65 protein-coding genes, 8 tRNA genes, 1 rRNA gene, 1 riboswitch and 1 other annotated feature (1 of these 76 cut by a window edge) are annotated in these 56,839 nt (G+C 30.8%); of the genes, 57 read left to right on the forward strand and 17 right to left on the reverse strand.

The window, feature by feature from the left end; translation table 11 throughout:
* From rrf to B5G32_RS04220, 4 genes are all read left to right on the forward strand, one after another.
* A 5S ribosomal RNA gene (gene rrf, locus B5G32_RS04205) occupies positions 1-90 on the forward strand; the annotation flags it as partial.
* Positions 91-261: 171 nt separating this feature from the next.
* A complete protein-coding gene (locus B5G32_RS04210; protein ID WP_087297120.1) occupies positions 262-1,284 on the forward strand; it encodes a lysylphosphatidylglycerol synthase transmembrane domain-containing protein in 1,023 nt (340 codons plus the stop codon).
* Between the two features lie 4 nt (positions 1,285-1,288).
* A complete protein-coding gene (locus tag B5G32_RS04215) occupies positions 1,289-3,274 on the forward strand; it encodes a glycosyltransferase (protein ID WP_087935938.1) in 1,986 nt (661 codons plus the stop codon).
* On the forward strand, positions 3,267-4,214 hold the full coding sequence (locus tag B5G32_RS04220) for a 3'-5' exoribonuclease YhaM family protein (RefSeq protein WP_087245603.1): 948 nt from the start codon (positions 3,267-3,269) through the stop codon (positions 4,212-4,214). Before B5G32_RS04215 ends, B5G32_RS04220 begins: the two co-directional genes overlap by 8 nt.
* 24 nt (positions 4,215-4,238) lie before the next feature.
* Here the strand turns inward: B5G32_RS04220 and B5G32_RS04225 are convergent, their stop codons facing one another.
* From B5G32_RS04225 to B5G32_RS04240, 4 genes are all read right to left on the reverse strand, one after another.
* On the reverse strand, positions 4,239-5,270 hold the full coding sequence (locus tag B5G32_RS04225; RefSeq protein ID WP_087935939.1) for a glycosyltransferase family 4 protein: 1,032 nt from the start codon (positions 5,268-5,270) through the stop codon (positions 4,239-4,241).
* 73 nt (positions 5,271-5,343) lie between these two features.
* Positions 5,344-5,748, reverse strand: coding sequence for an HIT family protein (locus B5G32_RS04230; protein ID WP_087245607.1), 405 nt, complete (start codon positions 5,746-5,748; stop codon positions 5,344-5,346).
* Positions 5,749-5,801: 53 nt separating this feature from the next.
* On the reverse strand, positions 5,802-6,659 hold the full coding sequence (locus B5G32_RS04235) for a peptidylprolyl isomerase (protein ID WP_087935940.1): 858 nt from the start codon (positions 6,657-6,659) through the stop codon (positions 5,802-5,804).
* On the reverse strand, positions 6,659-7,636 hold the full coding sequence (locus tag B5G32_RS04240; protein ID WP_087935941.1) for a peptidylprolyl isomerase: 978 nt from the start codon (positions 7,634-7,636) through the stop codon (positions 6,659-6,661). Before B5G32_RS04240 ends, B5G32_RS04235 begins: the two co-directional genes overlap by 1 nt.
* Before the next feature lie 224 nt (positions 7,637-7,860).
* On the opposite strand from B5G32_RS04240, the gene B5G32_RS14355 reads away from it, so the two are divergent.
* The 11 genes from B5G32_RS14355 to B5G32_RS04295 all read left to right on the forward strand — a co-directional run bounded on the left by B5G32_RS14355 (position 7,861) and on the right by B5G32_RS04295 (position 17,611).
* Positions 7,861-7,938: a YjcZ family sporulation protein gene (locus B5G32_RS14355; protein ID WP_081652836.1), complete on the forward strand. Its 78-nt coding sequence runs from the start codon at positions 7,861-7,863 to the stop codon at positions 7,936-7,938.
* Between the two features lie 142 nt (positions 7,939-8,080).
* The gene (gene sufC, locus B5G32_RS04250; protein WP_087297058.1) at positions 8,081-8,884 is read left to right on the forward strand and encodes a Fe-S cluster assembly ATPase SufC; all 804 of its coding nucleotides are present in this window, start codon (positions 8,081-8,083) and stop codon (positions 8,882-8,884) included.
* Positions 8,885-8,888: 4 nt separating this feature from the next.
* Positions 8,889-9,815 carry a SufB/SufD family protein gene (locus tag B5G32_RS04255; protein ID WP_087935942.1) on the forward strand — a complete coding sequence of 309 codons (927 nt, stop codon included), beginning with the start codon at positions 8,889-8,891 and terminating at the stop codon, positions 9,813-9,815.
* Position 9,816: 1 nt separating this feature from the next.
* Positions 9,817-11,046, forward strand: a complete 1,230-nt coding sequence (locus B5G32_RS04260) for an aminotransferase class V-fold PLP-dependent enzyme (RefSeq protein WP_087935943.1) — start codon at positions 9,817-9,819, stop codon at positions 11,044-11,046.
* Positions 11,030-11,467, forward strand: coding sequence for a Fe-S cluster assembly sulfur transfer protein SufU (sufU, locus tag B5G32_RS04265; RefSeq protein ID WP_087245621.1), 438 nt, complete (start codon positions 11,030-11,032; stop codon positions 11,465-11,467). Before B5G32_RS04260 ends, sufU begins: the two co-directional genes overlap by 17 nt.
* 3 nt (positions 11,468-11,470) lie before the next feature.
* Positions 11,471-12,877: a Fe-S cluster assembly protein SufB gene (gene sufB, locus B5G32_RS04270; protein ID WP_087297061.1), complete on the forward strand. Its 1,407-nt coding sequence runs from the start codon at positions 11,471-11,473 to the stop codon at positions 12,875-12,877.
* A complete protein-coding gene (locus tag B5G32_RS04275; protein ID WP_087935944.1) occupies positions 12,870-13,406 on the forward strand; it encodes a 5-formyltetrahydrofolate cyclo-ligase in 537 nt (178 codons plus the stop codon). The genes sufB and B5G32_RS04275 overlap by 8 nt, the downstream gene beginning before the upstream one ends.
* Positions 13,407-13,457: 51 nt before the next feature.
* Positions 13,458-14,111, forward strand: a complete 654-nt coding sequence (locus B5G32_RS04280) for a sporulation protein YunB (protein WP_087935945.1) — start codon at positions 13,458-13,460, stop codon at positions 14,109-14,111.
* Between the two features lie 14 nt (positions 14,112-14,125).
* Positions 14,126-14,986, forward strand: a complete 861-nt coding sequence (locus B5G32_RS04285) for a hypothetical protein (protein WP_239386189.1) — start codon at positions 14,126-14,128, stop codon at positions 14,984-14,986.
* Between the two features lie 43 nt (positions 14,987-15,029).
* Complete coding sequence (locus B5G32_RS04290; protein WP_087245631.1) at positions 15,030-16,478, forward strand: methyltransferase domain-containing protein; 1,449 nt, start codon at positions 15,030-15,032, stop codon at positions 16,476-16,478.
* Positions 16,479-16,528: 50 nt separating this feature from the next.
* Positions 16,529-17,611: a metallophosphoesterase gene (locus B5G32_RS04295; protein ID WP_224759527.1), complete on the forward strand. Its 1,083-nt coding sequence runs from the start codon at positions 16,529-16,531 to the stop codon at positions 17,609-17,611.
* A 28-nt stretch (positions 17,612-17,639) separates the two neighbouring features.
* Here the strand turns inward: B5G32_RS04295 and B5G32_RS04300 are convergent, their stop codons facing one another.
* Positions 17,640-18,278, reverse strand: a complete 639-nt coding sequence (locus B5G32_RS04300; protein ID WP_087935948.1) for a DUF2371 domain-containing protein — start codon at positions 18,276-18,278, stop codon at positions 17,640-17,642.
* A gap of 121 nt (positions 18,279-18,399) precedes the next feature.
* Here B5G32_RS04300 and B5G32_RS04305 point away from each other — a divergent pair, with 121 nt between their 5' ends.
* The 12 genes from B5G32_RS04305 to B5G32_RS04360 all read left to right on the forward strand — a co-directional run bounded on the left by B5G32_RS04305 (position 18,400) and on the right by B5G32_RS04360 (position 23,203).
* Positions 18,400-18,747, forward strand: a complete 348-nt coding sequence (locus B5G32_RS04305; RefSeq protein WP_087245637.1) for a PadR family transcriptional regulator — start codon at positions 18,400-18,402, stop codon at positions 18,745-18,747.
* Positions 18,740-19,381 carry a DUF3887 domain-containing protein gene (locus B5G32_RS04310; protein ID WP_158093968.1) on the forward strand — a complete coding sequence of 214 codons (642 nt, stop codon included), beginning with the start codon at positions 18,740-18,742 and terminating at the stop codon, positions 19,379-19,381. Before B5G32_RS04305 ends, B5G32_RS04310 begins: the two co-directional genes overlap by 8 nt.
* A gap of 122 nt (positions 19,382-19,503) precedes the next feature.
* Positions 19,504-19,686, forward strand: coding sequence for a hypothetical protein (locus tag B5G32_RS13660; RefSeq protein WP_143746587.1), 183 nt, complete (start codon positions 19,504-19,506; stop codon positions 19,684-19,686).
* A gap of 81 nt (positions 19,687-19,767) precedes the next feature.
* On the forward strand, positions 19,768-20,427 hold the full coding sequence (locus tag B5G32_RS04320) for a DUF3784 domain-containing protein (RefSeq protein ID WP_087935950.1): 660 nt from the start codon (positions 19,768-19,770) through the stop codon (positions 20,425-20,427).
* Positions 20,428-20,714: 287 nt separating this feature from the next.
* Entirely contained in the window at positions 20,715-21,872 is a 1,158-nt protein-coding gene (locus tag B5G32_RS04325; protein WP_087297072.1) for a PucR family transcriptional regulator, read from the forward strand.
* A 103-nt stretch (positions 21,873-21,975) separates the two neighbouring features.
* A tRNA-Val gene (locus B5G32_RS04330) sits at positions 21,976-22,051 on the forward strand.
* 5 nt (positions 22,052-22,056) lie between these two features.
* A tRNA-Thr gene (locus tag B5G32_RS04335) sits at positions 22,057-22,132 on the forward strand.
* 5 nt (positions 22,133-22,137) lie between these two features.
* Positions 22,138-22,221: transfer RNA gene (locus B5G32_RS04340), tRNA-Tyr, on the forward strand.
* Positions 22,222-22,228: 7 nt separating this feature from the next.
* Positions 22,229-22,304: transfer RNA gene (locus B5G32_RS04345), tRNA-Gln, on the forward strand.
* 3 nt (positions 22,305-22,307) lie between these two features.
* Positions 22,308-22,383 (forward strand) — tRNA-Lys (locus B5G32_RS04350).
* Positions 22,384-22,390: 7 nt separating this feature from the next.
* Positions 22,391-22,464, forward strand: a tRNA-Gly gene (locus B5G32_RS04355).
* Between the two features lie 373 nt (positions 22,465-22,837).
* Positions 22,838-23,203, forward strand: coding sequence for a hypothetical protein (locus B5G32_RS04360; protein WP_087935951.1), 366 nt, complete (start codon positions 22,838-22,840; stop codon positions 23,201-23,203).
* 94 nt (positions 23,204-23,297) lie between these two features.
* Here B5G32_RS04360 and B5G32_RS04365 read toward each other — a convergent pair whose 3' ends face one another.
* Positions 23,298-24,578, reverse strand: a complete 1,281-nt coding sequence (locus tag B5G32_RS04365; protein ID WP_087243086.1) for a glucose-6-phosphate isomerase — start codon at positions 24,576-24,578, stop codon at positions 23,298-23,300.
* Positions 24,578-24,952, reverse strand: a complete 375-nt coding sequence (locus B5G32_RS04370) for a CvfD/Ygs/GSP13 family RNA-binding post-transcriptional regulator (protein ID WP_087243084.1) — start codon at positions 24,950-24,952, stop codon at positions 24,578-24,580. Before B5G32_RS04370 ends, B5G32_RS04365 begins: the two co-directional genes overlap by 1 nt.
* Before the next feature lie 128 nt (positions 24,953-25,080).
* Between B5G32_RS04370 and B5G32_RS04375 the strand changes: the two genes are divergently transcribed.
* The 4 genes from B5G32_RS04375 (at position 25,081) to hpf (ending at position 27,539) form a co-directional block, all read left to right on the forward strand.
* The gene (locus tag B5G32_RS04375; RefSeq protein ID WP_087243082.1) at positions 25,081-25,305 is read left to right on the forward strand and encodes a NifU family protein; all 225 of its coding nucleotides are present in this window, start codon (positions 25,081-25,083) and stop codon (positions 25,303-25,305) included.
* A 164-nt stretch (positions 25,306-25,469) separates the two neighbouring features.
* Positions 25,470-25,592, forward strand: coding sequence for a flagellar transcriptional regulator FlhC (locus tag B5G32_RS14100; RefSeq protein ID WP_224759512.1), 123 nt, complete (start codon positions 25,470-25,472; stop codon positions 25,590-25,592).
* Between the two features lie 6 nt (positions 25,593-25,598).
* Positions 25,599-25,710: riboswitch (SAM riboswitch) on the forward strand.
* Between the two features lie 54 nt (positions 25,711-25,764).
* Positions 25,765-26,907 carry a methionine adenosyltransferase gene (gene metK / locus B5G32_RS04380; protein ID WP_087304096.1) on the forward strand — a complete coding sequence of 381 codons (1,143 nt, stop codon included), beginning with the start codon at positions 25,765-25,767 and terminating at the stop codon, positions 26,905-26,907.
* Between the two features lie 92 nt (positions 26,908-26,999).
* Positions 27,000-27,539 (forward strand): ribosome hibernation-promoting factor, HPF/YfiA family, encoded by a 540-nt coding sequence (hpf, locus tag B5G32_RS04385; protein WP_087304097.1) that lies wholly within the window; start codon positions 27,000-27,002, stop codon positions 27,537-27,539.
* Positions 27,540-27,545: 6 nt separating this feature from the next.
* Here hpf and mnmL read toward each other — a convergent pair whose 3' ends face one another.
* A complete protein-coding gene (gene mnmL / locus B5G32_RS04390) occupies positions 27,546-28,490 on the reverse strand; it encodes a tRNA modification radical SAM protein MnmL/YtqA (RefSeq protein ID WP_087243076.1) in 945 nt (314 codons plus the stop codon).
* 39 nt (positions 28,491-28,529) lie between these two features.
* Between mnmL and B5G32_RS04395 the strand changes: the two genes are divergently transcribed.
* The 4 genes from B5G32_RS04395 (at position 28,530) to pheT (ending at position 35,875) form a co-directional block, all read left to right on the forward strand.
* Positions 28,530-30,314, forward strand: coding sequence for an ABC transporter ATP-binding protein/permease (locus B5G32_RS04395; RefSeq protein ID WP_087935952.1), 1,785 nt, complete (start codon positions 28,530-28,532; stop codon positions 30,312-30,314).
* Between the two features lies 1 nt (position 30,315).
* Positions 30,316-32,172 carry an ABC transporter ATP-binding protein/permease gene (locus tag B5G32_RS04400; RefSeq protein WP_087935953.1) on the forward strand — a complete coding sequence of 619 codons (1,857 nt, stop codon included), beginning with the start codon at positions 30,316-30,318 and terminating at the stop codon, positions 32,170-32,172.
* A gap of 43 nt (positions 32,173-32,215) precedes the next feature.
* Positions 32,216-32,413, forward strand: a binding site (T-box leader).
* 32 nt (positions 32,414-32,445) lie between these two features.
* Positions 32,446-33,480, forward strand: a complete 1,035-nt coding sequence (gene pheS, locus B5G32_RS04405) for a phenylalanine--tRNA ligase subunit alpha (RefSeq protein ID WP_087243070.1) — start codon at positions 32,446-32,448, stop codon at positions 33,478-33,480.
* A gap of 4 nt (positions 33,481-33,484) precedes the next feature.
* Positions 33,485-35,875 carry a phenylalanine--tRNA ligase subunit beta gene (pheT, locus tag B5G32_RS04410; RefSeq protein WP_087935954.1) on the forward strand — a complete coding sequence of 797 codons (2,391 nt, stop codon included), beginning with the start codon at positions 33,485-33,487 and terminating at the stop codon, positions 35,873-35,875.
* Between the two features lie 247 nt (positions 35,876-36,122).
* Here the strand turns inward: pheT and B5G32_RS04415 are convergent, their stop codons facing one another.
* Genes B5G32_RS04415 through B5G32_RS04425 form a run of 3 tightly spaced genes read right to left on the reverse strand, consistent with a single transcriptional unit; the run spans position 36,123 to position 38,520 of the window.
* On the reverse strand, positions 36,123-36,578 hold the full coding sequence (locus tag B5G32_RS04415; protein WP_087297078.1) for a threonine/serine exporter family protein: 456 nt from the start codon (positions 36,576-36,578) through the stop codon (positions 36,123-36,125).
* A 1-nt stretch (position 36,579) separates the two neighbouring features.
* Positions 36,580-37,332 carry a threonine/serine exporter family protein gene (locus tag B5G32_RS04420; RefSeq protein WP_087243064.1) on the reverse strand — a complete coding sequence of 251 codons (753 nt, stop codon included), beginning with the start codon at positions 37,330-37,332 and terminating at the stop codon, positions 36,580-36,582.
* Positions 37,333-37,368: 36 nt separating this feature from the next.
* Positions 37,369-38,520, reverse strand: coding sequence for a nucleotidyltransferase (locus B5G32_RS04425; RefSeq protein ID WP_087935955.1), 1,152 nt, complete (start codon positions 38,518-38,520; stop codon positions 37,369-37,371).
* 146 nt (positions 38,521-38,666) lie between these two features.
* On the opposite strand from B5G32_RS04425, the gene B5G32_RS04430 reads away from it, so the two are divergent.
* The gene (locus B5G32_RS04430; RefSeq protein ID WP_224759511.1) at positions 38,667-39,188 is read left to right on the forward strand and encodes a YceD family protein; all 522 of its coding nucleotides are present in this window, start codon (positions 38,667-38,669) and stop codon (positions 39,186-39,188) included.
* 12 nt (positions 39,189-39,200) lie between these two features.
* Positions 39,201-39,368, forward strand: a complete 168-nt coding sequence (rpmF, locus tag B5G32_RS04435) for a 50S ribosomal protein L32 (RefSeq protein ID WP_087243058.1) — start codon at positions 39,201-39,203, stop codon at positions 39,366-39,368.
* An 86-nt stretch (positions 39,369-39,454) separates the two neighbouring features.
* On the opposite strand, the gene B5G32_RS04440 is transcribed toward rpmF, so the two are convergent.
* Both B5G32_RS04440 and B5G32_RS04445 read right to left on the reverse strand, forming a co-directional pair.
* Positions 39,455-39,979 (reverse strand): GNAT family N-acetyltransferase, encoded by a 525-nt coding sequence (locus B5G32_RS04440; RefSeq protein ID WP_087935956.1) that lies wholly within the window; start codon positions 39,977-39,979, stop codon positions 39,455-39,457.
* Positions 39,980-39,981: 2 nt separating this feature from the next.
* A complete protein-coding gene (locus B5G32_RS04445; protein WP_087243054.1) occupies positions 39,982-40,347 on the reverse strand; it encodes a hypothetical protein in 366 nt (121 codons plus the stop codon).
* A 99-nt stretch (positions 40,348-40,446) separates the two neighbouring features.
* Between B5G32_RS04445 and B5G32_RS04450 the strand changes: the two genes are divergently transcribed.
* The 4 genes from B5G32_RS04450 to B5G32_RS04465 all read left to right on the forward strand — a co-directional run bounded on the left by B5G32_RS04450 (position 40,447) and on the right by B5G32_RS04465 (position 42,705).
* Positions 40,447-40,522: transfer RNA gene (locus tag B5G32_RS04450), tRNA-Glu, on the forward strand.
* Positions 40,523-40,525: 3 nt separating this feature from the next.
* A tRNA-Trp gene (locus B5G32_RS04455) sits at positions 40,526-40,599 on the forward strand.
* A gap of 378 nt (positions 40,600-40,977) precedes the next feature.
* Positions 40,978-41,811: a MurR/RpiR family transcriptional regulator gene (locus tag B5G32_RS04460; RefSeq protein WP_087935957.1), complete on the forward strand. Its 834-nt coding sequence runs from the start codon at positions 40,978-40,980 to the stop codon at positions 41,809-41,811.
* Between the two features lie 384 nt (positions 41,812-42,195).
* Positions 42,196-42,705 carry a pyridoxamine 5'-phosphate oxidase family protein gene (locus B5G32_RS04465; protein WP_087297083.1) on the forward strand — a complete coding sequence of 170 codons (510 nt, stop codon included), beginning with the start codon at positions 42,196-42,198 and terminating at the stop codon, positions 42,703-42,705.
* Positions 42,706-42,843: 138 nt separating this feature from the next.
* Here the strand turns inward: B5G32_RS04465 and B5G32_RS04470 are convergent, their stop codons facing one another.
* Both B5G32_RS04470 and B5G32_RS04475 read right to left on the reverse strand, forming a co-directional pair.
* Positions 42,844-43,380 (reverse strand): hypothetical protein, encoded by a 537-nt coding sequence (locus B5G32_RS04470; protein ID WP_204209624.1) that lies wholly within the window; start codon positions 43,378-43,380, stop codon positions 42,844-42,846.
* Positions 43,381-43,447: 67 nt separating this feature from the next.
* Positions 43,448-43,702, reverse strand: coding sequence for a MerR family transcriptional regulator (locus B5G32_RS04475; RefSeq protein WP_087935958.1), 255 nt, complete (start codon positions 43,700-43,702; stop codon positions 43,448-43,450).
* A 160-nt stretch (positions 43,703-43,862) separates the two neighbouring features.
* Between B5G32_RS04475 and B5G32_RS04480 the strand changes: the two genes are divergently transcribed.
* Positions 43,863-44,240, forward strand: a complete 378-nt coding sequence (locus tag B5G32_RS04480; protein WP_087935971.1) for a DUF3795 domain-containing protein — start codon at positions 43,863-43,865, stop codon at positions 44,238-44,240.
* Between the two features lie 308 nt (positions 44,241-44,548).
* On the opposite strand, the gene B5G32_RS04485 is transcribed toward B5G32_RS04480, so the two are convergent.
* Positions 44,549-44,947, reverse strand: coding sequence for a hypothetical protein (locus B5G32_RS04485; RefSeq protein WP_087304108.1), 399 nt, complete (start codon positions 44,945-44,947; stop codon positions 44,549-44,551).
* A complete protein-coding gene (locus B5G32_RS04490; RefSeq protein ID WP_087935959.1) occupies positions 44,944-45,090 on the reverse strand; it encodes a helix-turn-helix domain-containing protein in 147 nt (48 codons plus the stop codon). Before B5G32_RS04490 ends, B5G32_RS04485 begins: the two co-directional genes overlap by 4 nt.
* 400 nt (positions 45,091-45,490) lie before the next feature.
* Between B5G32_RS04490 and B5G32_RS04495 the strand changes: the two genes are divergently transcribed.
* The 15 genes from B5G32_RS04495 to B5G32_RS04565 all read left to right on the forward strand — a co-directional run.
* Entirely contained in the window at positions 45,491-46,369 is an 879-nt protein-coding gene (locus tag B5G32_RS04495) for an SPL family radical SAM protein (RefSeq protein ID WP_087935960.1), read from the forward strand.
* 28 nt (positions 46,370-46,397) lie between these two features.
* Complete coding sequence (locus B5G32_RS04500; RefSeq protein ID WP_239386190.1) at positions 46,398-47,093, forward strand: GyrI-like domain-containing protein; 696 nt, start codon at positions 46,398-46,400, stop codon at positions 47,091-47,093.
* 20 nt (positions 47,094-47,113) lie between these two features.
* Positions 47,114-47,548, forward strand: coding sequence for a GNAT family N-acetyltransferase (locus B5G32_RS04505; RefSeq protein WP_087935961.1), 435 nt, complete (start codon positions 47,114-47,116; stop codon positions 47,546-47,548).
* A 36-nt stretch (positions 47,549-47,584) separates the two neighbouring features.
* Positions 47,585-48,196 carry a tyrosine-protein phosphatase gene (locus B5G32_RS04510; RefSeq protein ID WP_087935962.1) on the forward strand — a complete coding sequence of 204 codons (612 nt, stop codon included), beginning with the start codon at positions 47,585-47,587 and terminating at the stop codon, positions 48,194-48,196.
* Between the two features lie 75 nt (positions 48,197-48,271).
* On the forward strand, positions 48,272-48,547 hold the full coding sequence (locus B5G32_RS04515; RefSeq protein WP_087297088.1) for an HPr family phosphocarrier protein: 276 nt from the start codon (positions 48,272-48,274) through the stop codon (positions 48,545-48,547).
* 109 nt (positions 48,548-48,656) lie between these two features.
* Positions 48,657-50,960, forward strand: a complete 2,304-nt coding sequence (locus B5G32_RS04520) for an anaerobic ribonucleoside triphosphate reductase (RefSeq protein WP_087935963.1) — start codon at positions 48,657-48,659, stop codon at positions 50,958-50,960.
* Positions 50,941-51,471: an anaerobic ribonucleoside-triphosphate reductase activating protein gene (gene nrdG / locus B5G32_RS04525; protein ID WP_204209628.1), complete on the forward strand. Its 531-nt coding sequence runs from the start codon at positions 50,941-50,943 to the stop codon at positions 51,469-51,471. Before B5G32_RS04520 ends, nrdG begins: the two co-directional genes overlap by 20 nt.
* 64 nt (positions 51,472-51,535) lie before the next feature.
* On the forward strand, positions 51,536-52,318 hold the full coding sequence (locus B5G32_RS04530; protein ID WP_087935964.1) for an HAD family hydrolase: 783 nt from the start codon (positions 51,536-51,538) through the stop codon (positions 52,316-52,318).
* A complete protein-coding gene (locus B5G32_RS04535) occupies positions 52,318-52,560 on the forward strand; it encodes a hypothetical protein (RefSeq protein WP_087243034.1) in 243 nt (80 codons plus the stop codon). The genes B5G32_RS04530 and B5G32_RS04535 overlap by 1 nt, the downstream gene beginning before the upstream one ends.
* Positions 52,561-52,572: 12 nt before the next feature.
* Positions 52,573-53,562 carry a dipeptidase gene (locus B5G32_RS04540; RefSeq protein ID WP_087243032.1) on the forward strand — a complete coding sequence of 330 codons (990 nt, stop codon included), beginning with the start codon at positions 52,573-52,575 and terminating at the stop codon, positions 53,560-53,562.
* A gap of 259 nt (positions 53,563-53,821) precedes the next feature.
* Positions 53,822-54,214 carry a putative periplasmic lipoprotein gene (locus B5G32_RS04545; protein ID WP_087935965.1) on the forward strand — a complete coding sequence of 131 codons (393 nt, stop codon included), beginning with the start codon at positions 53,822-53,824 and terminating at the stop codon, positions 54,212-54,214.
* On the forward strand, positions 54,211-55,035 hold the full coding sequence (locus B5G32_RS04550) for a MurR/RpiR family transcriptional regulator (protein WP_087297092.1): 825 nt from the start codon (positions 54,211-54,213) through the stop codon (positions 55,033-55,035). The genes B5G32_RS04545 and B5G32_RS04550 overlap by 4 nt, the downstream gene beginning before the upstream one ends.
* 65 nt (positions 55,036-55,100) lie before the next feature.
* Positions 55,101-55,943 (forward strand): fumarate hydratase, encoded by an 843-nt coding sequence (locus B5G32_RS04555; RefSeq protein WP_087935966.1) that lies wholly within the window; start codon positions 55,101-55,103, stop codon positions 55,941-55,943.
* On the forward strand, positions 55,940-56,509 hold the full coding sequence (locus B5G32_RS04560; RefSeq protein WP_087935967.1) for a Fe-S-containing hydro-lyase: 570 nt from the start codon (positions 55,940-55,942) through the stop codon (positions 56,507-56,509). The genes B5G32_RS04555 and B5G32_RS04560 overlap by 4 nt, the downstream gene beginning before the upstream one ends.
* Positions 56,496-56,839, forward strand: the 5' end (the start) of a protein-coding gene (locus tag B5G32_RS04565; RefSeq protein WP_087935968.1) for a MurR/RpiR family transcriptional regulator. It continues 481 nt past the right edge of the window; only the first 344 of its 825 coding nucleotides appear in the window; its start codon is at positions 56,496-56,498; its stop codon lies off the right edge, out of view. The genes B5G32_RS04560 and B5G32_RS04565 overlap by 14 nt, the downstream gene beginning before the upstream one ends.

The raw sequence follows: 56,839 nt of genomic DNA on the forward strand, positions 1-56,839 counted from the left end.
TGGAAACACCTGTACCCATGCCGAACACAGAAGTTAAGCATCACAGCGGCGAAGATAGTAGGCAACTGCGAAAATAGCACGCTGCCAGTCCATGTGAGGGAATAGTCATTCTATTCCCTCCCTTTTTTTATTCACTTATCTTTCCTTTTGTAGTAAAATGATTATAGGAAAGATATCCTTTATTCTTTGATATAATATTGTTTTAGATTGATTAAGAAGGGAGGATTTAATAATTGTTTACAATTATTATGAGTGCCTATGATGAAAGGAAAGAAAAAATATCTTTTAAATATTGCTGTTATTCTTCTGATTGGTGGAACAGTTATTTATTTATCTATAGGAAATCAATGGAAACAAGTTGTTGATGCTTTTGCACATGCTAAGATTTCTTGGATTATAGCAATGGCTATTGTCATGTTTTTATATTATATTTTCGATGCTTTTTCATTGTTATATTTTGGTAGATTTTATAAAAAGGATTATACTTATAAACAATCTTTTATAAATGCTATTAGTGGAACTTTTTTTAATGGAATAACACCATTTGCAAGTGGTGGACAATTTGCTCAAGTGTATATTTTTAATAAACAAGGGATTGCCCCTACGTATTCTGCAAGTATTTTATTGATGTGTTTTATTTGTTATCAGAGTGTACTTGTTATTTATACGGGTATTGTGTTAATATTTAAATATCAGTATTTTATAGAACGTCCTGCTATATTTAGTTTGGTTGTGCTAGGATTCTTAATTAATTTTGTTGTGATTGCGGCTTTGTTTGGTGGTGCTAAATCTAAAACTTTACAGAATTTTCTAACACATACTATTCTTAAATTTTTAACTAAAATTCGTATTATTAAAGATTATGAATCGACATGTTTTAAAGTTAAAACATATTTATCTGATTTTCGTAATCAATTAGGACTTTTACAACGTAATAAACCAGTTTTAATACGTTCTTGTATTTGTAATGTTATTAAGTTAACTATTATTTACAGTATGCCTTTTTTTAGTGCAAAGGCATTAAATTTAGATGTATCATTTTATGATTTTTTTGATTTTATTGGACTTTGTTCATGCATATATTTAATTAATGCATTTTTACCTATTCCTGGATCAAGTGGTGGTAGTGAAGGTGTTTATCTTTTACTATTTAGTTTTTTAGGACCAGTAGGTGTGTCTTCTTCTATGTTCTTATGGCGCTTTATGTCATATTATATGGGACTTATTATAGGAGCATTAGTTTTTTCTCTTGATAAAGAAATAAATCGAACGAGATTGGAGTAATTTTATGAATATAGCTTTATTTAGTGATACTTATTTACCCGATATTAATGGTGTAGCGACATCTACACATATTCTAAAAAAAGAATTAAAAAAACATGGGCATCATGTTTTAGTTGTGACAACAATATTACCTCATAATAGTGATTATATTGATGAGGATGATGGAGTATTACGTTTGCCTGGTATTGATTTAAAAAAATTATATGGTTATCGTGCATCCAATATCTATTCTTTTAAAGGTATGAAAGAATTAAAAGAATTCCAGCCTGATATTATTCATATTCAGACAGAATTTGGGATAGGTATTTTTGGGAAGATAGCTGGTGAAATTTTAAACATTCCAGTTTGTTATACTTATCATACAATGTGGGCTGATTATTCTCATTATATTACGCCTGGGAATTTAAAAGCTGTGGATCAGGCGGCTAAAAAAATTATTGAAAAAATTTCTAAGATATATGGAAATAGCTGTTCTGAGCTTATTGTACCTTCACAAAAGACAGCTGATGCATTGAGAAAATATGGTATTTCTAATTCTATTCATGTGATTCCAACTGGTTTGGAACTAGAGGCATTTGCATTAGAAAATAAAAATCAAGGTTTAGTGAATCAGATTTTGCAGGAATATCATTTACAGGATAAGTTTGTTGTTATTTTTTTAGGTAGAATTGCTCCTGAGAAAAGTATTGAAATTTTAATAGATGCAATGTCTGATATTGTGAAAAAAGAAGATAAGATATGTCTTATGATTGTTGGCGGTGGGCCACAACTTGAAGAATTAAAAACTTTGGTTCATCAAAAAGGATTAGAAAGTCATATATTCTTTACAGGACCAAAAGAGAGTGAGTATGTCCCTTCGTTTTATCATGCAGCACAATTATTTGTTTCGGCATCACTAACGGAAACACAGGGGCTGACTTTTATTGAGGCTATGGCTAGTGGGTTACCTGTTTTAGCAAGATATGACAAAAATCTGGATGGTGTTATTGTCGATGGTCATAATGGTTATTTCTTTAAAGACCAACAAGATTTAGTTGAGAAAATTATTCATATGTATCATTCTGATTTAACACAACTTTCTACTTGTGCGAGAAACGATGCACAAAAATATAGTAGTGAGAATTTTTATCAGCATATTCTACGTACATATGAACAGGCATTAGCAAAACATCATTATTGTTATAAAGTTGTTTCTATTACTCCTGAAAATAATCATCTATACACTGTTGCATTTCAATTTGATCATCATCAAATTCTATTGAGTCTATCTGGACAGGTTATTGAACGTTATGGCTTATCTGTTGGACAAGTTGTAGATAGAGAAGAACTAGATGCTTTAAAAGATCAGGAACAAGTTTCTAAAGCTTATAAATTGGCATTAAAGTATTTAACATATAAAGATTATACTTATGCGAAAATGCAAAAGAAACTTATGGATAAAGGAGATTTTGATGATATTCAAGTAGAGATGACAATGGATTTATTGATGCAAAAAAATCTCATTGATGATGCTGAATACACTAGAAACTATTTTCAAAAGGCAAAACGATTGGGAATGGGAATGAACAAAATTATTTATCATCTCAAAAAAGAAGGTGTTTCACCATTTATCATTGATGAGTATTTGGAAGAATATTCCCAAGATTTGGAATATGACAAAGCTGTGGAGTTGGTACAAAAACTTTATAATGAAAATACCACAAGACCACAATACGCATTAATACAAAATATTAGAAATAAATTATTTAATAAAGGTTTTTCACAAGATGTAGTAGAAAGAGCCATTGAAAATTTTGATTTTTCAATACCTAAAGAACATACTATGAATTTACTGACAAAAGAATATTATCGTGTATATAATCGTTATAAAAATAGATATCAATCTCATATTCTTAAAAGTAAAATTATTACTTTTTTAGTTCAAAAAGGCTATGAATATGATGATGTTATGGAAATTATTCAACAATTATGGGAGGACACAAATGATTAAAATTAAAGATATGAAATGTGGTGACGATAATGTGGAATTTACAGCAATGATTTCACATGTCACTTTAGGAAAAACAAATGGTGCTCATAAAAGTAATTACTTGAGTATTGTTTTTCAAGATGATACTGGGACAATTGATGCCAAGTTATGGAATGCCAGTCAGGAACATATTGAATCTTTAAAAACAGGAGCTGTTGTAAGAGCAAAAGGTGATATTATTAAATATAGCGATGATCGTCAAATGAAGCTTATATCTATTGATGATGTTTCATATCAACGTTCACAACAAATTCAGTTTTTGGTTAAGGCACCAATGGATAGTGAAATGATGATGAAAGAATTAAAACAATATATTCAGCGTATTTCTAATACAAAATTATATGTTTTAACGAAACATCTTTTTGAAAATAATTTTGAAAAACTTAAAGTTTATCCTGCTGCCAGTAAAAATCATCACGAATTTGTATCTGGTTTAGCTTTTCACACATTGTCTATGTTAAGAGTAGCTGATGCTTTAATGAATGTTTATCCTGAATTAAATGCTGATTTGTTATATTCTGGTATTTTGCTTCATGACATTGGAAAAACAGTTGAATTAAGTGGACCAGTTGTTCCAAGTTATACATTTGAAGGACAGATGTTAGGACATATCTCTATTGCGCAATCCATGGTTTATGCTGCAGCACAGGAGCTTCATATTGAAGGTGAAGAAGTCACATTATTACAACATATGATCTTATCTCATCATGGAAAAAATGAGTATGGTTCACCAGTACTTCCACAAATTAGAGAAGCAGAAATGTTGCATATGATTGATAATATGGATGCCAGAATGAATATGTTTAATAAAGCTTTAGATACATTGGAATCTGGAGAAACTTCAAAACGTATTTTTTCATTAGAGAATAGAACGATTTATAAACCAAAAATGTATGAATAAAAAAGAATTTATAAGTTTAATCACTTATAAATTCTTTTTTTTAGCAATATCGAGATAAAATTCTTTCCACATTTCTTTAACATGTTCTTTAGAATAATATTGGCTGATTTCATATGAATAGTTTTGATATTGAGAATAGAACTGAGGATCATTTTTCAGTTTTAAAATATTTTTGATAAATCCTTCGTTGTCATCAGCAACAAGATATTTTTGAAATAAAATATCTTGATAAAGCTCTAAATTTCTTAATAGAAGCGGTTTTTGACTATTAATGGCTTCTAGGATAGACATTGGAAAAAGTTCGTTATATGAGGGCATAAATAGTATATCAGCCATATTATAGATGTCATTCATTGATTTACGAGGAACGATACCGATAAAATGAACATTATGAGGTGGGTTTTCATATATTTCCTTGAGTTCTTCATAACCATCAGTAATTTTTCCAAAAGAAAATCCACCGGCCCAAACGAAAGTTATATCAGGTAATTTTTTAGCAACTTCAATAAAATCTTTGACACCTTTTCGTGTTTGAACTTGTCCAACTCCTAATACAACAAAAGCATTTTCATCAATATGATATTGAGATCTCGTTTGTTGAATATGTTCTTTTTCCTGTTTATAGAAAGTTTCTTTAGATACAAAATTAGGAATATATTTAATTTTATGTTCATCAATTCCAAAACGTACCAAATCCTTTATAAAGATAGGATTAACAACAATCAGATAATCAGCAGTATTATAAAAATGAGTAATGTATTTTTTGAATACTGTTAAAGCTGAATGAGGTAATTGGATACTTCCATCTAATGTATCTGGTAAGAAATGAACATAAGCAACATTAATACCTTTGTTTCTTTTCATTTTCATGAGATACTGAGGTAAAATTGTATGACAATGGATAATATCGGCAGGTTTGGAATCATTAATCACAACATCAAAATAATCACTTAACTCGTTTTTAACTAAAGCAACTTGTTCAAGATAAGCACTCCCCACACCTTGACCACGAACTTTATCAGCATTCGATAACATATTAATTCTTATTTTATGCATAATCTTCTCCTTTTTGATAATTTTCTACTCAATATAAAAACACAAAACAAGAGTTATCAAACTCTTGTTTCTCTTATTTTGTTATTTTTTGATAAATATCATCTAAATTCACATCTTGGCTGCGATCTTGATAGTGAGCTTGAAAACCATCATCGCGATTGTAACGTGGAATAATATGAATATGAAAATGATGTACAGTTTGACCTGCAACTTCATTCATATTTGTTATTATATTAAAACCTTTTGCATGAAGCTGATTTTGAAGCTGTAATGCGACCTTTTGAACAACTTCCATCATATGTGCTAAAGTTTGGCTGTCAACTTCTAAAATGTGAGCATAATGATTTTTAGGAATAACAAGTGTATGTCCATCAGTTGTTTGGCTTAAATCAAGGAAAGCCATACAAATATCATCTTCATAGATAATTTTACCAGGAATTTCATGATTGGCAATCTTACAAAAAATACAGTTATCCATTTTTCATACCTCCTATATTTCATTTTACAATAAAAAAGGAATAAGGAAAAGCCTTATTCCAAATAATTATCAGAAATCTCTTTAATTTCTTTTTTTAATAAATCATCGTGAACTTCAAAATGATATTTCTTTAAATAAGCTCCTTCGGCTTTTTCTTGAACCTCTCCATCACTAGCAAGTGCTGAAACGATGCCATCCGTATTTTTATGAGCAGTATCATATAGATAAACAACAGCATAATTATCATCACTTAATTTAATAGCTTGACTGTAAACACCATCTTTTTCTACTTTATTAAGATCAGATAATTTATCTTTTAAATTATCGTCTAAAGAAGAATTTTTTGTGACAACGCCTGCATCTTCACCATCACTGCCATAATCTTCTAATAATTGATCAAAAGCTTTTTCATCAGTTGATTTTTCAATGATTTCTAGCGCTTCAGATTCTTTTTCTACAACAATTTTTTTCATGCTGCAAACCTGATATTCTGCAATTAAATCATCTAAATGTTCTTCAATATATTTTTGACGTAATAATTCTTGTTTAACTTCAGGAATCAAAGATTCATTTAAATAATCTTCTTTTGATTCATAACCAAGATTCTGAGCATATTTTTCTAAATCTCCATCAGCATATTCTGCATATTCATCTTCTCTTTGTTGCACGAGTTTATCAATTTCTTTTTGATCAGTCATTTCTTTATCAGCAATATTATCAAGAATAGTTGTGACAATTTCTTGAGCACCATAATTATCTAATAAATATTCAAAATAATCTTGTTTTGTAATATCTAATTGACTTCCGCTCATAAGTGAATCTTGAGCATCAGAAACTTGAACACTATAACTTGAAGAAGAACAACCATACAATAAACTACCGCATAATAACAACATGATTAGTTTTTTCATTATGAGTTCTCCTTTCTTAAATCATTGCGAATATCTAAATTCTCATCAACAATATCTTGAATAGTCTGTTTAATTGTATCATCATGGTAATTGATTTCATATGTGTTAAAAGCAAGATAAACCATATAATCATCATAAGTTAATAATGGTGAATCAACATCAACAGTTTTTAATTCTTTTTTAATTGATTCTTGATCAGTACTTGTACATTTTACAAAATAAACTCCATCTGATCCCTGAATAGCTTCACTGACTTCTCCTTCTTTTAGTGTTCTGGCAGCAGTCTGCACTTCTTCACCATAGGTACTTGATAAATCCGTATTAGCATCAATAATACCAAGACTTCCTTTTGCGCTTTTTGTATTTTCATCATCAGAATAATCATAGGCGATATCTTCAAAACTTTTATTTGATTTTAATAAAGACTGAACTTCCTTTAATTTATCATTTTCTTCATTAGTTGGATTTTTTGGATCGCTCATAGATACTTTAATGATATGAACCATACGAGGAGAAGCTTGTTGATAATAATCTTCAAAGACTTCATCAAAATGATCATTAATATAATCTTTCAAGAATTCTGCATATTGTAAAGATTGAATCAAAGAATCTCTATATTCATCTAAATCTTCTACACCTGATGCTTCTAAAGCGCTTTGTAATTCTTCTTCAGCGCTATCTCCATATTGATTTTGATAGTTTGTTTCAATGTTTTCAACAATTTCATCAGCATTTTCTTCCATGTCATCGTTGGCTGGAAAATTATTACGAATAAGCTGGTCTAATACATACGAAAATAAAGCTTGCTTACCTTGAGTAGATGAAGCTAAATCCTGATATAAATCATCAGCTAGAAGACTGACATCATCAATTGAAGCAACAACATCTTTACCATCTTTCTGGACTGTTTTTGAACTACAACCACTGAGTAATAGAATGCTTGCAAGTGCCAAACTTATAAGCTTTTTTTGTTTCATAAGAACCTCCTTAGTATAAACAATATTATTATACACAATCTTTAGATTTTTTCAACTTTTGTAGGCAAGAACACAAAATTTACGATGATTTTACCATAATATATAGTGTGTATAGGAGGAATCATGATGGTAGAAAATTCGAATTGTTTTCATAGTGAGATTACGATAGCTTTATTTATTTTATTAATCATCTTATTTTTAATCAATATAAAGGGGGAATGGATATGTTAGCACATCAAGGGTCTTTTACACTCATTTTAGTTTTATTTATTTTATTGGTTATTATTTGTGGAATCTGCTAACGCAGTGATAAGACAGCAAAATCAATCTGCTGTCTTTTTTTAGAAAGTTTTTTTCAAAAATGGGATATAATAAATTTAATTATCGTATTGCTTGACTGAACAGGCATTTTACGTAAAATATATCTTCGAAAGGGGCGATTTTATGTCGACTTTAAAAATAGAAAATTTACATGTTGAAGTAGGAGAAAAAGAAATCCTGAAAGGATTAAATCTAGAAATAAACACTGGTGAAGTTCATGCGATTATGGGACCAAATGGAAATGGAAAGTCAACTTTACTTTCTACTATTATGGGGCATCCTAAATATACGGTAACACAAGGAAAAATCACACTTGATGGACAGGATGTTTTAGCTATGAGTGTTGATGAACGTGCTAGAGCTGGATTGTTTTTAGGAATGCAGTATCCTCAGGAAATCCCTGGTATAACAAATTCTGATTTTTTAAGAGCAGCGATAAATGCTAAAAGAGATGAACCAATATCTTTATTTAAATTTATTAGAACATTAGATAAAAACATTGAAGAATTAGGAATGGATGAAAACTTAGCTCATCGTTATTTAAATGAAGGATTTTCAGGTGGAGAAAAGAAACGTAATGAAATTTTGCAAATGAAGCTTTTACAGCCACGTTTTGCATTGTTAGATGAAATAGATTCTGGTTTAGATGTTGATGCTTTAAGAGTCGTTGCTGGAGCTATCAATTCAATGCGTAGTGATGAGTTTGGATGTATTATGGTTTCTCATTATGAAAGAATGTTTGAATTGGTAAAACCAACACATGTTCACGTTCTTGTTCAAGGACAAATCGTTATGAGTGGAGGATATGAATTGGTTGAAAAGATTGATCAAGAAGGATATGAATGGGTAAAAGAATTAGGTTATGATATCGAACAAAACGAAAGACAACCTATTATATTAGAAGCTTGTGGTAAAAAAGGACAATAAAAGAATGCAAGCACAATTATTATCAAAGATTAAGCCCATTATTGATCTTCAGCAAGATCAGCTATCTTACTATATGATTCTTTCATCACAATCATCTATTGAAACCCGCTTGCCTCAAGATGTATTGTTTCAAGATGGTGTTTTAATGTTTCAAAATAAAAAGCCACTCACTTTTTATATGATTTATGCAGGAGATGAAGATTTACATATTGATATCCATTTTCAGGCTTATTGTCAGGTGAATCTGATTGAAATCAGAGTTCTTTCATCAAATTGTACGTTACATAAAACAATGAAACTGGATGAAGGAGCTACTGTTCATGCTTTCAGTGAAAATTTATCAGAGTCTGCCAAGAGTCTGGAAGATGTTTATTTACAGGCATATGCTAACTGTCAGTATGGTTATTCAGAACTGTCAGATGATGCATTTGAAGGTTGTTATCATTTTTATTTAGATGGACCAGAAGCCAACGCAAAAGTCAGAACGGCAATTCTTTCTAAGAATCAGGAAAATAAACATTATGAAATTTTAATTCAACATAATCAACCTATGACTTATGGTCAGATGGATAATTATGGTGTTGTGAAAGATAAAGGACGATTGGTTATTGATGGTATTGGAACGATTACCAAAGGACAACATGGGTCTTCTGCACATCAGACAAATAAAATTATGATGTTTGATGAATCTTGCTATGCATGTGCAAATCCTTATTTGTATATTGATGATTATGATGTTCAGGCTTCTCATGCAGCAGCAGTAGGAAAAATGGATGAAGAACATCTTTATTACTTACAAAGTAGAGGTTTAACAAAAAAACAGGCCATGCAATTGATTACTTATGGTTATTTAATGCCTGTTGTAGAGGTTATTGATAATGACATGATTAAAAAACATTTTGAACAGTCTTTATCAAAGGTAGGTGCCTGAAATGTTTGATGTATATCAGGTAAGAAAAGATTTTCCTATGTTAAATGGAAAAACGATGCAAGGACATCCATTGATTTATTTAGACAATGGCGCAACAACATTAAAACCACAGATTGTTATTGACAGTGTTTGCGATTATTTAACAAATTACTCTGGTAACGCCCATCGTGGTGATTATGATCTATCTCACGAGGTAGATGAGCACTATGAAAAAAGTCGAGAAATTGTTCAACAATTTATCAATGCAAAAAGAAAAGAAGAAATTGTTTTTACTTCAGGTTCCACAGATTCATTGAATATGGTTGCATATGGTTATGGATTGACTCATCTTCAACAAGAAGATGAAATTTTAATCACAGTTGCTGAACATGCTTCTAATACTTTACCATGGTTTGATGTAGCTCGTATAACTGGTGCTGTTGTGCATTATATTGATTTAGATGAAACAGGACGATTAACTTTAGAAAATGTGAAAAAGGCTGTGACTGATAAAACGAAAGTCATTGCAGTAGCTCAAGTTACAAATGTATTGGGATATCAGGCACCGATGCAGGAAATATGTGATTTCGCCCATGAACGCGGTATTGTTGTAGTCGTGGATGGAGCTCAAAGTGTTCCCCATCAGGTGACAGATGTACAAAAAACGGATATTGATTTTTTAGCATTTTCAGGACATAAAATGTGTGGACCCACAGGTATTGGGGTGCTATATGGTAAATATGAGCTTTTAAAAAATATGCAACCAACACGATTAGGTGGAGGATCAAATTCACGTTATAATAGTTGTGGCGTTGTGACATTAAAAAATCCTCCATATCGTTTTGAAGCTGGAACACCTCATATTGAAGGGGCTATTGGTTTAGGCGCAGCTATTCAATATTTGATGGGTATTGGCATGGATAATATTCATCGTTATGAATTGGAACTGAGAAAATATTGCATTGAAAAAATGCAACAATTAGATAATGTTGATATTTATAATCCAGATTCACAGGGTGCTATAGCTTTTAACATTAAGGGTGTCTTTTCACAAGATGCAGCCAGTTTATTTAACAGTTATGGAATTGCTATAAGGGCTGGACAGCATTGTGCTAAAATCTTAGATGAATTTTTAAAAGTTTCAACAACTTTACGCGCTTCATTTTATTTTTATAATACTAAAGAAGAGATAGATGCTTTTATTGAAGTATGTAAAAAAGGAGATGACTTTTTAGATGCATTCTTTAAATGATCCTCAATTATTGAGAGAAATTATTATGGATCATTATGAACACCCACGTAATCGTGGCCTTGTTGATGATGATTCTTACCATAAAATTAATATGAATTCAGAAACCTGTATTGATAATTTAGATATTCAGGTGAAGTTTGATGGTGATAAGATTGAAGATGTTCGTTATGATGGAGAAGCATGTGCCATCTGTACGTCTTCGACTTCTATTATGAGTGAGTTGGTTAAAGGAAAAACCAAAGATGAAGCACAAAAAATTATTGATAATTATATGAATATGATTTATGAAAAGGATTATGATCCTGATATTTTGGAAGAGGCTATTGCTTTTCAAAATACACATAAACAGGCAAATCGTATTAAATGTGCTACACTTGGATGGAGTGGTCTTATTGCATTAATGAAAGAAAGTGAGGAATAAATCATGGCAACAATAGATATTGATATTCCTACAACGAATACTGATTATGATTTTAAAGATGAAGATGTTTCTGTTTTTAAAACACCTAAAGGTTTAAATGAAGATATTGTCAGAGAAATTTCTGCTATAAAAAATGAACCAGAGTGGATGTTAGAATATCGTTTAAAATCTTTAAAATGTTTCTTGGAAAAACCAATGCCAACATGGGGTGTTGACTTGAGTCAGATGAATTTTGATGAATATACATATTATAATCGACCAAGTGATCATTTATCAGATAAGTGGGATGAGGTTCCAGAAACAATCAAAAATACATTTAATAAATTAGGAATTCCAGAAGCTGAACAAAAGTTTCTAGCTGGGGCTTCAGCACAATATGAATCAGAAGTTGTTTATCATAATATGTTAGAAGAAGTTAAAGAAAAAGGTGTTATTTTCTTAGATATTGATAGTGGATTAAGAGAATATCCTGAAATCTTTAAGAAATATTTTGATACTGTCATTCCTTATAATGATAACAAGTTTTCTGCTTTGAATGGAGCTGTATGGTCTGGAGGTTCATTTATATATGTTCCACCAGGAGTTAAACTTGATAAGCCTTTACAGTCATATTTTAGAATTAATAGTGAAAGAATGGCTCAGTTTGAAAGAACTTTGATTATAGTAGATAAAGGTTCAGATATCCATTATGTAGAAGGATGTACAGCACCATCTTATTCTAAAGATTCCTTACATGCAGGAGTTGTTGAGATTGTTGTTTTAGAAGGAGCAAAATGTCGTTATACAACGATTCAAAACTGGTCTAAAAATATTTATAATTTAGTCACACAACGAGCTAAAGTCGCTAAAAATGGCTCAATGGAATGGGTTGATGGAAATATTGGTTCAGCTGTGACTATGAAATATCCAACTTGTATACTCGCTGGTGAAGGGGCTAAAGGAACATGTATTACAATTGCTGTGGCTGATAGTCATCAGATTTTAGATTCAGGTGCTAAAATGATTCATTTGGCACCAAATACATCAAGTCAGATTATTTCTAAATCCATTTCACGCAATGGTGGAAAAGTTAATTATCGTGGATTAGTGAGACATCAAAAGAATGCGACAAATGCTAAAAGTAAGGTTGAATGTGATACTTTAATTTTAGACGACAAATCAACGAGTGATACTGTTCCAACAAATATGATGATGAATAACGAATCCATTATTGAACATGAAGCAACAGTATCAAAAGTTTCAGAAGATCAGCTTTTCTATTTAATGAGTCGTGGATTGACAAAAGAGCAGGCTACAGAAATGATTGTCATGGGATTTATTGAACCATTCTCTAGAGAATTACCAATGGAATATGCTGTAGAGTTAAATCAGCTCATTAAATTAGATATGGGAGAAAACAGCATTGGATAAACAAAAGTTGCGTTCTATCATGAAAGAAAAACGTCAGGCTTTATCGCCAAAGACGTTTTCTTTATATAATCAAAATATCTTGTCAAAAGTATTATCCCATCCTCTCATTCAAGAAGCCAAAATCATTGGTTGTTATGTATCTTTACCAGGTGAAGTTGATACCTTTAACATGATTGAAAAACTTTTGACTGAAAAACGAATTTGTGTTCCTAAAGTTATTGGAAATGAAATGGAATTTTATGAAATCCATTCTTTCAATGATTTACAGGAAGGATGTTTTCATGTCTTAGAACCATTCAATTGTGTTAAAATATGCCCACAAGAGATTGATTGCATGCTTGTTCCATTACTTGCTTACGATCAGGATAACTATCGTGTTGGATATGGAAAAGGTTATTATGATCGTTATTTTCAAAAAAAATTTCAAGGTTATAAGATAGGTTTGGCTTATTCTTTTCAATATGTTGATCATATTGATTATGATGAATTTGATCAGCCATTAAATGAAATTATTCATGAAGTGTCATAGTCATATGACATTTTTTGTTTTTAGAAACATATAATATTTTGGTGAAATATGATGAAAAAATGGATAATCATTGCCACTTGTATATGTATCTTTTTAACAGTGACTTTAGGAATCATTTATATTCAGCTTATTCCTTTATTAAAAGATTATGGAAAGATGGAAATTGAACGTTTCAATCAGCTTATTATTTCGCATTGTTATATGACTGATCAAAACCAATATGATGATTTGGTTATTATTGAAAGAAATGAAAATAATGAAATTGAATTGATAGATTTTGATATGATTAAAGTTAATCAGTTAGCATCACAAATCGTTTTAGATATTGAAAAAACATATGCTCAAATTGAAGATGGAAGTTATCAGGCAAAGGATGAAAGTGCATATCAAAAAAGGGTGGAAGAAGTCAGTCAGACCGGAATTATAGCTTCTATATCATTGAATACATTATTCCATTTACCATCTTTTTTCTTACTGCCTAGCATACCTGTCAATTATAAACATCTTTCCAGTGTAGGAAGTTCAATAGTTAAAAACATTGAAAATTATGGTGTGAATCATGTCATGATAGAATTATCCATTGAAATTAGAATGAATATTGCGATGGTTTATCCGTTCTTTGAACAATATCATACACAAGTTATTTCTATTCCCATTTTATTAGAGATTTTTCAAGGACAAGTTCCTTTGGTTTATTCATCATAGAAAGAAGAATGTTTATGCAAGATTTTTTAAAGATGTATTATCATATGGATTGTCATCTTCATTCAACGGGCTACTTTTATATAGAGAAACAACTTTATTATTTATCCTATATTCCAGATCCTCATGAATTTTTAAATCGATATCATTATTATCGCTATTTAATGCATCAGTGTGGTGTACAAGGTTATGATATAGTTAAAAATATTTATCAGGAACTTTTGACTCAAAACTATGTGTTGTTGCTTTATCATAAAGAACCATTATCAATAGAACGATATATTCAACAAACGATGATGGTTTATCCATTTCCTAAAATGAAGGTTCAACACATTAAAGAACAATGGATTTGTAAAATAGACCAGGCCAGAGAAAAGGCAAAAGATTATGCTTATAGTTTTAAACATGACCAGGATATTTTATCATTAATCTATTATTATTGTGGATTAGCTGAGAATAGTATTAATATTCTTAATTATTTATTACAGATTGATAATCAGGCGACTTTGCCAGTATCTTTATCATTATCACAACCAGGTTTTCAATATATTTATGAACTGATCAATCCATGTTCATATATTTTTTCAACCCGTATGCGACATCTTGCCTGTTTAATGAAAAGTCAGATGTTGACGTTTTCACAGCTCCAGCAACTGTTAGAATCGCATTATTTTGATGTTTATGAAATTATTTATTTTTATGCCAGAATGTTATATCCAGCTCACTTTTTTCACTGTCTGCTTTGTGGAAACCTTGATGAAAAAATGACATCATCTTTTTATCAACAGATGAAACAGGAGCGAGAAATGTACTATCAAATTTTTCATATTTTATCTTTTTATGTGACTCTACCCAAAATAAGTTGGATAAATCGTTAAAATATGGTATAATATTGCACAGTTAATTGAGAGGGTTGTATGTATGGATTTGATAAATAGTATAAAAAAGAATGAACATATAAGAGAGTCATTGATTCGTTTGAAATCATTAGAACAATGTGATTCTTTGCTTCAAAAAGATCAGCAATTCAAACAGACATTAATTGAATTCTTATCTCATGAAGATCCTAAGATTCGAAAAAATAGCGCCATATTATTAGGAAAGTATGATGATACGGTTGATATATTATTAGATGCTTATGATAAAGAAAAAACAGAATATGTCAAAGAAGCTTATTTAGCAGGTATATCTTGTCATAATTGTCGTAGCTATATGAACAGACTCAAAGAGATTCAAAATAAGCTCATTCATGCTTCTGAAATGACAAAACATATTCAAGCCCAATTAAAGATATTAAATCCCCTGATTTTAAAAAATCAGGTACATAAACGTAAAATTATTAAATTAAAACATGAACCTGTTGATGTGGTATTAACATCATTGCCATACTATCAGTTTGTCTTATTTGAATCTGTGTTGCATTTAAAATACAAACCTGTTACACAAGGTGTATTGGTTCGTAGTGATTCATTATATGATTTATTGAATATTAGAACATATCGTGATATGTTGATTCCTTTGTCTGGTGCTACTGGATTAAATATTGATTTAGAAAGCATTATGGCTGGTTTTCAACGATGTCATTTAGAAGATATTTTAGATAAACTTTATGATGATCAGTCTATTTTTTATTTTAGAGTGGCTGATGAAACAAGAGAAAAACATCCAACTCTTATTAAAAAAGTTTCACAAGCTATATTTGAACTATATCCACAACGCTTGTTGAATACAACAGATGGTTATGATATTGAAATTGTTTTAAAAGAAATGAAAAAAGATAAGGTTAATGCTTATTTGCGTTTGACACATTTGAAAAGTTCTCGTTTTGAATATCGTCGAGAAATCATTTCTAATTCTATGCAGCCTTATATTGCTGCAACACTTGTTCAACTTGCAAAACCATATATGAAAGACCATGGAAAAGTTTTAGATCCATTTGTTGGATGTGGGACATTATTGATAGAAAGAAATTATGTCGTTCCTGCAAAGTTTGCGATGGGAATTGATGTTTTTGGTAAAGGTATTGAGGCTGCCAGAAAGAACAGCAAAGCTGCTGGACAGAATATCTATTTTGTGCATAAGGATGCATTACGTTTTGTGAATAATGAAATGTTTGACGAGATCATTACAGATATGCCAACATTACCACAAATGAATGATTATCAGCAACTGCAGGAACTTTATGATCGCTTCTTTGAGCGTATTCATCGTTTAGTTAAACCTAAAGGATATGTTTTTCTTTACACAAGTGAAATTTCCTTAGTTAGAAAGAATTTAAGACTTCAAGAGGGATATTTAACGCTTGTCGAACATTATGAAATTCCTCGAGGAAAAAATATGTTTTATTTCTTTATTATGCAGTTAAAATAACCTACAATGTAGGTTATTTTCCATTTTTCTAGTTTGGAGGTGTGTCGTTCATGTTTGCTTTACTTTCATTGCTTTTGATTCCTGTCGTTATTTATTTTGCTTTTTATTTTCAAAGAATCATTTCCTTTTTTTATCCACAAAAGAATATTTTTATATCTATCATTTGTTTTTTGATAGCTGTTCTTTTTGTTTATCCTGCACGTAACTTTTTTAGCTTTTGGGCAGTTATTGTTTTGCATTTATTTGCTTTTTCATTATTAACTGATATGATTATGTGGTTGATACATAAAAAGAAAAGTAATCATATACTTGATTCTATTTATCGTTTAGGACTCATTCCGCTGTTATGTGTATGCATATTATTAGGATATGGATATATAAATATGAAAGATGTTCATGCTGTTCAATATACGATTGAAACACAAAAACAGCTTTCACAAAATTATAAGGTTGCATTTATAAGTGATTTGCATTTTCCTAATACTATGAATAAAAATGAATTGATACAATATTGTAATGACATTTCAAAAGAAAATCCTGATTTTGTCTTATTAGGTGGAGATATTGTTGATGAACGAACAACTTTGCAGCAAATGCAGCAAACTTTCCAGGCTTTATCAACCATTCAAAATCAATACGGTATTTATTATGTTTATGGAAATCATGATCAGGCATTATATGCAAGTCAACCTGCTTTTACGCCTGAAATATTAAAACAGACCATTGAACAAAATAATATCCATATATTATGTGATGATAGTATCCGTATTCAGGATGAAATCACATTGATTGGACGAGATGATCGTAGTCATCAGCGTGTTTCAACTTCAGACTTATTACAGAATGTTTCCTCGGATGATTTTTTGTTGTTGATGGATCATCAGCCTGTGGAACTGGATACAAACAATCAATTACAAATTGATTTACAAGTTTCAGGTCATACACATGGTGGACAAATGTTTCCTGTTGGCATCTTGAGTGAATGGCTTGGATTTGGTGAAATGAATTATGGCTATCGTCAATTATCACACATGCAAGTTGTTGTATCTTCAGGTATTGCAGGATGGGGATATCCGTTGCGTACAGGCTCTCAATCAGAGTATCTGATTATAAATATTCAAAGTCAATCATAAAAACCAGCTATCCTTGGATAACTGGTTTTTATGGTGCTGTATTTTGTGTTGATGAATGATTTTCATTAGGTATATCTTGATTGGTGTCATCAGTTTCTTCTTGTACAGAATCTTGAGATGGTGTGGTATCTTCTGGAACCTGATTGTCTTCTTGAGAATTCTCTTCCTGATCTTGATTTTGAATATCTTGTTGAGATTGTTGGTCTTGTGAAGGTTGTTGATTTTGTGAAGATTGTTCTTGAATCTGTTGTTGTAATTGTTCGATTTCATTTTGTTGTTTCATGTAATATTGATAGCCAACATAACCAGCAAGACATAATGCTATTATAATAACGATAATAAATAGGAATAAAAAGAATTTTGAAAGAAACGAATGTTTCTTTTTTTCTTTAATGACTTTTGTATGATGTTTAGTTTTCTTTTTTGTTTTTTTCTTAACTTTGGCTCTTGGTTTTTGTTTTTTAGAAACAGGTTTATTTTGTGTTGAATGAGAGTTGATATATTCAGTTTCTTTTGGATCTTCATGAGAAGTGTCATGAAGATGTTCATCAAAATCATTATGAAGATCACTATTAAGATCATCATGATAATCATTGTTTTGCTCTTTTAAATCATTATCGTATGCAAAGTCATCATCTTCATCATCAAATGTAAATTTTTTTACCATTTTTATCACCTGTGTATAGTATGAACATTTTCTATGACTTTTATATTAACTTTATATTGTATGATAGTTAATTATGTATTAAAATATATTTAGTAATACTAAATAGAAAAGAGCTGATTGAATGAATGAAAGATATGAAAGACAATTAAAAAAAGGAATTTTAGAAATTTTGGTTTTACAGCTTCTTTCACAAGAAAGGATGTATGGCTATCAGATGATTATGTATATGAAAGAAAAAAGTCATGGTATGTTTGAAATGAAAGAAGGAACACTCTATCCTATTTTATATCGTTTAGAGGATGATGAATTGGTTGAAAGTCAATGGACGCCACCACAAAATAAAGAATTATCACGTAAATATTATTGCTTGACAGATAAAGGGAAAGAACAGCTCAAAGCATTGAAACAATTATGGAAGAATTTTTCAATGGTTGTTAATGAGATATTAGAGGAGAATGAATATGAATAAAGAAAAATATATAAAAAAAGTTATCAGATTATTAAATTGTTCTCAACAACAAAAGAAAAAAATTAAATTGGATTTAGAAAATGACATTGAAATGGCATTAAAAAATGGTGAATCATTTGAAGAAATCATTCAAAGAATGGGGACACCAAAAGAATTGGCTCATGAATTTAATGAAAACATGGGTGTGAAAACACGTCGTTCTTATAAAAAAATAATTGGCATTATTATGGGTGTTGTCGCTGTATTGATTTTAGGTGTCTATTTATTGGTACGTTCTCTTATTCCTGAGTATCAGACATTAGGAACATCTGGATTATTTGATCAAAAAACAGTTGAACAGCATATGGAAGAAACAATTTTAGATATATCACATCTTGACATACAAGCTATACTTGAAAATTGTGATGAAAAAATGAAAGAATCCATGTCAGAAAGTCTTCTCAAGGAATCAATTTTATCGTTAGGAGATTTGGGAGATTATCAACGTATAACAAGTCAGAGATATACAGAAATTAAACAAAACAATGATATTTGTGTTGTGGGAGAAGTTGTTGCATTATATGAACAGCGTAGTGTAACATACACAATAACTTTTAATGAAAATTATGAATTAATGGGGTTATATATGAAATGATGGAGAATATAAGTTATCTGTTAATGTCAATCACATGCTTTGTTTTTGCATATGCACACTTTAAAGGTAATGTTTCGTTGGTTCATAGTTATCATAAAAGAAAAATAAAACAAGAGAATCTGATGTCATATTCAAAGACAATGGGAGTAGGTATGTTGATATGTGGTTTGGGTTGTTTGATGAATCTTTTAGCTCGTTTATTACGTTTATTTGTGTTGGGTGAAATATTCATAGTTATTGGCATAATAGCGGGTGTTGGAATCATGCTTTATGCTCAATTGAAGTATAATCATGGTATCTTTTAGGAGGCGATAGAATGGGACTTGTGATATCTATCATATTTTTAATAATATCCATCTTATTATTAATGGGAAAAGGATCGTTTTTTGATTGCTGGTTATAACACTGCTAGTGAAAAAGAAAAAGCAAAGTATAATGAAAAGAAATTATGTCGTATTGTAGGATTAGGTTTTCTTGTTATGACTTGTGGCTTGTTTTCTTTGTTTATGCTAAAAGATATAGGACTATATATAATGATAGGAACTTTTATTGTTGGAATGGCGATTATTTTTGTTGGCAGTGAGTATGCCAGTGTAGAGCGTAATCAAAAGAAAATGAAAATGTCTATAGGAATAGGGGTATTGATTACTGTTATTTTGGGAGCTTTTATTATGGGTGTTATGTTTATAGGGGATATTGATATAGAATATAATGATGACTATGTTCAACTATCAGGAACTTTTGTATCATCTTTAAAAATTGATTATGATGATATTTTAAAAGTAGAATATTGTGATGATTTTGATATTGGTCGTAAGAAAAATGGTATCAATAATGCAGTTGTTGAAGCGGGTAGATATTATAATGATGAATTTGGGAATTATCATCTTTATGCATACACGCATAGTTCACATTATGTTATTATTTATACAGAAAATGAAATTTTTGTTGTGAGTGGAGAAAATGAAAAACAGACTCAAAATATTTATAATCAATTAAGTTCATATAAAAAAGCAACGTTATCTCACGTTGCTTTTTTTGGCTAGTTAAATAGATGAAATTTTGAAAAAGGGAATAATTTTGAAAAACTAGCACAGTTGAAGTAATGCTCACATTTTATCCAAGAAGGACAAATTTCATAATTGTGAGCTAATAAGAAATAATTATAAGAAACATTCATGAAAAGACCCTCCTTTGATAATAGATCATTTTTTACACTTTTATTATATGATTTTTTATGTAAAAGAAAAGGGTCTGAGAATCTAAATATGATGATTGATTTTTGTGCATATTGCACAAAAGAAGAGTATAATAAAAGAAAGTAGGTGAGATGATGGGATTTACAATAGAAGATGCATTGAATGAAACCAAAGAATTATATCAGCTTACACTATTATGTGGACAAAAAGGGTGTGCCAATGCTATGAGCTGGGTTCACCTTATTGAAGATACAACGACAATTCAACAATTGTGGGGAAAAGAATTGATTGTGACAAGTGGTTTAGGATTTCAAAAAGAAGGAGCACTTTTAAACCTTGTAGAATATTTGGTTAAGTATCATAGTGTCGGGCTTATTATTAATACTGGAAAGTATATTTTTGATGTTCCTCAAGATGTTCTTGATTATTGTGAAAACAATGATTTTCCGCTGTTAATTTCACCATGGCATATTCATATGGTTGACCTGATTAAAGATTTTTGTATGCGTTGTTTGTTTTCGCAAAAAGAGGATTATTTGGTTACACAGTATTTTCAAAATATTTTTAGTGATCCACGCACTATTGAAGAAAATAGGAATGAATTAATGCGTAGTTTTGATGTAGATGGAGATTTTCAGGTTTTGTTGATAGATATTGAGGATGCCAGTCAGTATAGTGAAATTGAAAGAAGAAGATTATCTTTACAATTACAGCTCTATTTTGAAAAAATAGAGTGTCCCTATAGCTTTTTTTGGTATGATGGATATTATGTGCTGATTGTGAATAATTTATCTCAAAAGGTCTTTTATCAACTAGTGGAGTCCATGTATCATCGTGCTAAAAATAGAATGAGAGTATCTGCTTTGCATATTGGAATGGGTACACAATTAAAAGATATCAGAGAATTGAATTTAAGTTATCAACGCGCTTTATCAGCAGTAACATTTGCCAGAATGTTTCAAAAAAATATTATTTGTTTTGATGATATGGGTATTTATCAGATTTTATTTTCTATACAGGATCAAAAAATATTATCTGATATGTATCATCATTTATTAGATACATTGATTCAATATGATCAAAAACATAATAGTGAATTAGAAAAAACATTATATTATTATTTGAAATATGATGGAAGTCCACAAAAAATTGCGAGATCAACATATACGCATCGTAATACTGTTCATTATCGTATTGAAAAAATAAAAACACTTTTAAATTGTGAACTTGCAACTTTTGAAGAAAAATTTCCTTATATGATAGCCTTTTATATTGCTAAAATGATGAAATAGAAGAAAACAGAAAAATGAGACATAATTTCTGTTTCTTTTTTATTTTCATTTTTTTCTTGACGTGTTCATAGTCGTATGCTATTATAAGAGGGCACTAGAAATTGGAGGTTTAGCTCAGTTGGGAGAGCATCTGCCTTACAAGCAGAGGGTCAGCGGTTCGAGCCCGTTAACCTCCACCATTTATGCCGGCTTAGCTCAATTGGTAGAGCAACTGACTTGTAATCAGTAGGTTGAGGGTTCAAGTCCTTTAGCCGGCACCATATACGGGGAGGTAGCGAAGTGGCTAAACGCGGCTGACTGTAACTCAGTTCCTTTCGGTTCGGTGGTTCGAATCCGCCCCTCCCCACCATTTCTGTTGGGATATAGCCAAGCGGTAAGGCAACAGACTTTGACTCTGTCATTGCGCTGGTTCGAATCCAGCTATCCCAGCCATTTGACCCGCTAGCTCAGTAGGTAGAGCATCTGACTTTTAATCAGAGGGTCAGGCGTTCGAGTCGCCTGCGGGTCACCATTCTTTTGCGGGTGTAGTTCAATGGTAGAACTTCAGCCTTCCAAGCTGACTACGTGGGTTCGATTCCCATCACCCGCTCCAATTGAATGAACACAAACTTTTATGAAATATGAGATATCAAGCAAAATTATACAATTCTGTTTGGTATCTTTTTTATTTATAAAAAGTATGGATGTAAAAAGACTTAATTGAAAAACAAGTTAATCTATTAAATTTATAGTTTTCTAATAGATTATTTCATTTGTATAAAAGTCATATTAATAAATGTTAAGGTATCCTTAATGATTTTAATTGTTTGATTGTTGTTATGTTTTTATGTAAAATGAAGTTTTATCTTATGTAATTCTGGAGATGATTGTTATATTTTGATAAAATGATATTAGAAAAGTCATTAAGATGTAAACCAATAGAACTGGAAGTAAAATGATAATTGAAAAGAAAGGTGGGATGGTCAATGTTAAAATCAAAAAAAATAATATGTTTTATAGTTTGTCTATTGGTTTTTATAGTGGTTCTTGTTTTTATAGACCAGCAAACGACTTATATGGTTGCGGTAAATCAAAATAACGTCGAAGTTTCCAATGAAAATATTGTCATAGAGATGAGTTCAGGAACTTCGGTAGGTTATTTTAAGAAGGCTGAGCTAGAAGAAATAGATGATGGTATTTATAGAATTGAAGCATATTTTTCGTTATTATCAGGGGAATCTTCAGGATATCAATACACAATTGACAACTCAGACAAGCATATTAAAGAGATAAGGCAATATCATTTAGATGAACCTGATGAGTATACTGTCATATATCAAAATAATAACTAAGGTGTGATCTATTTATTAATTTTTGTTCTCTTTTCAAAGAGAACATTTTTTATTGTGAAATGATAGGAATAAAAAAAGAAGTGATCGCTCACTTCTATACACCTGGCTTACCAAGTAATTTAAACATATTTTTCTTATAAACTTCAACACCTGGTTGATTGAATGGATTGACACCTAATAAGTATACTGATAAAGCACAAGCTTTTTCAAAGAAGTATACCATGTATCCAAATGAGTATGGAGTTAATTCATCAAGTGTAATTTGAATGTTAGGAACATTTCCAGTGTTGACATGGGCATCAATTGTTCCTTCACATGCTTTTTTATTAACATAATCAACAGTTTTTCCTGCAAGATAGTTTAAGTTATCTAAGTTATCAGGATCACTAGGAATTTCTAAATCAGAAATTGGATTTGCAATTTTTAAAATAGTTTCATATAAAACTTTGCTTCCTTCTTGAATAAATTGTCCAAGTGAATGTAAATCAGTTGAGAAAGTTGCACTTGTAGGTAAGATTCCTTTTCCTTCTTTTCCTTCTGATTCACCGAATAATTGTTTCCACCATTCAGCAGTTTGTGCTAACTGTAATTCATAAGTCACAAACATTTCGGCAGGATAACCTTGTTTTGATAACATTTGTCTTGCAACACCATATTGATAAGCACTGTTTTTGTCTAAGTCAGGATTGCTGTATTCTTCTCTTGCATCAGCAGCACCTTTCATCATAGCATCAATATCAATACCGGCCATAGCGATAGGGAATAAACCAACAGCAGTTAAAACAGAATAACGTCCACCAACATCATCAGGGACAACAAATGTTGTATATCCTTCGTTAGTAGCTAAAGTTTTTAATGCTCCTTTTTCTTTATCAGTAGTTGCAACAATTCTCTTTCTTGCAACTTCTTTACCTTTTGTTGATTCTAGTAATTCTTTAAAGATTCTAAATGCAATAGAAGTTTCAGTTGTTGTTCCAGATTTAGAAATAACATTAATTGCGAATTCTTTATCTTTTACATATTCTTTGACTTGAGATAAGTAGTTAGAAGAGAATGTATTTCCAATATAAATAATTTGCACAGAATGAGTAGGGTATAAACCATTTAAGGCTTCAATGGCAGCTCTTGCACCTAAATAAGAACCACCAATACCACATACTAATAAAACATCAATTTCATCTTTTAATTCATTAACTTTTGCTTTAATAGCTTCAACTTCATCTTTATCATAGTTTACAGGTAAGTCAACCCATCCTAAGAAGTCACTTCCTTGTCCAGTTTTGTTATGGATCATATCATGAATTTGAGCAACTTGTTCTTTGTATGAGTCCATACTTTCAGTTAATTTTGCTTTTGATAAATCAACTTTAATCATCATTCTTCCTCCTTGATTACGCCTAGAGTTATCCACTCAGGCAATTTTTCTTTTAATGGATAAAATCCTAAAGGTGTTTCTTGTATCTTTTCTCTCTGGTTTTTATAAGCTCTTTTGTATTTTCTTTTCGCCATATGAACAGCTTTTAAAGAAAGCTTGGCTTGATGTGTTGTATGATCAATATCAATCACTTTTACACGAATGACTTCGCCAACATGTACAAAATTTTCTACATTTCTAACGAATTTATCAGATATTTCAGAGATATGAATTAAACCAGAAGATTGATCGGGTAAAGATGCAAATGCACCATAAGGTTGAATTCCCGTAATGGTTACATCAATAATATCACCAGTTTTGACACGATGCTCCATTGACATCCCTCCAATCATACTCATTATAGCATAAAGTCATATTTGTGGAAAGTGAAATCAAAGCATTGGACTTTTATTCTTAAAAAATTGTGGTATAATAAGAAAGATTTATAGAGGAGGCTGAAATCATGGATCAAGAAGCAGAAATTAAAAAAGTGATACATAAATTAAGACCTTATTTACAAAGAGATGGTGGAGACATTGAATTTGTAAAATTTGAAGATGGAATTGTTTATGTACAAATGCATGGTGCCTGTGCTGGATGTATGATGTTGGATGCAACTTTAAAAGATGGTGTCGAACAGATTTTAATTGAAGAAGTTCCAGGAGTTTTAGAAGTTCAGGCTATTTAATAAAAATTGAGAAAAATTTGAGAAAAAAACGACGAAAAATATATTATAATTATATTATGTGATAATATCACTTGATTTATAACAAATATTCTTATATACTTAGAAAGTCTTGTTTTGTAGAATAATGTCTACTTATTACGGTTAAAATAAGATTGGTGATAAGAATGAACAGAAAACAAGAACAATTAAAAATTGCATCAATTCTTTATGACTTAGGATTAGACATGGAATTAATTGAAGCTATGACATCTTTAAGTCATGAGGATTTAAAAAAATTATATCAATAATAAAAGCTCTTATTAAGAACCACGAGATGAGGATCTATGAAGTGGTGGCAACCCTTGTATAAAGAAGGTGCCTTACCTAGCAAGTTAGACTTGAACAATTAGACTTGAACAATAAGAGGAAAGAAGGCTTTCCTCTTGAAAGCTTTTTTTATTGAAAAGTGGGAGGAAAAAAATGAAGAAAATTTTATTTACGTCTGAATCAGTTTCAGAAGGACATTCTGATAAAGTCTGTGATCAAATCAGTGATGCTATTTTGGATGCCTGTTTGGCTGAAGATCCATATTCACGTGTAGCATGTGAATGTTTTACAACAACAAATCTTTTGGTCATTGGTGGTGAAATTACAACACAAGCACAGGTTAATTATGAACAAATTGCCAGAAATGTATTATGTCAAATCGGATATACAAGTGATGAGATTGGGATTGATGGTCATCATTGTGAAATTAAAAATGTTATAGGCATACAGTCAAGCGATATTGCTTTAGGAACGAATAAAGAAGTTGGAGGAGCAGGCGATCAGGGGATTATGTTTGGCTATGCTTCCAATGAAACAGAAGGATATATGCCTTTACCAATTTCTATTGCGCATCACTTGGTACGTTATGCAACTGAAAAACGCCATAGTGGTGAATTCCAATGGGCTAGACCAGATATGAAATCACAAGTGACAGTTGATTATACAGATGCTTTGCATCCCCGTATTGATACAATTTTAATGTCTATTCAACATGATCCTGATTTTGATGAAAAAGCTTTTAAGGATTATATTCAAAATGTCATTATGCAAGATGTTGTGAAAAAATATGGCATGAATACAGATTATAAAGTTTTGATTAATCCAACAGGACGTTTTGTCATTGGAGGTCCTCATGGCGATACAGGACTAACAGGTCGTAAAATTATTGTTGATACTTATGGTGGTTCTGCAAGACATGGTGGAGGTGCTTTCTCTGGAAAAGATCCTTCTAAAGTTGATCGTAGTGGTGCTTATATGGCAAGATATATGGCTAAAAATATTGTGGCAGCCGGACTTTGTGAACGTATTGAAATTCAATTGTCTTATGCTATTGGGGTCAAAGAGCCAACAAGTGTCTTTGTCGAAACTTATGGAACTGAAAAAGTATCAAAAGATGTTATTTTACAGGCTATTGAAAATGAATTTGATTTGACACCACAAGGTATTATTGATACTTTACAATTGCTTAGACCTATTTATCAAAAAACAGCAGTCTATGGTCATTTTGGTAGGGGAGATATTGATCTTCCATGGGAAAAATTAGATCGAGTAGAAAGTTTAAAAAAATATTTATAAGCTCCTAACGGGGCTTTTTTAATTTTTGAGCGAAATGAGTGTTTTTTATATGACAGAAATGGTATAATAAGATTAACGAAGGAGGAATATTTATGAAAGTCAGTATAAGAGGAAAAAATATTGCACTAACTGAAGGGATTGAAACAAAAATCAATAAAAAGCTCAGCATGTTAGATAAGTATTTCATTGTCAGTGATCATGTTGAAGCAAAAGTTTTGATTCGTACTTATCCAGTTGGTCAAAAAATTGAAGTGACTATTCCAACAGAATATGTATTATTAAGAGCAGAAGTTGTTGATAATGATCTTTATAATGCTATTGATTTAGTTATCGACAAATTAGAAGGACAAATTAGAAAGTATAAAACGAGATTAAGTCGTAAATCTAAAGATAATAAACTCGCATTTAATGTTGCTTCTATTGAACCTTTAGAACATGAGGAAGAAGATGTTATTGTCAAAACAAAATCAATCAGTCCTAAACCAATGGATATGGAAGAAGCGATTATGCAAATGGAATTGATTGGACATTCATTCTTTGTTTATCGTGATGTAGAAACAAATGAAATCAGTGTTGTTTATAAAAGACATAATGGTGGTTATGGACTTATTGAAACTCATGAAGCACAATAAAAAGCTCTATACAGAGCTTTCTAGAAGATACCCTTGATGGGTATCTTTTTCTTTCATCAATTTATCAATATCATTAAGAATTGTTACTTTTTTGATTGACCATAAAGGTGCGACTAAATCTTGTAATGGTGCATCTCCGGTCAGTCTTTCAATCACAACATGACTAGGGATATACTGCAATTGGTCAACAACTAATGAAATATAGTCTTCACGCGTTAACATAGGAAAAGGTTGTTTTTGATATAAACGATGTAAAGCGGTATTTTTCAGCATATAGAGATTGTGAATTTTAAGTCCTTGGATATCTAATTGACCAACCTGTTTTGCTGTTTCTAACATCATATCATATGTTTCATAAGGTAGACCATTAATGATATGAACACAAACATCTAAGTGGCGTTTTCTTAAACGATCAAGTCCTTCTAAAAAAGTCTGATAGTCGTGTCCACGATGAATCAGTTTGGCCGTCTGATCATGGATAGTCTGTAAACCAAGCTCTATGTATAAATCACATTTTTGAGATAATTGATATAGATAATCACAAATTTCATCATCTAAACAGTCAGGACGTGTTGCAATCGCAATGCCAACAACATCTTTCATATCAACAAATGGTTCAAATCTTTCTTTGAGTTGAGCGACAGTACCATATGTATTGCTGTTGGCTTGAAAGTATGCAATAAACTGACAATCAGGCCATTTTTGACGCATTATCGAAGAAATGTCGTGGAATTGTTTTTGTAAAGAATCTTGGACATTTCCAGCAAAGTCGCCTGAGCCAGAATCTGAGCAGAAAATACAGCCTCCATACCCGCATGTTCCATCTCGGTTAGGACAGGTAAAGCCTGCATTTAAAGATACTTTCGCAACTTTATGATGATATTTATTTTTTAAAAAGTAGTTATATGTATGATAGCGTTTGTTATCTAATGTATAAGGAAATTGATTCATAGCATCACCCGCTAAGATTATAACATAAAGGAGAATAGAATGTTAGAGTTAAAAAATATTTATAAACAATATGAAACAACCCCAATTCTCAATCATATTTCTATTTGTTTTCCAGACACAGGAATGATTGGAATTCAAGGAAAAAGTGGTTGTGGAAAAAGTACACTTTTGTATATTATGGGATTATTGGATGAAGATTATGAAGGAGATATTCTTTTTAATCATGAAAAAATTGAAGATAAAGAAAAGTTTATATGCGAACATATGTCTTTTATGATGCAAAATAAAGATTTTATTTCTTCTTTAACCATTAAAGAAAATATCATTTTGCCTTGCCATATCAGTCATCTTCATTATAGTTCGTCATTGCTTCAAAAAGTCGTGAAACGACTTGGTATACAAGATTTGTTGTCCCGCTATCCTTCGCAATTATCTGGTGGTCAAATGAAAAGAGCATCTCTTGCGAAGGCATTATTAAAGCAGTCCGATATTATTTTATGTGATGAACCGACTGGGGCTTTATATCATCATCAGGCTCAAGACGTTATGAAATATTTAAAAATGATTTCTCAAGATGCTTTGGTTATTATTGTTTCGCATGATCCACTGTTATTGCAGACATATTGCGATAGTGTATTGACATTAGAAGATGGTCAATTAAAAGGACATATGAAGCAATCTCAAAAGCCAAAAGAAATATCTTTAAAGAAACATCAGCATCATACTTTATGGTTTTATCCTATCAGACAAATAGTCTATCAAAGAAACAAACTCATGTTTCTTTTTTTATTTCAATGGATAGTGATTGTAGCGTTCTTTTTGATTGTAACAGCTATTTTTGGAGCGTTTGAAGCAACGTCTCAAAGTGAGCAACAAGCTGTTTTAAAAAATATCATCAATGTTGAAAACAAAGATGGGATGCCATTTGAAACAATGCTTTCTCATGAAGATATTGCTTATATAGATTATGGTTATCAATTAGAACAGTGTCAGCTTTGGCAGTCCCAACAGGAAATCGAAGATACTGCCTTATATTTTTTACCAGTGCAAAACACACATGTTCGTTTATTGAAAGGACGTTTTCCACAGGAAGCTCATGAAATTGTTGTCAGTCAGTCATTTGATCAAAAATATCATCAGCAGTCCATTGTTTTAACATATCAACAAAAAAGTATATCTTTAACAGTTGTGGGCGTTCTTCAAAAAGATTTTTTCAGTCAAAATGAAATTTATCTCAATCATACATTGAAACAAGAAATGCCAGAGTTGATGAATAATCGTGAATTGATTGTAGAAAGTCAATTCAATAAAAATGAAAGTTTATATCAAGCATTATCTAAAGATTATATTGTTTATAGTGACATTCAAGAAAGAGTATCAAGTTATCAATCTTTATTGTCTTTAGCACAAATTGTAGCAATGATTTTCATTGGAATGAGTTTGTTGATATCACTGATATTAATTGGAATCGTAGAATCCATTATTTATTTTGAAAGAAAACATGATATTGCATATTTATTATCACTAGGTATTTCATCTTTCAGACTGTTTATATTATCTCTTTTTGAGGCGATGCAATTGGGGTTGATGATTGCTGGTGGAGGTTGTTTGCTGGCGATGGTTATATATGAATATATCAATCATGTTGTGAATATTTCGCAATATGTTTCTTTTTCATTGTTGTTAAAGCCTATCTTTTATTCACGTTATGATTTATATGTGATTATTTTTATGATTTATCTTGTGATGAGTGTTTTATCTGTTTTGCATCCTGTTAGAAAAATGATGAAAATGACGAAGATTGATGTTTTAAGGGAGGAATAATATGCTTGAAGTTCAACATATTTCAAAAAGATATCACTATCAAAAAGTTTTGGATGACATATGTATGTGTTTTCCAACTTCAGGCATTGTTGCGATTGTGGGTCCTAGCGGTTGTGGAAAAACAACCTTATTACATATTCTAGGAGGCATTGATACTGATTTTCAAGGTGATATTTTATGGAAAAACAAGAGTGTTAAGCATCATTTGACACGTTATCGACGACATCATGTCAGTTTTATCTTTCAACAGTTTCATCTGATTATGTGGCTATCTATAAAACAAAATATAAGTTTACCACGTTTTTTTCATAAACAGGAAAAAGCATCATTATCACTAGCTTTAGAAACATTAAAAAATCAGTCTTTGCATTCACTTTCACTTGGACAAAGACAGCGTCTGGCATATTTAAGAAGTCACTATCACCGTAGTGATATTCTTTTATGTGATGAACCTACCGGATCACTTGATCCCCAATATGCACAAGCTGTTATGGAATTATTAAAAGAAGAATCTCAACATCGTTTAGTTATTTTGGTATCTCATGATGAAAAGCTGGTAAGCCAATATAGTGATGAAGTTTATAAAATGCAGGACGGACAGATTATTGAGCATATATGCTTTCATGAAACAGAAAAAATTGAACGTTTTCCAACTGTGCAAAAGAAGTATTTCTTATGCCATATGCGCCTTGCGTTTGCATCATTATGTTCACATAAGGCACGTTCATTTCAATTGATGATAGGTTTACTATTATCATTATTAAGCATTGTTTTAGCATTAACACTCACTCGTCATCTTGAAGGGCAGTTTCATCAATATATTTACTCACTTGTTCCTGCATCAGGAATCAGTTTTCAATCACGTTATCAGCAATCTCTGTCTTTAGATTTATTAAATCAGATAAAAAATCAACCTGGAATTATGAAAAGTGAGATGTTTTTAGATGATTATGAATGTTTAGGAATTGGTTTTCAATCTGAAAGATATGAACAATCTCAGACTTTATTTATTGGAGATGATACTTCTCCTTATACATATCTGTCATTAAAATACGGAAATTATCCACAGGCACATCATGAAATTTTATTATCTCTTTCAACAGCTAGACATCTTTGTGGACAGCAGGATGTCGCTTCTTTGATTGGGCAGAATGTTTATGCCTGGTATCAACATGATTGGGAAGTGAAAGGTATTTGTTATAAAATTGTTGGTATTACGAATCAAACCACCGCTCTAGATACACTCTATCAGATGGATCATGCTTACATTTATTTATTGAAAGATATTTATCAATATGAGCTTGAACAGGTGTCATCACATTTAGGAATTGTTTATGTACATCCTGACTATCATAGAGATCATGTTATGAAACAGTTGAAAAAACAATTTCCAGATTATGAATTTTTAGCGATAGGAGAATCGACAACTCAAAATGTATCACAAGTTTTAAATCAAGCGAATATCATCTTGCTGTTTTTTTCTCTTTTGGCTATTTTATCTTCTTTATTTTTGATTGGTGAAGTTATGTTTTTAAATGTGATACAAAAGAAAAAAGATTTAGCTATCATGAAATGTTTTGGAGCCAGTTCTTTAGATATTATTAAAATTGTGCTTTATGAGTCTTTCCAAATTCTTATATTAACACAGTCTATATGCATGATTTTGTATTATCAATTGATTCATATGATGAATATCTTTTTACAGAATATGTTTGAAAGTGAATTGTTTTCTATACAGGTAGATATAAATATTATTGCTTTTGTTTTTATTGTTAGTGACTTACTTGTTTTGATAAGTCAGTTACCACCATTGTTGTATATTTTAAAAATGAACACTGTTCAGGCATTAAAAGAGTAAAGAAAAACTTGTTTTTATATAAAAAGTTAGTTATAATAGTAGCGTTAATACGATGAAGAGGACAAGTAGATAAAGAATTTGTATCAGAGAGGAAAACGGTGGCTGAAAGTTTTCTTACAATGCATTTATTGAATTCACCTTGGAGTGCGACTAATCATCGCCGCGAAGCAGCGTTATTGCAGTAAAGGTGCATAACATTTGTTATGAATTAGGATGGTACCGCGATACAATCGTTCCTATGTGGAACGATTTTTTTATTTGAAGGAGGATATTATGGACGAATTATTAAAGATTAAAGAAGAAGCTTTATTGAAGATTCATGATTGTTCATCATTAAAAGATTTAAATGATTTAAGGGTTTTCTATCTAGGGAAAAAAGGTCCAATGCAATCTGCAATGAAGTCAATGAAAGATATGTCTAAAGAACAACGTGCGTCTTTTGGACAAGTATCAAATAAAGTTAAACAAGAGATAACACAAGCTATTGAGGAAAAGAGAAAAGTATTAGAAGAAGCTGAAATGCTTAAGAAAATTCAAAATGAAAAAATTGATATTAGTTTACCTGGTAGTCAATTGCCACTTGGAACAATTCATCCTTTAACAATGATTAGAGAAGAATTAGAAGATTTATTTATTGGAATGGGATATAGTATCGCAGAAGGTCCTGAAGTTGAAAGCGATCATTTTAATTTTGAGCTTATGAATTTACCAAAGGATCATCCTGCAAGAGATATGCAAGATACTTTCTATATTGATGAAAATACTTTATTAAGAACACATACATCACCAGTTCAGGCACATGTTATGTTAGCGGCTAATGGAAGAGGACCAATCAAAGTTATTTGTCCAGGAAAAACATATCGCCGTGATGATGATGATGCAACACATTCGCATCAGTTCAGTCAATGTGAAGGATTGGTTATTGATAAAAATATTACTATGGCTGATTTAAAAGGAACATTGGAATTATTTGCGAAAAAGATGTTTGGTGAAAAACGTGAAATTCGTTTAAGACCTTCATATTTCCCATTTACAGAACCAAGTGTTGAAGTTGATATTTCATGCTATAACTGTAATGGAAAAGGATGTTCAATGTGTAAAAATACAGGTTGGATTGAAATTTTAGGTGCTGGTATGGTGAATCCTAAAGTTTTAGAAATGTGTGGATTTGATAGCCAGGTTTATCAGGGATTTGCATTTGGTATTGGCTTAGAACGTGTGGCTATGTTGAAATATGGTATTGATAATATTAGAGATTTTTATAGTGGTGATTTAAGATTCTTAAATCAATTTGTAAGAAAGGATTAGACATATGGAAGCAAGTTTAAAATTATTAAATCAATATGTAAAAGTTGATGATTTTTCAGCTCAGGAAATTGCTGATCAATTGACATCTATAGGTCATGAAGTTGAAGGAATGCATGTCTTTGCAAGAGGTGATAAACTTGTTGTTGGATATGTAAAAGAAAAGGTTCCTCATCCTGATAGTGACCATTTAAATATTTGTCAAGTAGAAGTAGGAAATGGAGTCACTCAACAGATTGTTTGTGGAGCTCCTAATGTTGCTGCTGGGCAAAAAGTGATTGTAGCATTACCAGGATGTGATTTAGGTGATGGGTTTAAAATTAAAGAAGCCAAAATACGTGGTATAGAATCAAATGGTATGATTTGTTCTATTGCTGAACTTGGAATTGATCAAAGATTATTACGTGAACAAGATAAAGCAGGAATCCATGTTTTAGATGCTGATGCTCCAGTGGGTGAAGAGGCTTTAAAATATATGGGGTATGATGATACTGTTTTAGATATTGGTTTAACACCAAATCGTGCTGATTGTATGGCAATGATTGCTTTGGCTTATGAAGTCGGAGCATTGTTAAAAAGAGATGTTCATGTTCCAGAAATGAAAACTTTAAATGAATTAGAAAGCGATATTGAAATTGATGTACAAACAGATTTATGTCCATGTTTTGGGGCTAAATTAGTCAAAGGGGTGACAACAAAGGAGTCACCTGAATGGTTAAGAACATTTTTAATGGCAAGTGGTATTAAGCCAATTAATAATATTGTAGATATTTCTAACTTTGTGATGTTAGAAACAGGACAACCTATTCATATGTATGATTATGATAAGTTAAAAGAAAAACGTTTTGTTATTAAGACTGGATTCCATCAAAAAGCAACATTATTAGATGGTAAAGAATATGAAATCTTACCTGAAGATATTATTGTTTCTACTGATCAGGGAATTGGATGTGTTGCTGGTGTTATGGGTGGAGATGACACAAAGATTGATGAAAATACAGTGAATATTGTCATTGAAGCTGCAACATTCCATGGAGCTACATTAAGAAATACAGCACGTCGTTTAAATTTATTAACAGATGCTTCACAACACTATATCAAAGGAGCTATTGATACAGCAAATACACCTCGTGTTCTAAATCGTTGTGCTGCTTTACTTGAAGAATTGGCTGATGCTAAAGAAATTTATCAAACAGTCATGACTGATTATGAAATGACAGAAAAAGTGATTACATTGACAACATCACGTGTCAATGGATTACTAGGAACAACAATTTCAACTGAAGATATTGAAGATATATTAACAAGATTACATTTTACATATACATTAGATAATGAAACATTTACTGTTCATGTTCCATCATATCGTAATGATATGTCAATGGATGCGGATGTCATTGAAGAAATTGCAAGAATGTATGGTTATGATCATATTCCATCTACATTACCATTAATGGAAATGACAAAAGGGGCTTTAACACCTGTTCAAAGTCATACAAAAGCAATAAGACATTTATTAACAGATTTAGGATTACATGAAGTTATAACATATACGTTGACTTCACCATCTATGGTGGATGATTTTAATCTTTTCCATAAAGATGATCATATTGCTTTAATGTTGCCAATCGGTGAAGAAAGAAGTGTAACAAGAAAATCATTAATTCCATCTTTATTACAGGCAATCAATTATAATACAGCTCATTCTCAAAAAGATGTTATGATTTATGAAATTTCTAATACTTATTCTCAAGGTCATGAAATTCAAAATTTAGCTATTGCATGCACAGGTATGTATCATGATGTGACATGGCAACAAATTCAACAAAAAGCTGATTTCTATTTAGTTAAGGGATTTGTGGAAACAATTTTAAAGAAATTAGGAATTAAAGAATCACGTTATACATTGAAACGTGTTGAAGAAGATAATCAAAATTTCCATCCTGGAAGAAGTGGATATTTAATGATGGGTAATGACATTGTTGGTGTCATTGGTGAAATTCATCCTCGCCTTGCGAAAAAATACGATGTCAAAGATGTTTATGTTGCAGAATTAAATCTATCTGTTTTATTAAATTTAAAGAAACCAGCAATTAAATTTACAGATATTCCACAATATCCTTCAGTAACAAGAGATATTGCTTTGGTTATGGATCAAGATATTCCTGTTCATGATGTTGTACGCTCTATTTGTAAAGCTGGTCAACGTTTCATTGTTGATACAAAGATTTTTGATATTTATGAAGGGGAACGTATTGAAAGTGGTAAAAAGTCTGTTGCTATTGCGTTAACATTCCAGGATGCTTCAAAAACATTGGATGATGCAACAATTAATGCCACTATGGAACAAATTTTAAATGTTGTTTCTAAAGAATATGGAGCACATTTAAGAGTTTAAATGCAATACTTTGAGTTCTCTTTATGCGGTTTATACTGTTATTTGAAGAACGGATTGAAAACGAACTGATGAAGGCTTACTTTAGAAGTTAAAGGTTTTCAAACTACCATGATTGATTATAAATGGAGATGATTTTGTTCATCTCCTTTTTTATTTATTATATAATGATATGATTTTATGAATGTGTATAAAATAAAAAGTCATAATACATAGATGCTCATCATCTTAGCATTATAACTTCTTTTATTTATCCCATATCAATAAAATTCTTTGTTTTGATTCTTTTATAAACTTGAAATGCTGTAGAGGAAATTAAAATAGCTAAAGCTAGTGAAAGACTGGTTCCTAAAGTGGATAAAAAGCTTTTCATAAAAAGGTCATTCATCCCTTGTACAGCATACAGCATTGTATAGTAAATACCACTACCAGGAACTAATGGAAAGCAACCGATAACAATAAAAATGGTAGCAGGGGCTTTGAAAAACCTAGCAAAACATTCAGCAAGCAATGATACGCAAAGCATTGCAATAAAACTTTGTAGGAAAATATTGTTGAGTGAAGCAGTTGCTAAATAAATAAACCATCCTAGCGCACCAATAAGAGATCCTGTTAAAGAAAATCGAATATTTTTCTGTATTCTAAATATAAAAGTAAAACCAAAGCAGCCTATAAAAGCTGATAAACACTGTATAAACCCTTCCATTTTAAACTCCTTGTAAAATCATCATCATAATCCCTACACCAATAGCAATGCTGGCAGCTATTAAAATAGCTTCAATCATACGAGATAATCCAGAAACAAAGTCACCGCCAATAATATCCCTTAGACTATTTGTAATAGCAATACCAGGAACAAGAATCATTAAAGTTCCTGTAATCACTGCTTGCTGATTAGTAATGAAATTTATTTTTTGTGCAATAATAGCAATACTGGCTAAAACCATACTTGCTAGAATTGTACGAACAATTCCATTAACATCAAGCTTTTCTAAAAGATATATAAAGTAGTATAAAATAAACCCAATAAAAGCAGAAACAATCATTTCATTGATATGTCCACCAAAAAATGCACAGAACATGGCTGCGGATACAATATAACCAATAAGTATGAGACGATAATTCAATCTTTCGGATTCAATTATCTCAATTTGATTTTTGATTTCATCTAGAGATAATTCTTGATTACTGATTTGTCTGACTAAGCAATTGAGTTCATATAAATGATCCAGATGAGTATGATTACTACGTGATCGCCTGGATGATTGATAGGGTGTTCCATCATGCAAAGTTAATGATAAAGTAAAATATGATGGGATTGCGAAAACTTCAATATCAGTAAAGCCAAATCCTTCACACATTCTTTTTAAAGATTCTTCTACACGGTATATTTCTGCACCATGTTTTAATAACAATTGTCCAATTTTATTGATTTGTTGTAAAATGTCTAAATCGTTCATTTTTTCACCCCACAGATAATTGTTATATCATAAACCTCATGATTGAATCAATGGAATATGTGAAAATTCTTCTTGAATAAGTGCTTGTGGGTGAGAAGATAAAAGTGAAAGTAAACGTGTTGCTTTCAGTTCTATTTCTAAAGCAGGGTGATGATATTTTGGCAGGTTGGTAATTAAAGAATAAGGACATGTTTTTTTAATAGTAGATAAATATTGTCTTCCCTTTTGATTCATAGCTAAGACTCTTAAATAATCGACATGCATGGCATTATGAATATCATTTTTTGTGTTCTTCATTAAAATATGAATAAGCATACGCGAAATACGTGGACGTGTATAACGTTTAGAGGATAACTGATTGATGAATTCTTCCATTGATGAACAAGATTGGATATGTTTATATAATAAATTTTCTAAACCTTCATCGACCATATGATAGCTTTTTAGTTCCTGTAAACTGGATGTACAAATTTGATATTGTAAATATGGAAAAAAATCTTCAAGTTGAAAAAGATCACAATGATGATAAAGATCGGCATGAGGTAGGGAATGAGAAAAATCTTGCTTATTTCTTATAGCATTTCTGATAGCTGATGCACTGGCAATGGTTTGAAGATTTAATCCATGATAAGCATTTGTTCTTGGAAAACAATGAGAAGTTATAGGATATTGATGGAAAATAATTTCTTTGACATAACTGAGTCCTAATAAATCATTGGGTGTTTTAATTTCTTTATTCATAATGTATTGAAGTGCCTGATTGCAGGCATCAGCATAGCGTAATCCTTTTTTCATAGCTTTTTGAACATATTCATTATAGATATCTTGATGTTGAAAAATGGCTTGAGCAATATCAACAAAAGTTGAAATACGACCATCTTCACTACCAAAACATATATCAGTGACCCCTATAGCTGCTAATAAATCTATAGCTCCTTTTGCAAAATAGTCAGCACTCTGACAAGTATAAACAAAAGGTAATTCAATCACTAAATCTACACCAAATTCGATTGCTAACTGACTGCGTTTCCATTTATCAATAATAGCTGGTTCACCTCTTTGTACAAATGATGACGACATAATCGCAATTGTATAATCAAATTGTGCCAGAGACTTTGCTTTTTGGATATGATAAATGTGTCCATTATGAAAAGGATTATATTCAACAATTAATCCTAATATTCTCATGGCTTTCACCTCCAAGGGATAGTTTAACATAGTTTAGGAAATAAACATAGTTTTACTTGAAAAGAGTGGAAATATTCAATGAAATATTTAAATTTAGATTGACATATTTCTTACTTTTATATATAATGGGCTATGCGATGTAAAGGGTGATTTTTTTGAAATGGAATTTACAATGGATTATTAAACAAAAAGATGGTTGTTTTCATTTCGATGAAAAATTAAGTTTTCCATCAGAAATGTTCCATAATTTATCCCAAATTAATGGTTTAAAGGATGTTCATGTTCAAGGACAGGGACGTTTAGACACAAAAAATCATCAATTATACGTTGATTTCCAAATAGATGGAGAAATGATTTTACCATGTGCCATATCATTGGAAGATGTGGATTATCCTTTCCATATTGAATCAAATGTTATTTTTGCTTTTTATAAACCACAAGATGATGAAGAGGTTATAGAAGTTAAGAAAAACATTGTTGATTTAACACCTGTCATTTTCCAGGAGATTATGCTGGAAGTTCCAATGAGAGTTGTTAAGGAAGGTGCTTCTTTAAAGACTCAAGGTCATGGCTGGAAAGTATTAAGTGAAGAGGATGAAAAACATGATGAGGATTATATTGATCCTCGTTTAGCGAAGCTTAAAGATTATTTTAAGGATAAGGAATAAGGAGGTGTACCTATGGCAGTACCACAAAGAAGAGTTTCAAAAACAAGAAGAAACAAAAGAAGAACACATGACAAGTTAACAGTACCAAGTGTCGTTGTTTGCCCAGAATGTGGAGAATATAAATTATCTCATAGAGTATGCAAACATTGCGGAACTTACAACGGACAAAAAGTGTTATAAAAACTGCCCCTTATTTCAAGGGCTTTTTTTATGAATAAATGAAAATAAGAGAATAGCGATTTAGCTGTTCTCTTATTTTTTGAAAATTATTTTCGTTGATGAATAAAATTTTGAGGTAACAGTTCATAAAAAATAGCTGAATGCATTTCTCCTTGAGGATCTTTCCAATAATTATATTGAATATCATATTTTTGAAAACCTATTTTTTCATAAACATGTTGCGCACGAAGATTATTCAAATCTGTACTTAAAACTATTTTGGGTACACCTTTTTGAAAGAGTTCATGAATGAATAATGTGAGTATGGTATGACCTAAACCTTGATTTTGCATATTTATTTCACATATTTTAATACCAATTTCAACTGCGTCATGACAAGGAAAAAAGCACACCTCCCCAATGGGGCAATCTTTATATTCGATAATAAGACGATGCTTATGATTTTTTATTTCTTCTTGGAGTTGGTGCTTAACTTTTTGAACGGTCGTATTGATACCTTCTGGGAATCCAGCATGAGCCATTATTTTTCCGTCATTCCACCATTTTGTAAGAATTGTTGCATCATTTTCTTTTGCATCACGAATGAGTATATTTTTATAAAGAATTTTCATTATTATCTTTTTCTTCTACGATTTTTTCTTGTCGCTTGAAATCCTTCTTCTCTTTCTCTATAATTTAAAAAACTTCCTAGATCATAAACATCATAATCTTTCTTTAATAGTTTTTTACAGGCTTTTTCACTGAGTGCCTTGTTAATGGCATATAAATAATATTTCATGTTTTTATTAGGATATGATTCTTCAAATCTATCTAATAAACGAAAAGGAAAACATTCTGCATCAGCAATATGTAATTCATCATAGTCTTTTAATTCATCTAAACATATAATTGTGATTTTATCAGGATTTTTTTCATATTGACGAAATCCTTCATTAATATCTATTTTCTTAATTTCTACTTTTTTTCCAAAACCAAACATTTTATTTCCTCCAATACTTATCTATAATATCACTATTTCTTTATTTTTTCTATTGCTTTTCTATATTTTATATGTTATTATTACAAAGCAAAATCAATTGGCCTGTTGGAGAAACGGTTAACTCACATGCCTTTCACGCATGCATTCACGGGTTCGAATCCCGTACAGGTCACCATATAGGGGCGTGGTTCAATGGTAGAGCATCGGTCTCCAAAACCGTGGACGCGGGTTCGATTCCTGCCGCCCCTGCCATCAGTAAGTTAGAGCGATTGATCGCTCTTTTTTCTTATTCAAATATATTATTTACGACAGAAGTCATCTCATTGCGATAAATAGTAATTGGGTGGCTTTTTATTCAATGAAATCTATATATGATTAATGTTAAAAAATATTTGATAATTTTGTTATTATTTATAGAGATTTCATGTTTTTTAATTGACTTGCAATATCATTTCTCAAATTTCTCAAATAGAAGTATTTACTTTAACAGGAAATAAACGAGAAATTAAAAAGTATGGTATAATATTTTTATAAAATATAGAAATAGTTATTTTCATGAAATAATCAATGTATCATAAACATGAGTTTTATAAACAATAAATTGAAAATAGAAGAGGAAAGTGATGCTTTATGAGTCTGATTTTAGAAAAAATAGCACAAGATTATAAATTGAATGATAATGATTTATATTTAGCTCAATATATTATTGATCATAGTGATGAAGTGATTCATCTGTCTACGCATCAACTTGCTAAAAATACATACACCAGTGCAACAGCTGTTGTAAGATTCGTAAAAAAACTTGGTTTTGTAAGTTATAATGATTTTAAAATTCATATTCATTCTTTTTTAAATCAATATTACTTGAAAGATATGGAAATTTTATCTCATGAAAGCTTATTTTCAATTAAGGAGAAATTGTCTGAAATTGAAGTGGGTATTATGAATCAGACAAAGCATATGCTTTCAGTAGATACTTTAAAAGAAGTTATGTTCCATATTTCGCAGAATCAATATATTGATATTATTGCTAATGATACAAATGCCTGCATTGGTGAATATGCTAGTCATTTATTGTTGAGTACAGGAAAAATAACAACGGTTTACCAAAATAGGGATAAACAGTTATGGCTGAGTTTGAATGTGGATTCTCATCATACAGTCTTTATGATAAGTAAAAATGGCAAAAATGAACATCTTTTAAATATTGCTGATATTTTGATCAAAAGAAAAATTCCTTTTATTATCATTACAAGTCATAAAGAAAATCCTCTTTCAAAAAAACAGGCTATTTTGTTACATGGTATGGTTCATGATGAATTTGAAAGCTTAAAGGATATGGTCTTTTATATTTCTTTAAAGTATATTTTTGATCTGATATACAGTATTATCATTTCAGACAATTTACAACAGGCTAAAGAAGTGGATCAGCTTTATGGGTCGCTATTTGATAAGAAGGTGTAATCAAACAGATTATAAGCAGCTCTGACTGCTTTTTTTGTTACAATGTAACATTTTTAAAAGGATTTGATTATCAATTTTGTAGCAATATTCCATAATCATTTCTGTGTATTGTATAATTATAAAAACAATGTATGATAAATATGTCAACAGTTTTATGAAAAGGAGAAATTATACATGGTTTTAAGAAAGAATTTTTATGGGGTGGGACCTTAGATGCATATCAGTTTAAATATGTTATTGTGGAAACGTCAAAAGGGTTAAGTATTGCTGATGTAATGATGGTTAAAGCATAGAGTGTATCCTGAGAAACTATTATTTAGATTATGTAGAAATTGAGTTTTATTATCGCTGTAAAGAAGTTATTAAGTCAAATGGAGAAGTATTATGAGAAGAAAAGATCGAGAAATAACAGATTTTAATGAAATCATGAATATTATCAATAAGTGTGATGTGTGTCGTTTGGCATTATTTGATGAAGATTATCCTTATATCGTCCCATTGAATTTTGGTGTAGATAAAGAAGATGATCAATTGTATTTGTATTTTCATTGTGCTAATCAAGGAAAAAAATTAGACTTGATTAAACAAAACAATAAGGCTACTTTTGAAATGGATTGTGAACATAATATTATTCTTTATGATGAAAGAATGTCATGTACAATGGGATATGCAAGTGTAATTGGTCATGGAGAAATTGAATTTGTAGAAGATGAGGATAAATTTGAAGCATTAAAAATATTAATGAAACATTATCATAATGAAGAATTTCAATTTAATACAAATCTTATGAAAGCGACAACAGTCTTTAGATTGAAAGTTTTAGATATGGTAGGGAAAAGAAGAAATAATATTCATCCTGAAGAAAAGACAAAAAGACATATCTCGTTAGAATAAAAGTCTTGATATATGAAATCAAAAATAAAAACATCCTCATATTTTTTGGGTCTCTTAACAAAGTTGTAAATCATTATTTATAAATAAAATGACTTTGATAAAAAAACAATCACTCATATAAAGGTGATTGTTTTCTATTTAGTATTTCTTTTTTAATGCCTTTTTTAATATCTTTAAACCAAAGATATCTTTTTTCTCATTTTTTTCTTTATTTTGATAGACTTCACTGTAATATGCAAAGTTATCTCTAGGATTATCTAAATGATATTTTTTTGCCCAATCTTTAAAATGATTATTAATATAATTATTTAAAGCAACAGGATCATGTTTTTCATGATAAAGTTCAATAAGGTGAAGTGGATCATAGACTGTAATGTTATTTTTTAGAATATAATCAAACATATCAACGACAAGTTTATTATTTAAAATAGAATATGAATATGTATCATTTAATGTCACAATATCTAAATCAATAAAATACTGAAAGAAAACTCCGCCTATTCCATATGCGCCAACACCTGCATGACCTACTGACATAGAACTATACATGGAAATGTTTATTTGTTGTATTTGAGATAAAGGGACAATCACTTCATTATATTTTATATGATCATCATTAAGATAGAGAGTATCATAACCTTTCCATTGATCAAGAGTTTGATTATCAAATGACACTTTCACTCTTCTTCTTTTAATATAATCATTTATTTTTTTGTCTATGTCTTCTAACTTCTTTTTAGAGTTAGAAATAAATTCTTTTTTTTGATTCTAGTGCTTCTCTTATAGAGAGTTTGTTGTTGAAAATAAGTTTAATATCATCTATGGATACTTCCATAGAACGTAATAATAAAATTGTTTTTAAAATATTAATATCTTTTTGCATGTAATTTCTATAATTATTTTCATTTCTTTTTGGATGAATAAGACTTTCTTTTTCATAATAGATTAATGATTGTTTTGTAATACCTAACATTTCTTCGACTTCATGTGTTGTCATAGTTTTTTCTTCCTTTCCAATTTTACTTAAAACTATATGCTAGCAATACTGTCAAGATTTTTTTCTATAAAAATTAATACTCTTTTCATTTGTGTGACAATGAACAAGATATTTAAAAATGTGTTATGATATTTTTATAAATGAAATGGAAGTGATTCTTATGAGTTCTAAAGGATTTGGCTATTGTGGATTAGCTTGTGATTATTGTCAGGATAATCCACATTGTATTGGCTGCAAAAAGGGAGGCTGTCCTGAAAAGGAAGCTTGTAAAAACTATCAATGCTGTACATCTAAAAATTATAAGTATTGTTTTGAATGTCCAGATTTTCCGTGTGAAGATAGTATTTTACATAAACTAAGGATAAGAACATTTTGTCAATATATTCAAAGATATGGAGAAGAAGATTTAAAAAAGCATTTGGAAGAAAATTGTAAAAAGGGAATTGTATATCATTATCAAAATAAGCATATAGGAGATTATGATCAATTTGACACAGAAAATGAAATAATAGAATTTATAAAAAATGGTAGAAAATAGCTAACATAATAAAAAAATGGGTATATAAAAACCACGTATTCATAAAATGGAACCTTAAAAATAGTATAACAATAAGAGAGCTTCCATACTTTTAAACGTGGTTATCATTTGAAAATGACTATTACTTTTATGGTCTGTATTGAAATTCAGTAATCCATAAGAATGATTTTATGCTGTCATTGAGATTTAATTTCTTGAATATTTGTATAAAATCATATGCCAAATATTTTTTGGCTCATTCATTTGATTTTTTAGTTATTGGATATATATGGGTTTATTATTATCTATATTTTCATGAAATAGAATTTTTAAAGCAGTGCAAGTGTTTGGAAGTAGATGATAATTGTAAATAAACTCATTGATGTTATAACAAAGTATCCAAAATAACTTTTATGTTTTATAATTCCTTCAATCATTTTAATCAAACCAAAGATAAGAGTAAATGGTGCCCAAATAACACCAAAAGATATAAATCCTTCTAAATATGGGAATAGACTAACTATAACAATGAAGAACAATGGTAGAATCACGATAAAAAAGAGAATAAATTTATATGTCATAAAAGCTTCCTGATCAGTGATTTTATCTTTCATTAAATCAATAATTAATTCATTAGATTCATTCAATAAATCTTTTTTCTCACAATATTCTCCCAACAATAATTCTTGTATTTCTATATCTAAGCATTGGCATAAAGGAATAATCAATGAGCTATCTGGTAAATTGATGCTCTTTCCCATTTGGATATTGATTTATCTGTAACACCAATTAATTCAGCCAATTCTTTTTGAGTCATGTTTTTTTCTTTTCTACAAGATGCAATAAATTTTTCTACTTTTTTTATATCCATATCTAAAACCTCCTCCTAACTGAATTATAAAACATTTCAAAGTGTAAGTATAGAAACGGAAAGTAGAATGAGTGGAATTTAAGTTCTTATGAGTGAAATAATCAGCTTAATTCTCTCGGTTTAGTGCGATAGTTAATGAAAAAATAAATATATCTAAGTTTTAGATGTTTATTATTATACAAATGTTTCTACAGATGATTGAATCATTGATTATTATTCTTTAAAAAACTAAGATTTCATAAATGTCAAAATATAAATATACGTTATGACTGGTTATTTGATATAATTTCAATAGATTCATTATGAAAAAACTATATTTTTTAGATAAATATTTGACATCAAGGATAATGTTAAAAAATGTGATGAATTTTCAAAAACAATATATGAAAGGAAAATATTTATGCATTATAAAAAAGTAAAAGGGATTTTATCTTCGTCAAATGGAATGAACTTATATCGAGGATGTACTCATGGCTGTATATATTGTGACTCAAGAAGTCATTGTTATCATATGGAACATGATTTTGAGGATATTGAAATTAAAGAAAATGCTATTGAATTGCTGGAACAGACTCTAAAAAGAAAACGATCAAAGTGTATGTTGAGTACAGGTTCTATGACAGATCCCTATATTCCTCTTGAAAATGAAATAGGTTATATGCGAAAGGCATTATCATTAGCGTATAAGTATGGTTTTGGTTTTACTTTCATCACAAAATCTAATCGTGTATTAAGAGATTTAGATTTATTAAAAGCGATTAATGATAAAACAAAATGTGTTGTACAAATGACATTAACAACTTATGATGAAGATTTATGTCAAATGATTGAACCAAACGTCAGTACAACTCGTGAAAGAGTGGAAGTCTTAAAGCAACTTCGTGATGCAGATATTCCAACGGTTGTCTGGCTTTGCCCAATTCTTCCATTTATTAATGATACGAAAGAAAATATTATAAGTATTTTAAATGATTGTATTGAAGCCAAGGTTTATGGTGTTATCTGCTTTGGGATGGGGTTAACACTTCGTGAAGGTAATAGAGAATATTTTTACAATCAGTTAGATCATTTGTTTCCTCATATGAAAGAAAAATATATACGAACTTATGGAAATCAATATCAACTTTATAGTTTAAAGAATCATCAGTTAATGGAGATTTTTCATCAGATGTGTGAGGAACATGGCATTATACATGATAATAAACAGATATTTGAGTATTTAAAGAAATTTGAAGATAAAACGAAAAATGTTCAATTGAGCTTATTTGATATAGACTGATAAAAGATGTAAGAATGAAGAAATATTTATGTTATTTTCTATAAAAAATATTCATGGTAAAATAGGATTTGTAAGTAAAGGAAGTGAAATGATGACTTTTGATTATAAAAAAGAATATAAGGAATTTTATATGCCTAAAAAGAAACCCAATATTATAACAATACCTCCAATGAATTATCTGGCAGTCAAAGGGAAAGGAAATCCTAATGATAAAAATGGAGATTATCAACAAACCATTAGTCTTTTATATAATATAGCTTATGCAATTAAAATGAGTTATAAAAGTTCGTATCAGATAGATGGCTTTTTTCAATATGTTGTTCCACCATTGGAAGGTTTCTGGTGGCAGGAAGGAGTCAAAGAAATGGATTATCAAAGAAAAGATGATCTGCAATTTATCTCTTTGATTCGATTACCAGATTTTGTCAAAAAGGAAGATTTTGATTGGGCTATTCATACAGCAACGCAAAAAAAGAAACAAGATTTTTCAAGGGTGGAATTTTTAACCTATGATGAAGGGTTGTGTGTGCAGTGTATGCATATTGGCAGCTATGATAATGAACCTCAAACTGTATCACTGATGCATGAATATATGGAAAGTATGGGTTATGAGCTGGATATTCATGATCATAGATTTCATCATGAAATTTATTTAAGTGATCCTAGAAAAGCAAAGGTTGAAAAATTAAAAACAATGATTAGACATCCTATCAAGAAAAGATAATAGATAAGGGGAAAAGTGATATGAGTTGTTATATAAGACAGTGTCAAATTGATGATGTTGAAGATATTTATCAATTAAATAAAGAAGAAATGGGTTATGACTATCCTATAGAACTTACAGCTAAGAAAATAATGGCTTTATGTCAGTCGTCATGTGATCGCATTTTTGTTGCAGAAGAAAGTGGAAAGGTTATTGGATATGTTCATGCTAATAACTATGATACGCTTTATTTTGGACACATGAAAAATATAATGGGAATTGCTGTATCATCGTTACATAAACGTCATGGTATAGGTTCTTTACTTTTGGCAGAGGTAGAAAAATGGGCACATGAGGATAATGCTATAGGTATTAGATTGGTTTCTGGTGGAATGAGAAAAGGTGCTCATGAATTTTATCGTAAGAATGGTTATATTCACGAGAAAGAACAGATCAATTTTAAAAAATATTTTTAACATATAATAATTTTTTTGTGTTATGGAGGTGTATAGATGAGTTCGCTATTTGAAAATACTTGTAATACAAGGTTATTATTTAAAAATGATACACGTTTTATAAGAAGTGATGTACCTATAAAGTTAACTGAAGATGAAATACAATGGCTCATTCATCATAATGTACGTACTATCTTTGATTTGCGCAGTGAAAATGAACGTTTCAAGCAACCAAGTTTATTTGAAAACGATACACGTTTTATTTATCATCATACACCAGTGACGGGTGGCAATCATATTCCACGTACTCCTGAAGAAGTCAGTTTATCATATATTCATATGGTAGATGAAAACATGTGGAAAATCATATACATGATGCTTCATGCTTCTACGCATGTCCTTTATTTTTGCAATGCTGGTAAGGATCGCACAGGAATTGTGTCAGCCATTTTAATGCTTTATTTTGGAATGGATCATGAAAGTATTGTTGAGGATTATTTGATATCCAAAGATAATTTACAAAAAAGATTAGAAATGTATGTTCAAAATCATCCTCATATAGATATGAATGTGATTACACCACGACGTGAATATATAGAACGATTTTTAGAAGAATTTGAACAGCAATATGATTTACAGATGATTAAAAAAATGGAAAATAATTTTTAATTGAAGAGTCATATTTTTTCGAATCTCCAATATCTTTATGTTATAATAATAGTATGAGTAAAGGAGGAATTTGATATGGCTCAAAATTTAAAATTTACTGTTACAGATCCAGTTGGTTTATATGCAACACCTACAACTGAATTGGTTAATACTGTGAAACAGTTTTATTGCCATGTAACATTAAATTATGGTAATAAAAGTGTCAATTTAAAAAGTATGATGGGAGTTTTATCTTTAGGAATTCCAACGAAAGCACAAGTTGAAATTGTTACTGACGGTGAAGATGAAAAAAAGGCAATTGAAATAATTAAAGATAAAATTAATGAATTAGGAATTTCAACAATTGAATAGTTATATAGGGTATTCAGTGATGAATACCTTTTTTTTGTAAGGGGAATCATTCAAAAGATTTGAGAAAAACGAATAGATGTGAGATACTAAACAAAAGGGGGTTTGATTCATGATTCAATACATTAGAAAAAGAGATGGACGTATGGATGTCTTTGATGTCAATAAAATTGCAGGAGCTATTTATAAGGCGTTTCAGGCAACAGAAGCGAAATATGGTCTAGATGCAGCTATTCATTTGGCACATATTGTAGAGCAGAAATTAGAGGATCGTCATACAGAATTGCCAACAGTAGAGCTGGTACAGGATACTGTAGAGGAAACATTAATAGAAAAAGGGTATGTACGTATTGCAAAAGCTTATATTTTGTATCGTGCTGAACGTACACGCTCTAGAGATCGAAAATCACGTTTAATGAAAACATTGGAAGAAATTACTTTTCAGGATGCTAAGGATAGTGATTTAAAACGAGAAAATGCGAATGTGAATGCTGATGCACCAATGGGAACAATGTTAAAATATGGGGCTGAAGCAGCCAAACAGTTTAATGAGATGTTTGTTTTAAATCCTTTACATAGTGCAGCACATCGTTCTGGCGATATACATATTCATGATATGGATTTTTTGACATTGACAACAACCTGCACCCAAATAGATATTATTGATTTGTTTAAAGGTGGTTTTTCAACTGGTCATGGAGTTTTGCGTGAACCTAATAGTATTACGACATATTCTGCTTTAACTTGCATTGCGATTCAATCTAATCAAAATGATCAGCATGGCGGACAGGCTATTGTGAATTTTGATTACGGAATGGCTGAAGGAATTAAAAAATCATATCGTAAGTGGTATTTGAAAGCTATTGAAGAAGCATTAACATTATTAACTGATGTCAATGTTGCAGATGTTATGGCACAGTTGAAATCATTAGATCATCAGCCTTCTTTAAGTTGTCAAAATTATGCTATAGAAGAAAAAGGTGTATTGATGCATAATCATATATCTCCACAAATTATTGAGCGTATTCAAAAATTTGCAAGTGAAAGAGCATATCAGGATACTGATAAAGAAACATATCAGGCTATGGAAGCATTAATTCATAATTTAAATACGATGAATTCTCGTGCAGGAGCACAAGTACCATTTAGTTCATTGAATTATGGCATGGACACATCAGTTGAAGGAAGAATGGCTATTCGTAATGTCCTTCTTGCAACGGAGGCTGGCTTGGGTGGTGGAGAAACACCTATTTTTCCAATTCAGATATTTAGAGTTAAGGAAGGTATTAATTATCAAAAAGGTGAACCTAACTACGATTTATTCCAATTAGCATGTCGTGTTTCAGCAAAGCGTTTATTTCCTAATTTTTCGTTTGTTGATGCAACGTTTAATAAACAATATTATAAAGGAACACCAGAAACAGAAATTGCATATATGGGATGTCGTACTAGAGTTATGGGTAATATTTATGATCCAACTCGTGAGATTTCTCCAAGACGTGGGAATTTAAGTTTTACTTCTATTAATTTACCTCGTTTAGCTATTAAATCAAAAGGTGATATTGATGAATTCTTTATTAAGCTGGATCAATTAATAGATTTATGTATAGATCAATTATTAGAAAGATTTGAAATTCAGTGTAAAAGACGTGTGATGAATTATCCATTTTTAATGGGACAGGGTGTTTGGCTTGATTCAGAAAAATTAAAATCAACAGATGAAGTCAGAGAAGTATTAAAACATGGGACTTTAACGATTGGATTTATTGGTTTAGCCGAAACATTAAAATCTTTGATTGGTTATCACCATGGTGAAAGTGAAAAGGCACAAATTTTGGGATTACAAATTGTAGCACATATGCGTCGTCGTGTTGATGAAGCCTGTCAGAAATATCATTTAAACTTTTCTTTAATTGCCACACCTGCAGAAGGATTATCAGGACGTTTTGTAAAACTAGATAGACAATTATATGGAAAGATTGAAGGAGTCACAGATCGAGAATACTATACGAATAGTTTTCATGTTCCAGTTTATTATCCAATCAGTGCTTTTGATAAAATAAGAATTGAAGGACCTTATCATGAACTCACAAATGGAGGACATATTAGTTATATTGAAATGGATGGTGATCCAACAAAGAATTTACCAGCTTTTGAAAAAATTGTAAGAGCTATGCATGATGCCAATATGGGATATGGGGCTATTAATCATCCTGTTGATCGTGATCCTGTTTGTGGATATAATGGCATTATTAATGATGTTTGTCCTCAATGTGGTCGTAAAGAAGCACCTCATGAAGAATTTGAAAGAATTAGACGTATCACAGGTTATCTTGTAGGAACGCTTGATCGTTTCAATGATGCCAAAAGAGCAGAAGAAAAAGATCGTGTTAAACATGGAATCAACAAAGATTAGACTATATGGTGTTGTTCATGATTCAATTGTAGATGGGCCTGGTTTACGTTATACTCTATTTACACAAGGGTGCTTACATCATTGTCCTGGCTGTCATAATCCTCAAAGCTGGGATATAAATGGTGGATATGAAGAAGATATTGAAACAATTGTTGCTGATATTTTAAGTAATCCACTTTTAGATGGTATAACCCTTTCTGGAGGTGAACCATTTTTACAAGTGAAGCCTTTGAAAATATTGGTTTCTCAAATCAAAGCTCAAACTTCTTTACATATTATGATTTATAGTGGATATGTCTATGAAGACATTCTTAAACTTGGACAGGATGCCATTGATTTATTATCATTATGCGATACATTGGTAGATGGACGTTTTGTATTATCACTACGTAGTTTAGAATTGATTTATAAAGGTTCATCTAATCAAAGAATCATAGACATTCATAAAAGCCTCCAACAAGGACGTGTTTATGAACAAAAGGTGAGTGAATATGGAGAATTTATTGATTGAATAAATTCTCTTCTTTTTATAAAAGTTATTTTACTGTATAATAAAAAAGACAAGGAGGACAAGTATGAAGCCATTATTATGTTTTGATGTTGATGGTACATTAAGAGATAATGTTCATCATCAAGTGTCGTTATCAACACAAAAGGCGTTACGCCTATTAAAGAAAAATGGATATCATATGATTATTTCCTCAGGGCGAGGAATTGATTCATTAACACGAACAGGACTTATGGATATGTTTGAATGGGATGGATTTGTTTGTAATAATGGTCAGGTTGTTTTAGATGCCTATAAAAAAGAAATTTTTCACGCATCCATGGATCCTCAGGCCGTACAGGAAGTTTTATCTATAGCGAAACAATATAATTATGCTGTGACATTAAAATCTAAGCAACGTATTATTTCTAAGGAACCTGATGAATATGTTTTGCAGACACAAAGATATTTTCAAAATCAGATTCCTCCAGTAGGAACATATTGTGGTCAAGAAGTCGATGCGATGATTGTATATGGACCACTTGGCTATGATTATGCACCTTTTCAAAAAGTATCTGAAGTTCATGTTTTGCCTGGAGAATCTACATATGCTGATATTACAATTGCTGGATTATCAAAAGCAACAGGAATTCAAAAACTGATGCATTTATTAGGACTTCAGGAATATATTGCTTTTGGAGATTCTTTAAACGATGTCGATATGTTTAAACATGCCTCTCAAAGTGTAGCAATGGGGCAAGGGAATGAAAAATTAAAATCTATCGCTACTTTTATTACAAAACCTATTGATGAAGATGGTATATATTATGCATGTCTTCAACTGGGATTGATTCAAGAAGGAGAGTTATAATGACAAAAGAAGAAGCAACAAAAAAAGCGCATCAAATGAGCGCATATTTAGAAAGTGAGCAGGCTGATGAACAAACACATGATTTTGATGATTTATGGCAAAGTCTCTATGATATTTGTCAGCTGGCGACTTATGGAATTGTAGAATTAACGCCAGAAGAAATAAATGAAGCAATAGACTGGCTTAAAGAAACACAATCACTCACAAAATTATATCAGACAACAGAAATTTATTTTTCATAGGAGGGATTGGAAATGAAAGTTGTTGATATGCATTGTGATACAATTTCTGAGATATATTTACAAAGACAATCAAATCAAGATATATCATTAAAACAGAATAACCTGAATATAAGTTTAGAAAAAATGCAACAAGGTGATTACCTTTTACAAAACTTTGCCATGTTTACACCTTTGCATAAAACTGATAATCCTTTTCAATATGCGCATGATCTGATAGACACTTTTTATCATGAAATGAATCAGTATTCAGATATGATAGGCGTCATTAAAAATTATCAGGATATTATCAATAATATGAATCAGCATCGTATGAGTGCTATGTTAACGCTTGAAGAGGGTGCTGTTGTACAAAATGATCTTCACTATTTACAACATTATTATGATTTAGGTGTGCGCATGATTACGCTCACATGGAATTTTTCTAATGGTATAGGTTATCCTAATTTTTCAAGAGATGATGACAATCATGGCTATCATGCCTGTGATACAAAAAATGGTTTAACTGAATTTGGCAAGGCATATGTTCAAGAATGTGAACGTTTAGGAATCATTATTGATGTTTCACATCTTTCAGACGCTGGATTTGAAGATGTTTATCGTTTGACTACTAAACCGTTTGTCGCTTCACATTCCAATGCGAGAAGTGTTTGTCCACATGCGCGTAATTTAACTGATGAGATGATTTTAAAACTCGCAAGTCGTGGTGGAGTCATGGGGATGAATTATGCTGCTGACTTTTTAACAGAAAATGATGAAGAAAAGTGTTTATCAAAAATAGATGATATTGTCAAACACATTTTATATATTAAAAATTTAGCTGGTATTGACTGTATTGGTTTAGGAAGTGATTTTGATGGTATTCCACCATATTTAGAATTAAAAGATGCCTCTTATCTTCCAAAGTTAGAACAGGCATTAAAAGAAGCGGGATTATCATCGTTGGAGATTGAAAAAATATTCTTTAAAAATGTTTTGAGAGTTTATCAAGATATTCTTCAGTAAATAAAAAAGCAGATAGGTGGGAGTGCTCATCTGCTTTTTTGATATCAGTTTGGGAAAGGATATCATGAAGTAGTCAAATTTGAAGGGAAAACAAATTATTTTTGACTACACATATAATCTAACACATTATTTTGTATAAAATTTCATGCAATTGTCAAAAAATATGTGATTGTTTTTGATGTTACATAAATGGGACTATATTTCATAAATCATTTTGTGATATAATCATATAAAGTCGAAATATGGAGGTTAGCTCTTTATGAAAAAGTGTGTAATGTTTTTGATATGTGTGTTTTTGTTGGTAGGTTGTCAAGTTCATTCCTCACAACCTCTATCATTTCAATCTCATGAAAAACCACTTGATAGAAAAGTTTATCAATATCATGATTATCTTTTATATATTTATGAAAACGATGAAAAGCAAAAGGGTTTTACTTTTGAATTTGAACTCAATCAATCTGGAATCGGGGATTTTGCTACTTATCAGGATGATTCTCATCAACAGGCAACATGTATACTATCTCATCAAAAAGACTGCCAATTGACATTTACTTTTGGCAAGGATTATGTTATTGTGAAAACAACTGATGAAGAAAATTATTTGAGTGCTGATTTGTCTGGACATTATGTATTACAGGAGGATTTATCGTGAAGAATTTGTTTTATAGACTGATTATCTTTTTAGATACAGCTCAAGAAAATGATACCAATTATAATATTGCCTGGTTCATGGCTAATAATTTTTATCGTATTGCGAATATGCGTATTAGTGAGTTGGCCGCAGAATGTTTTGTTTCACCAGCAACGATTTCACGTTTTTGTCGTGCTTTAGGCTATGAAAATTTTGCGCATCTTAAACAGGAATGTTATACATTCCATTCACATGATAAAAAATTCAATAATCTTATTAATATTTCACTCGAAACAATGAAGGATTCTCCTTTACAGGCAACGCAACAATATATCCAACAAGTCATTCAATACATTTCTGACTTACCAAAGCTTTTAGATTGGAATGAAGTTGATGCAATCTTAAAATTAATTCATGATAGTGAATCAGTTGCTTTTTTTGGTACACAATTTTCACAAAGTGCAGCTTTACACTTACAAACAGATTTACTGATGTTAGAAAAGTTTACAATGGCATATATGGATTCTTCACGACAGTTAGAATGTGCAAAACAATTAAATCAAAACAGTGTAGCAATTATTATGACTGTTAATGGATATTTCGCAAACAGTAATGCAAAGATTTTACAGTATATAAAAAAATCAGGATGTCAGGTTGTTTTGATGACTTGTCATCCACAGTTGGATTTAAAAATACCAGTTCATCATAAGTTAGTATTAGGTCAATCTAAAAACAGAAAAACAGGTAAACATAGTTTGTTAACTGCAGTAGAACTTATGTCACTGAGATATTATTGTTTATATTATCCTTCACTTCAAGAATTAAAGGGGCATCTTCTTTAATTCTTTTTTTCTTGTGATAGGATAGAAAATTATATATAATAAACATAATAAAAGAAGGTGAAAACATGAGGGAAATAAAACAGGAAGATATTATACAGGCAGTCAAAACATTATGCATAGAGGCTAATTATCAATTGCCTCAAGATGTTCGAAATGCGATTGATCAGGCAAGTCAAATAGAAGATGGTCAATTGGCTAAACAGACATTATCTATTTTAAAAGAAAATGCAAAAATGGCTCAATCATTGTCAGTTCCTATCTGTCAAGATACAGGAATGGTTTGTTTATTTGTTGAAATAGGACAAGATGTTCATGTGCAGGGATCTTTACAGGATGCTTTACAGGAAGGTGTTCGACAGGGATATCAGGAAGGATATTTAAGAAAAAGTGTTGTTGATGATCCTGTTTTTGATCGAATCAATACAAAAGATAACACACCTGCCTTGATTCATTATGAAATTGTGGAAGGTGACAAATTGAAAATCATTGTTGCTCCAAAAGGTTTTGGTAGTGAAAATATGAGTCAGGTCAAAATGCTCAAACCAAGTGATGGGGTAGAAGGAATTAAAGATTTTGTTTTAAAAGTTGTTGAAGAAGCAGGACCTAATGCTTGTCCTCCTATGGTGATTGGAGTTGGTATTGGGGGTTCTTTTGATTATGTCACATATCTTGCGAAAAAAGCGATGCTCAGAGATATAGGAACACATCATAGTGATTTACGATATCAACAATTAGAAGAAGAATTATTAGAAAAAATTAATCAGTTAGGTATTGGACCATCTGGCTATGGAGGGAAAACAACAGCTTTATCATTGAATATTGAGACATATCCAACGCATATTGCAGGAATGCCAGTTGCTGTTTCTATCTGCTGTCATGTTGCCAGACATAAGGAGGTTATTTTATGATCAAACATATGACAACACCTTTGACGCAATCACAGGCTCTTGCCTTGCAAGCTGGCGATCAGGTTTTATTATCAGGTGTTATTTATACTGCCAGAGATGCGGCACATAAACGCTTGTTGGCTTTAATAGAAAAGGGAGAGGAATTACCCTTTGATGTTAAAGATCAAATTATATATTATGTTGGACCTACTCCAGCAAAACCAGGACATGTTTTTGGCAGTGGGGGACCGACAACATCTGGACGCATGGATGCTTATGCGAAAGCACTTATGCAGCTAGGTTTGCGTGGAATGATTGGCAAAGGTTACCGTCAAGATCATGTCAAACAAGCTATAATGGACTATCAGAGTATTTATTTTGGAGCAATTGGAGGAGCAGGCGCTTATATTGGACAATGTATTCAATCTTGTGAAGTCATTGCTTTTGAGGATTTAGGGCCTGAAGCTATTCGTCGTTTAGTAGTCAAAGATTTACCTTTAACTGTTGTGATTGACTGCTATGGACATGATTTATATGAAATGGGTAGAAGTCAGTATTTAAAGGAGCATAACCATGACAATTCATGATTATAATGAAGTTGATATTTTATATACTCTGATGTCTTATGTGAATGTTTCTTCACCTCAAGACATGTATTATGCGATTGCTCATACCATTTTAACTCATATAGATCAGATTCCAAGTATCAGTATTAATGATTTGGCAGACCTTTGTTATACCTCTCCAGCAACGATCTCACGTTTTTGTAAAGATATGAATTGTAAAAGCTTTGTGAATTTTAAAAACGAAATTGCTATAGCTTTAGAAATTGCACGCAATGAAATTCATTTATCAACTCAGGATGCTCAAAAAGTTTCGGAAGATTCTGATTATTTAAAAAAGAAAATGTATCATGA

Origin of the sequence: Massilimicrobiota sp. An80, assembly GCF_002159255.1 — a bacterium.
Classification (GTDB): Bacteria; Bacillota_I; Bacilli_A; order Erysipelotrichales; family Coprobacillaceae; genus Allocoprobacillus; species Allocoprobacillus merdigallinarum.

What these genes read in the sequence shown, in the direction of transcription:
- B5G32_RS04210 (WP_087297120.1), top strand. Translation starts at nt 262, where the DNA reads ATGAAAGGAAAGAAAAAATATCTTTTAAATATTGCTGTTATTCTTCTG.
- B5G32_RS04215 (WP_087935938.1), top strand. Translation starts at nt 1,289, where the DNA reads ATGAATATAGCTTTATTTAGTGATACTTATTTACCCGATATTAATGGT.
- B5G32_RS04220 (WP_087245603.1), top strand. Translation starts at nt 3,267, where the DNA reads ATGATTAAAATTAAAGATATGAAATGTGGTGACGATAATGTGGAATTT.
- B5G32_RS04225 (WP_087935939.1), bottom strand. Translation starts at nt 5,270, where the DNA reads ATGCATAAAATAAGAATTAATATGTTATCGAATGCTGATAAAGTTCGT.
- B5G32_RS04230 (WP_087245607.1), bottom strand. Translation starts at nt 5,748, where the DNA reads ATGGATAACTGTATTTTTTGTAAGATTGCCAATCATGAAATTCCTGGT.
- B5G32_RS04235 (WP_087935940.1), bottom strand. Translation starts at nt 6,659, where the DNA reads ATGAAAAAACTAATCATGTTGTTATTATGCGGTAGTTTATTGTATGGT.
- B5G32_RS04240 (WP_087935941.1), bottom strand. Translation starts at nt 7,636, where the DNA reads ATGAAACAAAAAAAGCTTATAAGTTTGGCACTTGCAAGCATTCTATTA.
- B5G32_RS14355 (WP_081652836.1), top strand. Translation starts at nt 7,861, where the DNA reads ATGTTAGCACATCAAGGGTCTTTTACACTCATTTTAGTTTTATTTATT.
- sufC (WP_087297058.1), top strand. Translation starts at nt 8,081, where the DNA reads ATGTCGACTTTAAAAATAGAAAATTTACATGTTGAAGTAGGAGAAAAA.
- B5G32_RS04255 (WP_087935942.1), top strand. Translation starts at nt 8,889, where the DNA reads ATGCAAGCACAATTATTATCAAAGATTAAGCCCATTATTGATCTTCAG.
- B5G32_RS04260 (WP_087935943.1), top strand. Translation starts at nt 9,817, where the DNA reads ATGTTTGATGTATATCAGGTAAGAAAAGATTTTCCTATGTTAAATGGA.
- sufU (WP_087245621.1), top strand. Translation starts at nt 11,030, where the DNA reads ATGCATTCTTTAAATGATCCTCAATTATTGAGAGAAATTATTATGGAT.
- sufB (WP_087297061.1), top strand. Translation starts at nt 11,471, where the DNA reads ATGGCAACAATAGATATTGATATTCCTACAACGAATACTGATTATGAT.
- B5G32_RS04280 (WP_087935945.1), top strand. Translation starts at nt 13,458, where the DNA reads ATGAAAAAATGGATAATCATTGCCACTTGTATATGTATCTTTTTAACA.
- B5G32_RS04285 (WP_239386189.1), top strand. Translation starts at nt 14,126, where the DNA reads ATGCAAGATTTTTTAAAGATGTATTATCATATGGATTGTCATCTTCAT.
- B5G32_RS04290 (WP_087245631.1), top strand. Translation starts at nt 15,030, where the DNA reads ATGGATTTGATAAATAGTATAAAAAAGAATGAACATATAAGAGAGTCA.
- B5G32_RS04295 (WP_224759527.1), top strand. Translation starts at nt 16,529, where the DNA reads ATGTTTGCTTTACTTTCATTGCTTTTGATTCCTGTCGTTATTTATTTT.
- B5G32_RS04300 (WP_087935948.1), bottom strand. Translation starts at nt 18,278, where the DNA reads ATGGTAAAAAAATTTACATTTGATGATGAAGATGATGACTTTGCATAC.
- B5G32_RS04305 (WP_087245637.1), top strand. Translation starts at nt 18,400, where the DNA reads ATGAATGAAAGATATGAAAGACAATTAAAAAAAGGAATTTTAGAAATT.
- B5G32_RS04310 (WP_158093968.1), top strand. Translation starts at nt 18,740, where the DNA reads ATGAATAAAGAAAAATATATAAAAAAAGTTATCAGATTATTAAATTGT.
- B5G32_RS13660 (WP_143746587.1), top strand. Translation starts at nt 19,504, where the DNA reads ATGTCATATTCAAAGACAATGGGAGTAGGTATGTTGATATGTGGTTTG.
- B5G32_RS04325 (WP_087297072.1), top strand. Translation starts at nt 20,715, where the DNA reads ATGGGATTTACAATAGAAGATGCATTGAATGAAACCAAAGAATTATAT.
- B5G32_RS04360 (WP_087935951.1), top strand. Translation starts at nt 22,838, where the DNA reads ATGTTAAAATCAAAAAAAATAATATGTTTTATAGTTTGTCTATTGGTT.
- B5G32_RS04365 (WP_087243086.1), bottom strand. Translation starts at nt 24,578, where the DNA reads ATGATTAAAGTTGATTTATCAAAAGCAAAATTAACTGAAAGTATGGAC.
- B5G32_RS04370 (WP_087243084.1), bottom strand. Translation starts at nt 24,952, where the DNA reads ATGGAGCATCGTGTCAAAACTGGTGATATTATTGATGTAACCATTACG.
- B5G32_RS04375 (WP_087243082.1), top strand. Translation starts at nt 25,081, where the DNA reads ATGGATCAAGAAGCAGAAATTAAAAAAGTGATACATAAATTAAGACCT.
- B5G32_RS14100 (WP_224759512.1), top strand. Translation starts at nt 25,470, where the DNA reads ATGAACAGAAAACAAGAACAATTAAAAATTGCATCAATTCTTTATGAC.
- metK (WP_087304096.1), top strand. Translation starts at nt 25,765, where the DNA reads ATGAAGAAAATTTTATTTACGTCTGAATCAGTTTCAGAAGGACATTCT.
- hpf (WP_087304097.1), top strand. Translation starts at nt 27,000, where the DNA reads ATGAAAGTCAGTATAAGAGGAAAAAATATTGCACTAACTGAAGGGATT.
- mnmL (WP_087243076.1), bottom strand. Translation starts at nt 28,490, where the DNA reads ATGAATCAATTTCCTTATACATTAGATAACAAACGCTATCATACATAT.
- B5G32_RS04395 (WP_087935952.1), top strand. Translation starts at nt 28,530, where the DNA reads ATGTTAGAGTTAAAAAATATTTATAAACAATATGAAACAACCCCAATT.
- B5G32_RS04400 (WP_087935953.1), top strand. Translation starts at nt 30,316, where the DNA reads ATGCTTGAAGTTCAACATATTTCAAAAAGATATCACTATCAAAAAGTT.
- pheS (WP_087243070.1), top strand. Translation starts at nt 32,446, where the DNA reads ATGGACGAATTATTAAAGATTAAAGAAGAAGCTTTATTGAAGATTCAT.
- pheT (WP_087935954.1), top strand. Translation starts at nt 33,485, where the DNA reads ATGGAAGCAAGTTTAAAATTATTAAATCAATATGTAAAAGTTGATGAT.
- B5G32_RS04415 (WP_087297078.1), bottom strand. Translation starts at nt 36,578, where the DNA reads ATGGAAGGGTTTATACAGTGTTTATCAGCTTTTATAGGCTGCTTTGGT.
- B5G32_RS04420 (WP_087243064.1), bottom strand. Translation starts at nt 37,332, where the DNA reads ATGAACGATTTAGACATTTTACAACAAATCAATAAAATTGGACAATTG.
- B5G32_RS04425 (WP_087935955.1), bottom strand. Translation starts at nt 38,520, where the DNA reads ATGAGAATATTAGGATTAATTGTTGAATATAATCCTTTTCATAATGGA.
- rpmF (WP_087243058.1), top strand. Translation starts at nt 39,201, where the DNA reads ATGGCAGTACCACAAAGAAGAGTTTCAAAAACAAGAAGAAACAAAAGA.
- B5G32_RS04440 (WP_087935956.1), bottom strand. Translation starts at nt 39,979, where the DNA reads ATGAAAATTCTTTATAAAAATATACTCATTCGTGATGCAAAAGAAAAT.
- B5G32_RS04445 (WP_087243054.1), bottom strand. Translation starts at nt 40,347, where the DNA reads ATGTTTGGTTTTGGAAAAAAAGTAGAAATTAAGAAAATAGATATTAAT.
- B5G32_RS04460 (WP_087935957.1), top strand. Translation starts at nt 40,978, where the DNA reads ATGAGTCTGATTTTAGAAAAAATAGCACAAGATTATAAATTGAATGAT.
- B5G32_RS04465 (WP_087297083.1), top strand. Translation starts at nt 42,196, where the DNA reads ATGAGAAGAAAAGATCGAGAAATAACAGATTTTAATGAAATCATGAAT.
- B5G32_RS04475 (WP_087935958.1), bottom strand. Translation starts at nt 43,702, where the DNA reads ATGACAACACATGAAGTCGAAGAAATGTTAGGTATTACAAAACAATCA.
- B5G32_RS04480 (WP_087935971.1), top strand. Translation starts at nt 43,863, where the DNA reads ATGAGTTCTAAAGGATTTGGCTATTGTGGATTAGCTTGTGATTATTGT.
- B5G32_RS04490 (WP_087935959.1), bottom strand. Translation starts at nt 45,090, where the DNA reads ATGGATATAAAAAAAGTAGAAAAATTTATTGCATCTTGTAGAAAAGAA.
- B5G32_RS04495 (WP_087935960.1), top strand. Translation starts at nt 45,491, where the DNA reads ATGCATTATAAAAAAGTAAAAGGGATTTTATCTTCGTCAAATGGAATG.
- B5G32_RS04500 (WP_239386190.1), top strand. Translation starts at nt 46,398, where the DNA reads ATGTTATTTTCTATAAAAAATATTCATGGTAAAATAGGATTTGTAAGT.
- B5G32_RS04505 (WP_087935961.1), top strand. Translation starts at nt 47,114, where the DNA reads ATGAGTTGTTATATAAGACAGTGTCAAATTGATGATGTTGAAGATATT.
- B5G32_RS04510 (WP_087935962.1), top strand. Translation starts at nt 47,585, where the DNA reads ATGAGTTCGCTATTTGAAAATACTTGTAATACAAGGTTATTATTTAAA.
- B5G32_RS04515 (WP_087297088.1), top strand. Translation starts at nt 48,272, where the DNA reads ATGGCTCAAAATTTAAAATTTACTGTTACAGATCCAGTTGGTTTATAT.
- B5G32_RS04520 (WP_087935963.1), top strand. Translation starts at nt 48,657, where the DNA reads ATGATTCAATACATTAGAAAAAGAGATGGACGTATGGATGTCTTTGAT.
- nrdG (WP_204209628.1), top strand. Translation starts at nt 50,941, where the DNA reads ATGGAATCAACAAAGATTAGACTATATGGTGTTGTTCATGATTCAATT.
- B5G32_RS04530 (WP_087935964.1), top strand. Translation starts at nt 51,536, where the DNA reads ATGAAGCCATTATTATGTTTTGATGTTGATGGTACATTAAGAGATAAT.
- B5G32_RS04535 (WP_087243034.1), top strand. Translation starts at nt 52,318, where the DNA reads ATGACAAAAGAAGAAGCAACAAAAAAAGCGCATCAAATGAGCGCATAT.
- B5G32_RS04540 (WP_087243032.1), top strand. Translation starts at nt 52,573, where the DNA reads ATGAAAGTTGTTGATATGCATTGTGATACAATTTCTGAGATATATTTA.
- B5G32_RS04545 (WP_087935965.1), top strand. Translation starts at nt 53,822, where the DNA reads ATGAAAAAGTGTGTAATGTTTTTGATATGTGTGTTTTTGTTGGTAGGT.
- B5G32_RS04555 (WP_087935966.1), top strand. Translation starts at nt 55,101, where the DNA reads ATGAGGGAAATAAAACAGGAAGATATTATACAGGCAGTCAAAACATTA.
- B5G32_RS04560 (WP_087935967.1), top strand. Translation starts at nt 55,940, where the DNA reads ATGATCAAACATATGACAACACCTTTGACGCAATCACAGGCTCTTGCC.